This window comes from Providencia xihuensis, from assembly GCF_041953405.1.
GTDB classification, from domain to species: domain Bacteria; phylum Pseudomonadota; class Gammaproteobacteria; order Enterobacterales; family Enterobacteriaceae; genus Providencia; species Providencia vermicola.
In genome coordinates this window covers 288,357-346,027 of sequence record NZ_CP169565.1, presented here as the reverse complement: position 1 = coordinate 346,027, position 57,671 = coordinate 288,357, and the positions used below count along the sequence as shown (strand labels likewise).

50 protein-coding genes and 1 tRNA gene (2 of these 51 cut by a window edge) are annotated in these 57,671 nt (G+C 41.8%); 21 read left to right on the top strand and 30 right to left on the bottom strand.

What is annotated here, in order from left to right; all coding sequences use genetic code 11:
• Positions 1 to 605 carry the 5' portion of a serine/threonine protein kinase gene (locus tag ACE2AL_RS01525; RefSeq protein WP_349415895.1) on the bottom strand. Its footprint begins 391 nt before the window's first position, so the window shows 605 of its 996 coding nt (coding positions 1-605); the start codon lies at positions 603 to 605; its stop codon lies beyond the left edge, outside the window.
• A gap of 3 nt (positions 606 to 608) precedes the next feature.
• The gene (locus ACE2AL_RS01520) at positions 609 to 878 is read right to left on the bottom strand and encodes a YihD family protein (RefSeq protein WP_206084828.1); all 270 of its coding nucleotides are present in this window, start codon (positions 876 to 878) and stop codon (positions 609 to 611) included.
• 215 nt (positions 879 to 1,093) lie between these two features.
• Between ACE2AL_RS01520 and mobA the strand changes: the two genes are divergently transcribed.
• From mobA to ACE2AL_RS01500, 4 genes are all read left to right on the top strand, one after another.
• Entirely contained in the window at positions 1,094 to 1,681 is a 588-nt protein-coding gene (mobA, locus tag ACE2AL_RS01515) for a molybdenum cofactor guanylyltransferase MobA (RefSeq protein WP_206084829.1), read from the top strand.
• 2 nt (positions 1,682 to 1,683) lie between these two features.
• A complete protein-coding gene (mobB, locus tag ACE2AL_RS01510; protein ID WP_272573878.1) occupies positions 1,684 to 2,202 on the top strand; it encodes a molybdopterin-guanine dinucleotide biosynthesis protein MobB in 519 nt (172 codons plus the stop codon).
• 69 nt (positions 2,203 to 2,271) lie between these two features.
• Positions 2,272 to 2,970: a helix-turn-helix transcriptional regulator gene (locus tag ACE2AL_RS01505; RefSeq protein ID WP_375083887.1), complete on the top strand. Its 699-nt coding sequence runs from the start codon at positions 2,272 to 2,274 to the stop codon at positions 2,968 to 2,970.
• A gap of 49 nt (positions 2,971 to 3,019) precedes the next feature.
• Positions 3,020 to 3,619, top strand: a complete 600-nt coding sequence (locus ACE2AL_RS01500; protein ID WP_375083886.1) for a glutathione S-transferase family protein — start codon at positions 3,020 to 3,022, stop codon at positions 3,617 to 3,619.
• A 57-nt stretch (positions 3,620 to 3,676) separates the two neighbouring features.
• On the opposite strand, the gene gorA is transcribed toward ACE2AL_RS01500, so the two are convergent.
• Together gorA and ACE2AL_RS01490 are read right to left on the bottom strand one after the other, a co-directional pair.
• Complete coding sequence (gene gorA / locus ACE2AL_RS01495; protein ID WP_272538937.1) at positions 3,677 to 5,029, bottom strand: glutathione-disulfide reductase; 1,353 nt, start codon at positions 5,027 to 5,029, stop codon at positions 3,677 to 3,679.
• A gap of 138 nt (positions 5,030 to 5,167) precedes the next feature.
• Positions 5,168 to 6,010 carry a 23S rRNA (adenine(2030)-N(6))-methyltransferase RlmJ gene (locus tag ACE2AL_RS01490; protein ID WP_375083885.1) on the bottom strand — a complete coding sequence of 281 codons (843 nt, stop codon included), beginning with the start codon at positions 6,008 to 6,010 and terminating at the stop codon, positions 5,168 to 5,170.
• Positions 6,011 to 6,244: 234 nt separating this feature from the next.
• Between ACE2AL_RS01490 and ACE2AL_RS01485 the strand changes: the two genes are divergently transcribed.
• Positions 6,245 to 6,649, top strand: a complete 405-nt coding sequence (locus ACE2AL_RS01485; protein WP_272538935.1) for a DUF1090 domain-containing protein — start codon at positions 6,245 to 6,247, stop codon at positions 6,647 to 6,649.
• A 172-nt stretch (positions 6,650 to 6,821) separates the two neighbouring features.
• Entirely contained in the window at positions 6,822 to 7,811 is a 990-nt protein-coding gene (yhjD, locus tag ACE2AL_RS01480; RefSeq protein WP_206084836.1) for an inner membrane protein YhjD, read from the top strand.
• A gap of 35 nt (positions 7,812 to 7,846) precedes the next feature.
• Here the strand turns inward: yhjD and ACE2AL_RS01475 are convergent, their stop codons facing one another.
• Positions 7,847 to 8,917 carry a nitronate monooxygenase family protein gene (locus ACE2AL_RS01475; protein ID WP_206084837.1) on the bottom strand — a complete coding sequence of 357 codons (1,071 nt, stop codon included), beginning with the start codon at positions 8,915 to 8,917 and terminating at the stop codon, positions 7,847 to 7,849.
• An 85-nt stretch (positions 8,918 to 9,002) separates the two neighbouring features.
• Between ACE2AL_RS01475 and ACE2AL_RS01470 the strand changes: the two genes are divergently transcribed.
• Positions 9,003 to 9,884 (top strand): LysR family transcriptional regulator, encoded by an 882-nt coding sequence (locus tag ACE2AL_RS01470; protein ID WP_206084838.1) that lies wholly within the window; start codon positions 9,003 to 9,005, stop codon positions 9,882 to 9,884.
• Between the two features lie 40 nt (positions 9,885 to 9,924).
• Positions 9,925 to 10,926: a serine hydrolase domain-containing protein gene (locus tag ACE2AL_RS01465; protein WP_375083883.1), complete on the top strand. Its 1,002-nt coding sequence runs from the start codon at positions 9,925 to 9,927 to the stop codon at positions 10,924 to 10,926.
• Between the two features lie 226 nt (positions 10,927 to 11,152).
• Here the strand turns inward: ACE2AL_RS01465 and ACE2AL_RS01460 are convergent, their stop codons facing one another.
• The 11 genes from ACE2AL_RS01460 to glyQ all read right to left on the bottom strand — a co-directional run bounded on the left by ACE2AL_RS01460 (position 11,153) and on the right by glyQ (position 25,099).
• Positions 11,153 to 12,637, bottom strand: coding sequence for a pitrilysin family protein (locus ACE2AL_RS01460; RefSeq protein ID WP_206084840.1), 1,485 nt, complete (start codon positions 12,635 to 12,637; stop codon positions 11,153 to 11,155).
• Between the two features lie 169 nt (positions 12,638 to 12,806).
• Positions 12,807 to 13,505, bottom strand: a complete 699-nt coding sequence (locus ACE2AL_RS01455; RefSeq protein ID WP_206084841.1) for a HAMP domain-containing protein — start codon at positions 13,503 to 13,505, stop codon at positions 12,807 to 12,809.
• Positions 13,506 to 13,701: 196 nt separating this feature from the next.
• A complete protein-coding gene (dppF, locus tag ACE2AL_RS01450; RefSeq protein WP_206084842.1) occupies positions 13,702 to 14,706 on the bottom strand; it encodes a dipeptide ABC transporter ATP-binding subunit DppF in 1,005 nt (334 codons plus the stop codon).
• A complete protein-coding gene (gene dppD, locus ACE2AL_RS01445) occupies positions 14,703 to 15,683 on the bottom strand; it encodes a dipeptide ABC transporter ATP-binding protein (protein ID WP_206084843.1) in 981 nt (326 codons plus the stop codon). The genes dppF and dppD overlap by 4 nt, the downstream gene beginning before the upstream one ends.
• A 12-nt stretch (positions 15,684 to 15,695) precedes the next feature.
• Entirely contained in the window at positions 15,696 to 16,598 is a 903-nt protein-coding gene (gene dppC / locus ACE2AL_RS01440) for a dipeptide ABC transporter permease DppC (protein ID WP_206084844.1), read from the bottom strand.
• Positions 16,599 to 16,608: 10 nt separating this feature from the next.
• Positions 16,609 to 17,628: a dipeptide ABC transporter permease DppB gene (gene dppB / locus ACE2AL_RS01435; RefSeq protein ID WP_206084845.1), complete on the bottom strand. Its 1,020-nt coding sequence runs from the start codon at positions 17,626 to 17,628 to the stop codon at positions 16,609 to 16,611.
• Positions 17,629 to 17,796: 168 nt separating this feature from the next.
• A complete protein-coding gene (dppA, locus tag ACE2AL_RS01430) occupies positions 17,797 to 19,404 on the bottom strand; it encodes a dipeptide ABC transporter periplasmic-binding protein DppA (protein ID WP_272538933.1) in 1,608 nt (535 codons plus the stop codon).
• 603 nt (positions 19,405 to 20,007) lie between these two features.
• Positions 20,008 to 21,573 (bottom strand): ShlB/FhaC/HecB family hemolysin secretion/activation protein, encoded by a 1,566-nt coding sequence (locus tag ACE2AL_RS01425; RefSeq protein ID WP_375083882.1) that lies wholly within the window; start codon positions 21,571 to 21,573, stop codon positions 20,008 to 20,010.
• A 241-nt stretch (positions 21,574 to 21,814) separates the two neighbouring features.
• Positions 21,815 to 21,891: transfer RNA gene (locus tag ACE2AL_RS01420), tRNA-Pro, on the bottom strand.
• A 220-nt stretch (positions 21,892 to 22,111) separates the two neighbouring features.
• On the bottom strand, positions 22,112 to 24,181 hold the full coding sequence (gene glyS / locus ACE2AL_RS01415; RefSeq protein WP_272538931.1) for a glycine--tRNA ligase subunit beta: 2,070 nt from the start codon (positions 24,179 to 24,181) through the stop codon (positions 22,112 to 22,114).
• A gap of 9 nt (positions 24,182 to 24,190) precedes the next feature.
• The gene (gene glyQ / locus ACE2AL_RS01410; RefSeq protein ID WP_206084853.1) at positions 24,191 to 25,099 is read right to left on the bottom strand and encodes a glycine--tRNA ligase subunit alpha; all 909 of its coding nucleotides are present in this window, start codon (positions 25,097 to 25,099) and stop codon (positions 24,191 to 24,193) included.
• A gap of 201 nt (positions 25,100 to 25,300) precedes the next feature.
• Here glyQ and ACE2AL_RS01405 point away from each other — a divergent pair, with 201 nt between their 5' ends.
• Both ACE2AL_RS01405 and ACE2AL_RS01400 read left to right on the top strand, forming a co-directional pair.
• On the top strand, positions 25,301 to 25,864 hold the full coding sequence (locus ACE2AL_RS01405; RefSeq protein WP_375083879.1) for a DNA-3-methyladenine glycosylase I: 564 nt from the start codon (positions 25,301 to 25,303) through the stop codon (positions 25,862 to 25,864).
• Positions 25,865 to 26,069: 205 nt separating this feature from the next.
• Positions 26,070 to 27,326: a valine--pyruvate transaminase gene (locus ACE2AL_RS01400; protein WP_375083878.1), complete on the top strand. Its 1,257-nt coding sequence runs from the start codon at positions 26,070 to 26,072 to the stop codon at positions 27,324 to 27,326.
• 321 nt (positions 27,327 to 27,647) lie between these two features.
• Here ACE2AL_RS01400 and ACE2AL_RS01395 read toward each other — a convergent pair whose 3' ends face one another.
• On the bottom strand, positions 27,648 to 29,306 hold the full coding sequence (locus ACE2AL_RS01395; protein WP_206084859.1) for a putative transporter: 1,659 nt from the start codon (positions 29,304 to 29,306) through the stop codon (positions 27,648 to 27,650).
• 390 nt (positions 29,307 to 29,696) lie between these two features.
• On the opposite strand from ACE2AL_RS01395, the gene ACE2AL_RS01390 reads away from it, so the two are divergent.
• A complete protein-coding gene (locus ACE2AL_RS01390; RefSeq protein ID WP_206084861.1) occupies positions 29,697 to 30,008 on the top strand; it encodes a YceK/YidQ family lipoprotein in 312 nt (103 codons plus the stop codon).
• A 289-nt stretch (positions 30,009 to 30,297) separates the two neighbouring features.
• Here ACE2AL_RS01390 and ACE2AL_RS01385 read toward each other — a convergent pair whose 3' ends face one another.
• Complete coding sequence (locus tag ACE2AL_RS01385; RefSeq protein ID WP_241016857.1) at positions 30,298 to 31,605, bottom strand: DUF3748 domain-containing protein; 1,308 nt, start codon at positions 31,603 to 31,605, stop codon at positions 30,298 to 30,300.
• Between the two features lie 143 nt (positions 31,606 to 31,748).
• Between ACE2AL_RS01385 and ACE2AL_RS01380 the strand changes: the two genes are divergently transcribed.
• Entirely contained in the window at positions 31,749 to 32,363 is a 615-nt protein-coding gene (locus ACE2AL_RS01380; protein WP_206085224.1) for a trimeric intracellular cation channel family protein, read from the top strand.
• Positions 32,364 to 32,387: 24 nt separating this feature from the next.
• On the opposite strand, the gene ligB is transcribed toward ACE2AL_RS01380, so the two are convergent.
• The gene (ligB, locus tag ACE2AL_RS01375) at positions 32,388 to 34,094 is read right to left on the bottom strand and encodes an NAD-dependent DNA ligase LigB (protein WP_349422495.1); all 1,707 of its coding nucleotides are present in this window, start codon (positions 34,092 to 34,094) and stop codon (positions 32,388 to 32,390) included.
• 321 nt (positions 34,095 to 34,415) lie between these two features.
• Between ligB and gmk the strand changes: the two genes are divergently transcribed.
• From gmk to recG, 5 genes are read left to right on the top strand one after another with little or no spacing between them, the layout of a single operon-like run.
• The gene (gene gmk, locus ACE2AL_RS01370; protein WP_206084863.1) at positions 34,416 to 35,039 is read left to right on the top strand and encodes a guanylate kinase; all 624 of its coding nucleotides are present in this window, start codon (positions 34,416 to 34,418) and stop codon (positions 35,037 to 35,039) included.
• A 57-nt stretch (positions 35,040 to 35,096) separates the two neighbouring features.
• Positions 35,097 to 35,372 (top strand): DNA-directed RNA polymerase subunit omega, encoded by a 276-nt coding sequence (rpoZ, locus tag ACE2AL_RS01365; RefSeq protein WP_004262665.1) that lies wholly within the window; start codon positions 35,097 to 35,099, stop codon positions 35,370 to 35,372.
• A 19-nt stretch (positions 35,373 to 35,391) separates the two neighbouring features.
• Entirely contained in the window at positions 35,392 to 37,509 is a 2,118-nt protein-coding gene (gene spoT / locus ACE2AL_RS01360) for a bifunctional GTP diphosphokinase/guanosine-3',5'-bis pyrophosphate 3'-pyrophosphohydrolase (RefSeq protein ID WP_206084865.1), read from the top strand.
• Between the two features lie 5 nt (positions 37,510 to 37,514).
• The gene (gene trmH / locus ACE2AL_RS01355) at positions 37,515 to 38,228 is read left to right on the top strand and encodes a tRNA (guanosine(18)-2'-O)-methyltransferase TrmH (RefSeq protein ID WP_206084867.1); all 714 of its coding nucleotides are present in this window, start codon (positions 37,515 to 37,517) and stop codon (positions 38,226 to 38,228) included.
• Between the two features lie 15 nt (positions 38,229 to 38,243).
• Positions 38,244 to 40,325 carry an ATP-dependent DNA helicase RecG gene (gene recG / locus ACE2AL_RS01350; RefSeq protein WP_206084874.1) on the top strand — a complete coding sequence of 694 codons (2,082 nt, stop codon included), beginning with the start codon at positions 38,244 to 38,246 and terminating at the stop codon, positions 40,323 to 40,325.
• Positions 40,326 to 40,422: 97 nt separating this feature from the next.
• On the opposite strand, the gene gltS is transcribed toward recG, so the two are convergent.
• Complete coding sequence (gene gltS, locus ACE2AL_RS01345; protein ID WP_206084875.1) at positions 40,423 to 41,637, bottom strand: sodium/glutamate symporter; 1,215 nt, start codon at positions 41,635 to 41,637, stop codon at positions 40,423 to 40,425.
• Between the two features lie 236 nt (positions 41,638 to 41,873).
• Between gltS and ACE2AL_RS01340 the strand changes: the two genes are divergently transcribed.
• Together ACE2AL_RS01340 and ACE2AL_RS01335 are read left to right on the top strand one after the other, a co-directional pair.
• Positions 41,874 to 43,262 (top strand): uracil-xanthine permease family protein, encoded by a 1,389-nt coding sequence (locus ACE2AL_RS01340; protein WP_206084876.1) that lies wholly within the window; start codon positions 41,874 to 41,876, stop codon positions 43,260 to 43,262.
• Positions 43,263 to 43,373: 111 nt separating this feature from the next.
• The gene (locus tag ACE2AL_RS01335) at positions 43,374 to 45,131 is read left to right on the top strand and encodes an AsmA family protein (RefSeq protein ID WP_375083873.1); all 1,758 of its coding nucleotides are present in this window, start codon (positions 43,374 to 43,376) and stop codon (positions 45,129 to 45,131) included.
• 43 nt (positions 45,132 to 45,174) lie between these two features.
• Here the strand turns inward: ACE2AL_RS01335 and msrA are convergent, their stop codons facing one another.
• The 10 genes from msrA to ACE2AL_RS01285 all read right to left on the bottom strand — a co-directional run bounded on the left by msrA (position 45,175) and on the right by ACE2AL_RS01285 (position 55,482).
• On the bottom strand, positions 45,175 to 45,630 hold the full coding sequence (gene msrA / locus ACE2AL_RS01330) for a peptide-methionine (S)-S-oxide reductase MsrA (protein WP_375083871.1): 456 nt from the start codon (positions 45,628 to 45,630) through the stop codon (positions 45,175 to 45,177).
• Positions 45,631 to 45,660: 30 nt separating this feature from the next.
• On the bottom strand, positions 45,661 to 46,677 hold the full coding sequence (locus ACE2AL_RS01325) for a glycine betaine ABC transporter substrate-binding protein (protein ID WP_206084887.1): 1,017 nt from the start codon (positions 46,675 to 46,677) through the stop codon (positions 45,661 to 45,663).
• Positions 46,678 to 46,702: 25 nt separating this feature from the next.
• Positions 46,703 to 48,757 carry an ATP-binding cassette domain-containing protein gene (locus ACE2AL_RS01320; RefSeq protein ID WP_272538927.1) on the bottom strand — a complete coding sequence of 685 codons (2,055 nt, stop codon included), beginning with the start codon at positions 48,755 to 48,757 and terminating at the stop codon, positions 46,703 to 46,705.
• A gap of 388 nt (positions 48,758 to 49,145) precedes the next feature.
• Positions 49,146 to 50,207, bottom strand: a complete 1,062-nt coding sequence (locus ACE2AL_RS01315; RefSeq protein ID WP_349415883.1) for an MBL fold metallo-hydrolase — start codon at positions 50,205 to 50,207, stop codon at positions 49,146 to 49,148.
• Between the two features lie 253 nt (positions 50,208 to 50,460).
• Entirely contained in the window at positions 50,461 to 51,393 is a 933-nt protein-coding gene (locus ACE2AL_RS01310) for an SDR family NAD(P)-dependent oxidoreductase (protein ID WP_272573861.1), read from the bottom strand.
• Positions 51,394 to 51,496: 103 nt separating this feature from the next.
• The gene (locus ACE2AL_RS01305; RefSeq protein ID WP_206084903.1) at positions 51,497 to 52,066 is read right to left on the bottom strand and encodes a TetR/AcrR family transcriptional regulator; all 570 of its coding nucleotides are present in this window, start codon (positions 52,064 to 52,066) and stop codon (positions 51,497 to 51,499) included.
• Positions 52,067 to 52,339: 273 nt separating this feature from the next.
• Positions 52,340 to 53,254, bottom strand: a complete 915-nt coding sequence (gene fabY / locus ACE2AL_RS01300) for a bifunctional GNAT family N-acetyltransferase/hotdog fold thioesterase (protein WP_206084905.1) — start codon at positions 53,252 to 53,254, stop codon at positions 52,340 to 52,342.
• Between the two features lie 23 nt (positions 53,255 to 53,277).
• Complete coding sequence (gene dtd, locus ACE2AL_RS01295) at positions 53,278 to 53,715, bottom strand: D-aminoacyl-tRNA deacylase (protein ID WP_206084907.1); 438 nt, start codon at positions 53,713 to 53,715, stop codon at positions 53,278 to 53,280.
• Positions 53,716 to 53,776: 61 nt separating this feature from the next.
• On the bottom strand, positions 53,777 to 54,391 hold the full coding sequence (yihX, locus tag ACE2AL_RS01290) for a glucose-1-phosphatase (RefSeq protein WP_206084909.1): 615 nt from the start codon (positions 54,389 to 54,391) through the stop codon (positions 53,777 to 53,779).
• 179 nt (positions 54,392 to 54,570) lie between these two features.
• Positions 54,571 to 55,482, bottom strand: coding sequence for a LysR family transcriptional regulator (locus ACE2AL_RS01285; protein ID WP_206084911.1), 912 nt, complete (start codon positions 55,480 to 55,482; stop codon positions 54,571 to 54,573).
• Between the two features lie 263 nt (positions 55,483 to 55,745).
• On the opposite strand from ACE2AL_RS01285, the gene ACE2AL_RS01280 reads away from it, so the two are divergent.
• Positions 55,746 to 57,068 (top strand): M20 family metallo-hydrolase, encoded by a 1,323-nt coding sequence (locus tag ACE2AL_RS01280; RefSeq protein ID WP_375083866.1) that lies wholly within the window; start codon positions 55,746 to 55,748, stop codon positions 57,066 to 57,068.
• Positions 57,061 to 57,671 carry the 5' portion of a M20 family metallopeptidase gene (locus ACE2AL_RS01275; protein ID WP_375083865.1) on the top strand. It continues 838 nt past the right edge of the window, so 611 of the gene's 1,449 nt are visible here — the first part of the coding sequence; its start codon is at positions 57,061 to 57,063; its stop codon lies off the right edge, out of view. Before ACE2AL_RS01280 ends, ACE2AL_RS01275 begins: the two co-directional genes overlap by 8 nt.

Genomic DNA, 57,671 nt, shown 5'->3' with positions numbered 1-57,671 from the left:
TGCAGCCTTAGGGTAGATAAGCTTGTTGGCCATTGCAGTTTGACCTGCGCAATCAGCTTATCCAACGATGTTACAAATGGCTCTTTATCGCGTTCTTTTAACAATGAACTTGAAACAATAATATCGCGCGGTTTATCAAGGTATTCATCCACGCCTATTGTCGGACGAAATGCAAAGTTTTTACGCTGACCAATTTGATGAATGCGCCCTAATAAATGCCCTACGCTTTCGAGCTGAAATAAGTTGTCTGTTTCATATTGCCGCCCACCGATACTCGGAAAAACAGCAAACATAAAGCCACCAAACTCCAGCACCGTTTGCCCAGCAAACTCAAGAGGGGCTGCAACAGGAAGTCCTTCATCATGTAATTCTAGCGTAAAATCATGTTCTTCTTGAATTTGCGACCGATTCCAACGTTCAGGCCGATAAAACTTCACCACATAACGTTGACGATTTTCATCTTGAAACTGAAAAACGCGGTTTTCATAGCTGTTTAATTCAGTCAGCCCTGATTCTAGGTAAATCCCCGCTTCCATTAGCGCGTCTAAAATCAAGTCAGGTGAAATCCCACTAAAATGGAAATTCGAAGGTTCTATCTCATTCATGATTTAGTCTTTTATGATCCCACGAGCACGCAAAATGGCCGTTTTAAAGTCATCTTCATAGTCTTTTTTTAGCCCAGGGATCACATCGTTACTGTCAGTGCCACGCATTTTCAGATGATAAATCAATACATCATCCGTTAATTCAGATAAGCTGCCTTTAAAGCCCGCTTCATCAGCAAGTTTCTGCAATAATTCAACAAGGTTTAAATCTGAGTTATCTTTCCAAACAGGGTGCAGAAGCTCAATAACTTCATTTAAGCGATGGCATTTCATGTTTATTCCTTTATCACGAATATTCGATACAAGTTATCAATAATCATACAAGAGAAAAAGCGAACTGTTGTCAATCTACGTAAAGTTTAGCGCCAATACGTACGAATATTCATTGATTTTATAGCAAAATAGAATAAATTTTAGCAATTACTATACGCGAAAGTGTTTGCAGGTAAGTTGAAACATTTTCTTGAAGATATTCAAGGATATTGAATATGTCATTTCGACAATCAATTACAGGGGTCATACTGGCAGGTGGCCGAGGAACACGTATGGGCGGGCAAGATAAAGGCTTAGTGCCTTTGTTAGGCAAGCCTTTGTACCAATATATCCTCGCACGCTTATCCCCCCAAGTTCACCAAGTGATGATTAATGCCAATCGCAATCAAGATGAATATCGTCAAAGCCAATTGACGGTTATTACGGATTTAAATGCGGATTTTTCAGGCCCTTTAGCAGGTATGCAAGCAGCTCTTCGTTGCGCCAAAACCGATTGGCTGCTATTTGTCCCTTGCGATGTTCCTTCTTTCCCATTGAATTTAGCGGAAAAAATGTTCATGGAAAAAGATCAGCATTTGGCCTGTTACGCTCAAGATACCGAGCGCGAACACCCCACTTTCGCCCTGTTACACCGCAGTCTCCAATCCCAACTCGATGATTATCTCGCCAGAGGTGATCGCAAATTGATGCTGTTTATGCAGAAAATCAATGCAAAAGGCATCACGTTCTCATCAGAATCTGGTTCATTCGCTAACTTGAATACGCCAGAAGATAGCCGTAACTGGGAGTTACAACAAAAATAGCCATGAAACAAAATACGCTACCTCTACTCGGAATTACCGCCTACAGCGGCACAGGTAAAACAACATTATTAAAAAAAGTCATTCCACTGCTTAGGCAACGTAACGTCCGTGTCGGTTTAATCAAGCACACCCATCATGATATGGAGGTGGATAAACCTGGTAAAGACAGCTTTGAATTACGCAAAGCAGGTGCTGACCAAACCCTTGTCGCCAGCGAAAAGCGCTGGGCGCTTATGACAGAAACCCCAGAATCCAAAGAAATGGATCTGTATTATTTAGCAAGCCGTTTTGATCCTGCGTCTTTAGACTTGATTCTCGTCGAAGGATTTAAACATGAGACGATCGATAAAATCGCTTTATTTCGATCTGAGGTTGGAAAACCACTGAATGGCCTGATCGATAACTATGTAGTCGCTGTCGCCAGTAATGAAATCATTGATACTCAAGTGCCACAGCTTGACATCAATAACCCAGAACAAGTGGCTGATTACATTGTGTCTTGGTGGCAAAAAAGCCGATAACTGCGCACATTGCGCCTATTAGTTGCATAAATAGGCGCAATACGTATTAAATGAAAATAAACAAGACTTATGACTCGTACTCAACGCTTGCTGACCTTATTACAAATCTTAAAAGAAAACCGTTATCCAATTACGGCAGAAGCCCTTGCCTCCCAGTTGGAAGTAAGTATTCGCTCAGTCTACCGCGATATAGAATCTCTCCGAAATCAAGGGGCTGAAATTACAGGGGAAGCAGGTATCGGTTACCAACTCAAAACAGGGTTGTTATTACCGCCATTAACCTTTGATGAAAATGAATTAGAAGCATTGATTTTAGGGTTGCGTTGGGTAAAAAGTAATGCAGATACTGAACTTAAAAATTCAGCCATACGTGCAATCAGTAAAATCAATGCGGTGGTCGCGGGGAATGCCCAAAAGATCCTCAATCAAAATACCTTATTTGCCCCTACAACCCATTATTATGACATCAATGATAAAATTGCTAAGGACTTACGCTTAAGTTTACGAAAAGAGTGCAAAGCCCGAATGACTTACCTTGATGGCCAAAACCAATCAACCGAACGCGTTATTTGGCCAATTGCCATTGGTTATATGAAAGAGTCCCAAGTCTTAGCAGCATGGTGTGAATTACGAGAAAGCTACCGTCACTTTCGCTTGGATCGTATTCAGTCGTATTTTGCACTTTCCGATAAACTACCGTATCCAAAGGAATATTTATTAGCACGATGGCAAAAAGACGTGTTGTGTGTCTCTCCTGACAATTTCTGACACTCCCCTCCCTTATAGTAAGTACTCAACTTCATATAAGGGAATAACCATGAGCGAACTCGTCCTTTTTACTAACTCAATGTCACGCGGCAATACCGTCGATTTATTATTAAAAATCCTAGATGTTCCTTACAAACGCATTGAGCTAGGCTATGGCGCAGACATGCACACCGCTGAATACCTCGCGATTAACCCGATGGCTAAAGTGCCTGCATTAGTTGATGGAGATGCTATCGTCACTGAAACTGCAGCGATTTGTAGTTATTTAGCAGATAAATTCATTGAAAAAGGCTTAGCACCTGCACTGGATGACCCAAAACGCGCTGCTTATTATCGTTGGTTTTTCTTTACCGCAGGGCCAATTGAATCAGCCTTTACGGTCAGTGACTTAGGTATTCAATTAAACGAAGAGCAGCAAAAATCGTCTGGCTTTGGCTCTGTTGAACGCACAATGGCCTGCTTAGAGGTGGGTTTAAACAGTGCTAACCCATTTATTTGTGGCGAACAATTTACCGCTGTCGATGTATATGTCGGGGCATTTGTGATGTTTTTAGTTAAATATACTCCCGTAGAGATAACGCCCGCTATGCAAAAATACCTTGATAGTTTAGCGACCATCCCTGCGATTGCTGAGCGTCTGGCAAAATAATATCAAAAAAGGCTAAGTTCATCTGAACTTAGCCTTTGATTTTAGACGAACAAATGCTTAACGCATCGTCACAAACTCTTCCGCTGCGGTTGGATGGATAGCCACGGTATTATCGAAATCTTTCTTGGTTGCGCCCATCTTTAATGCGACCGCAAAACCTTGAAGAATTTCATCCATACCGAAACCAATACCATGAATTCCGACAATCTTTTCATCTTCACCAACACAAACTAACTTCATGCGGCAAGGTTGGCGATGGGAAGTCACTGCGGTATACATCGCCGTAAACGATGATTTATAGCTTTTCACATTGTCTGCACCATATTTTTCAACGGCTTCTGGCTCGGTTAAACCGACAGTACCAATTGGCGGATGCGAGAATACAACAGTCGGGATATTACTGTAATCTAAGTGCTCATCTGGCTTGTTATTAAACAAGCGCTCAGATAAACGACGCCCTGCGGCTACCGCCACTGGTGTTAATTCCACTGCACCCGTGTTATCACCAACCGCATAAACACCTGCAACGTTAGTGTTTTGGTATTTATCGACCTTGATGTAGCCTTTTTCATTTAACGCGACACCTGTTGCTTCAATATTCAGGTTATCTGTCATTGGCTCACGACCAATAGCCCAAATTAATGCATCGACAGTCTGTTGATGGCCGTTTTCCAATTTCAACGTCAATGAACCATCGGCATTTTTCACCACTTCTTTTGGAATTGATTCAGTGTGCAGTTTTGGCCCTTCGGTGTTCATCACTTCCACCAGCGTTTCGACAATCAGTGGGTCAAATGAACGCAATGGCGCATGTTTACGGACAAATAAATGCGCTTCAGCCCCTAAACCATTTAATACACCCGCCAGTTCAACGGCAATATAACCCGCGCCAACAACCGCCACGCGTTTTGGTAAATCCGCCAGTTCGAAGAAACCATCGGAAGTCATGCCGTACTCTGCACCTGGGATCGCAGGGATCACAGGACGACCACCTGTTGCAATCAAAATATGATCGGCAGTATAGGTTTCACCATCCACTTCAACAGTATGCGCATCCACAAAACGCGCAAAACCGCTGATCACATCCACTTTATTATTCCCTAATACACGGTCATAGGATTGGTGAATACGATCAATATAAGCAGTACGACTCTCAATTAAGGTTTTCCAATCAAAACGGTTGATGGTAGTGTCGAAACCATAATCAGGACCATAGTTGCGAATGGCTTCTGAAATCTGCGCCGCATGCCACATCACTTTTTTCGGCACACAGCCGACGTTAACGCATGTTCCGCCTAATGCTTTCGCCTCAATTAAGGCACATTTTTGTCCATACATCGCCGCACGGTTCATCGATGCAATACCACCGCTTCCGCCACCAATTGCAATATAGTCGTAATGTTTGCTCATAATTTGGTTATTCCCATTTATTGAATGACTTATTAATTCATTTTCTCGCAGGTCGCTATTCATTGTCATGAGATAAATAGCGATTTACGATAGACCACACCTGTTATTTCAATTGGTATGGCCTATTAATTAGGTGAATTACTCAGGCACAATCCACTCAACTAAGGTATGCCCTGTTCCTTCTGGAACCAGTGTTTTGTGCAACCATGGCAGCACGTTTTTCATTTGCTGCTCGAGTTTCCAAGGTGGATTAATAACAATCATTCCTGATGCCGTCATACCGCGCTGGTCGCTATCAGGACGCACAGCTAACTCAATTTGTAGAATTTTACGAATGCCTGTCGCTTCTAATTGGTTGACCATGCGCTTAATTTGCTGGCGCAATACCACTGGGTACCAAATTGCATAAGTGCCTGTTGCGAAGCGTTTATACCCTTCCGCAACCGCTTTCACGACCGCTTCATAATCTGATTTCATCTCATAGGGCGGATCCATCAAAGCAAAACCACGGCGGCTGTGCGGAGGTAATTTTGATTTCAACTGTTGATAGCCATCTTCCCGTGAAACTTGCGCACGCCTATCTTTCAAAAACTCACCACGTAATAAAGGATAGTCGCTGGTGTGTAATTCAGTTAATACCAGTTTATCGTGTTCGCGTAATAAAAATTTGGCTAATAACGGCGAACCCGGATAATAACGTAAACGCCCACCATCGTTAAGCCGACGCACGATATTCATATACGGCAGTAATTCTTCAGGTAAATCCGGCTGCGCCCAAATACGTGCAATTCCCTCGAGGTATTCACCGGTTTTTTCTGCATGTTCACCCGTTAATTGATAACGACCCGCTCCTGAGTGCGTATCTAAATATAAAAACGGTTTTTCTTTCTCTTTCAAAGATTCGATGATCAAGCTCTGTACTGTGTGTTTTAACACATCAGCATGGTTGCCTGCGTGAAAGCTATGACGATAACTTAACATGTAACGTTTATTTCCTGAGGAAATTCAACACTAACCACCATTGTGGTTACTATTAAATAAATGCGTAAAAGAGCGCCTTTTTGAATAAAAAATAGGCCGTATTGATTCTTGTGCGCCATTATAGCGAAATTTGGTCATAATTGTCACAGTCATAAAATCAGTAAAATCCGCATGACCTAAATGCGATAAAACGCTATCCTAAACACAAATTTTGACACATTTAAGGGAAAAAAAATGAAAAAGTTACTCATCATCACCGCAATTTCTGCTGTTTTTTTTACTAGCACTTCAGCAATGGCGGCTAAAGGCCAAAATGGCTGTGAAATTAAAAAACAAAATATCGAAGAACAAATTAAATATGCCAAACAACATGGTAACCAATATCGTGTTAATGGTTTAGAACAGGCGTTAAACAATGTAAACCGTTATTGCACACCTGAATCTTTATACCGTGATAGTCAAAAAGATGTCGCAGAAAAAACCGAAAAAGTCCAAGAGCGCGAAGCGGAGTTACAAGAAGAAAAAATAAAGGGCAATGACCGCAGTAAAATCGAAAAACGTGAGCGCAAATTAGCTGAAGCACAAGAAGAATTAAAACAAGCACAAGCCGAATTACAAACCTACAAAGACGCACTTTAGTCTTTCTCATTTCATTATTAACCGCACTTCAATGCCTGTTTTCATTGAAAAATCGGCATTGGAGTAAAGTTATCCATAAATTTACGCTATAGTAATGGCAGGTTATCGTTAATAAACAGCAAATTGCTCGAAATACTGCACTAATTTAGCAGTAAAAATAAGAGGGACATCAATGTCAGATAGGCAGGAAGACGAACAAAAAGAAACCAATAAACTGAAAGCGACACTGACAAAAAGCCTCGATGGCAGTAAAAAAGCGCTCACTTTTTCTATGCGTGTGGTGAATTTTGTTACCGCAATCCCTTTTATTGCACATTTAATTCGTACCGCACAGCGTTTTACTGACCGCATGGGCAACCAGTTTGGCGCCGCAATCACCTACTTTTCTTTTCTCTCGTTAATTCCTGTATTGATGTTCTCCTTTGCTGCCGCAGGTTTTGTGTTAGCCAGTAATCCTGAACTCCTTGAAAAACTGGTTCGCAGCATCTCTGCCAATATTACTGACCCTACTCTCGCCAATACATTAGAAAGAACAATTGATACCGCAATTCGCCAGCGGACAACAGTTGGTTTAACAGGTTTGGCACTAGCCGTGTATTCAGGCGTTAACTGGGTGAATAACTTACGGTTAGCGATTTTGGCGCAATCAAGGCCTGTTTGGGAACGAAATGAAGATGAACAAGAAAATATCGTTTTCCGCTACATTCGTGATTTTTTTGCTTTAATTGGCCTATTAATTGCGCTGATTGTCACCATTACCCTGACATCCGTTGCAGGTTCAGCTCAAGCCACCATCGTCAGCACACTGGGCTTAGATGGTATTGAGTGGCTAAAACCAGCGTGGACGTTAATCGGTTTAGGAATATCCATCACAGCAAACTTCCTGTTGTTTTTATGGATATTTTGGATCCTACCACGCATGCAACACCGCCGCCGTTCCTTGTTCAAAGGCACACTATTAGCCGCGATTGGCTTTGAAATTATTAAATCAGTAATGACGTGGATTTTACCAAATTTGGCGTCATCACCTTCAGGTGCCGCATTTGGTTCTGTGCTGGGTCTAATGGCGTTCTTCTACTTCTTTGCTCGCTTAACCTTATTTTGTGCCGCATGGATTGCGACGGACGAACCCAAAGGCTCACAACAAGAAGCCACACTCTAATCATTTAATCAGGGGGAACTATCCCCCTGATTTGCCTAATCAAACGACGTTTGTAACTCTTTAGCCAGTATCTCGACTAATTCAGCGGCGGGCAATTCACGTACCTTCGCCACATTTTGGCCTGCCCAGTGAGCCGCAAATTCGTCACTCCCTGCTTTTGTCGCGGCAGCATTCAGCTGCTTACCCACATCATAGGCGATTGGGTAATCTGGCAATTTACTCGGTTCATATTTTTTTCCTGCTTCCATAAACGAATTTATAATTCCACGAGCTGGACGTCCAGAAATCGCCGATGTTAACGCGGTATTATCTGTTGTTTGCTGTTTTAATTTTGCACGATAGCCCGCATTCGTCGCAGACTCAGGACATAACAAAAATGCGGTGCCAAGCTGTGCGGCTGCCGCACCATTGCCTAATGCGGCTTTGATATCTTGGCCATTCATAATCCCACCCGTAGCGATAATTGGCAGATGGGTATGCTGTGACAATAATTTCACCAGCGCTTGCGTAGTAAGTTCATCATCAGGCGCTTTTACATCAAACATCCCACGATGACCACCTGCTTCAATCCCCTGTGCAACTATCGCATCAATACCTACTTTTTCAATCGCCTGAGCTTCTTGCAGATTGGTTGCCGCAGCCATGGTATAAATCCCCTGGGCTTTTAACTGACTAACAACCTCGGCTGATGGCACATTGAAGTGAAAACTGACTACTGGTGGCTTCATTTCAAGGAACAAAGCCAACATGTCGGGATTGTCGAGAAATGAGAGGTAAATTTCACCCAATTGTTCAGGCGGCTGCGCATTAAATTGCGAGAATTGTGGTGATAAATAATCAACCCATTCTTGTTCATTTGCTTGGCTGCGTTTGGGCGTTAGATGGCAAAATACATTCACATTAAACGCTTTGTCTGTTAGGGCTTTCGTTTGTGTAATCAATTGCCGAGCTTGTTCAACAGAACTGGCACCTAACGCTAATGACCCCAAACCACCTGCTTCTGAAACCGCAGCAGCCAATGCAGGTGTTGAAACAACCGCCATCGGTGCTTGAATGATGGGATAGCGTAAACCTAAGCGCTGTAGAAATGCATTTGAGTTATTCATTATCTTTCCTTTATCTCAATGTCAGGGTACACTTTATGTTCTTATTTAAAGAATAAACATAGCATAATATTCACATAAAAAGAAAATGAACTCTGAATCTCTAAAAATATTTTGCACTGTTGCCGTCGAGCTCAGCATTACGCGTGCGGCGACTCGGTTAGGCCGCGTGCCATCAAATATCACCACCCGAATCCAACAATTGGAAGCGGATTTGGGCGAGTCACTTTTTATCCGTCAAAATAAACGCCTTGAGCTTTCCGAAGCAGGTAGGCAATTTCTTGATTATGCGCAGCGCCTGCTCGCATTAGAAGAAGAAGCTCGCCATGTGATAAGCGGTGGCCAAGATGGTGGACAATTACGAATTGGGAGTATGGAAAGTACAGCGGCTTGTCGGTTACCTTTACCACTAGCGCAATTTCACCAACAAAACCCAACCACGCGATTATTATTACGCACGGGGTCTTCTCTATCGCTCCTTGAGCAAGTGCATACAGGAAAACTGGATTGTGCTTTTGTTGCCCTACCTTCTTCACTCTATGAGCCTAGTCAGTTTTCACAAATGGGTATTAAAACAGAGGCTATTTGGCAGGAAGAATTGCAATTGTTACTCCCTGAACACGACCACAGTGCTCGCCATAATGCTGATATTAAGACTCGTTCACTCGCCGCATTTACCCAAGGATGCAGTTATCGCAATATTGCCGAGCAGTGGTTGGGGATCCCCGCTAATTTAGACTGGAATATTCAGGAGATGAATTCTTACCACGCCATGATTGCTTGCGTCACTGCGGGAAGCTGTGTCGCACTATTGCCCAAACACCTTATCGAGTCGATGCCAATTTCGCCATTGCGATTAGGCCGTATTCCAATCACCACCTGTAACACTCTGTTGATTTATCGTGAGAATTACCACGTACCCGCATTTAGCGCATTTAAAGCGTGCATCACGTCTTCGCGTAATGGGTAATATGGGAAATTCCCAATTGACGGCCTGATAAGGACTTTTGATGACAAACGTAATCCCACAACTGGAAAACTTATCCTGCAGGGTAGCTCTCTACTACCATAACCAACTTAAAAAAAGCGTTGGTACATTTTGTGCCAGAGGTGCATCACTGGATAACGCCCCGCTTACCGTCGATACCCCATTACGCATAGCGAGTAATACGAAAACCTTTACCGCTGCGGCAATTTTACGTTTAGCTGAAATGGGAAAAATCAATATTGATGATGCTATTTCCAAGCTGATTGACCCACAATATGATTCATTACTGAGTACTCAATACAACACCCAACAAATCACCGTTCGCCATTTACTCAACCACAGTAGCGGGTTACTCGACCACGCTGATGCAGATTACCTTAAAGAGGTTATAAAGCGCCCAGATTACCAATGGAGCCGCCTTGAACAAGTTGAGATGTATGTACGTAAGCAGTTCCCCTTTATCGCCCCCTCAGAGTCTTTTATTTATTCAGATACTGGATACATTCTACTCGGCGATATTATCGAGCGAATAACAGGACAATCCCTTGGTCAAGCTGTTCGAGAATTACTCAAGTTTGATAAAATCGGCCTAGAAAGTGCTTACTGGGAATATTTAGAACAACCACCACAAAGTGCATCGCCAAGGGCAAAACAATACCTTGGTAAGTTTGAAGGGACGCATATTCATGCCTCTATGGATGTCTATGGCGGCGGCGGGTTGATTATGTCAGCCAAACAAATGGCCCAATTTTTAGAAGCCTTATTTGAAGGGCAAGTTTTTGCTTCACACGAAACGCTAAAAACTATGTTAAGTGTCGGTTCCCATAAAGATGCCGAAAGCTATCGCTTGGGTATTATGGCGAGTGAAGTTAACGGTATAACCCTTTATTCGCATTTAGGTTTTTGGGGGTCTGTGGCCTACTATTCACCAGCAACAAAAACCAGTGCTGCGGGCTTTGTGGATGACAAAGAATCAAGAGACACACTGATTAGCGTGATTGAAACATTATTAACTGAACAATAATTATTGGGAAGAAAGATAGCCTGTGTATTTGCGCAGGCTATATTTCAGACTGCTGACAAACCGATTAGGCTTGACTGCAGGTTGGATTGGTTTTGAAAATAAACGAGAAAAATCAATTCATTGATTTTTGGCTGATAACACAAAGCAGGAAAACCACGCTTTTATCCTGCTTTGTCAACAACCTCAAAGATAGCCTGTGTATTTACGCAGGCTATCTTTTTATCGATTATTGGGCAGCTGGAGTTGCTGGCGCAACTGGAGTTGGCTCTGGAGTTGTAGGAATTTTCGGCCAAAGGACTTTATTGAATTTCTGGCGAATTTGTTCTGCATCCATGGTTTGCTTATCTTTAGGCTGTGCTAAAACAAAAGCAGCCTCTTGGGACAGCAAACGTCTCGCTTCCATATTCACTTGCTCAAGGCTTTGTGCAGCTAAAAAAGCCTGCCTTAAGCGTTGATATTGCTCTGGTGCGATATCCACAACACCATTTTGCTGGGAAATCAAACGCTGGCTAATCAGAACATCCGTACTGGTGCGTGCATACGCAGCAAACAACTGAGACAACTGCACCTGTTTTTCTTTGATCATCTCATCGAACAACTCAGGTGAAATCCCGTTTTGATTAATTGCTGCCAGTTCACTCGCTACAAGGTCTGTTACTGCAGCCATTTTTTCTGGCGCTGCTGTAACGGTAAGCGTACAAGTCGCTTTTTGATATTGAACTCGGCAATCTAAACCAGGGACAACTTCATCTTGATTGAATTTTTGGTTAAATGATTTTTGTAACGTACGGTAAACTGCTTCACGCGCTAAATCACTCGCCCAATAACGCAATAAAATGTTTGAATCATTAATTGGTAACCAATCAATATCCCAAATTAAAGACAGGGTATCTTGTGCTGGTTGATCCTGCAGGATATCAATAGACTGCGGCTTAACGGTGGATAATACCGCCACAGAAACAGGTTCTGAACGTCTTCCTTGCAGCCCAGAGAAAGTTTGTGAGATTGTATCGGACAACATCCGTGAATCCACATGCCCCGCCACATAGAGTGTCATCACATCTGGCGTGTACCATTTTTGGTAAAAATCATTCACACCTGCGAGATCAACATTCCCACTAGGTTTCTGGCCTGGGTCATATCCCATCATGGCTGAACCCTTCAAACGCGCACGCCAAACGGGATCATTCGCATTTAATGGTAGCGTTGCGACAGGCACATTTTGAGCTTCTAGCCCATTGTGCAATGCTGCTTCTGTGTATGTTGCACCTGCTACTGATGTTGACAGCCAACTCAGCGCCTGTTTAATTAAATCAGGACGGTTGTTCGGTAAACTTAAGCTGTAAATCGTGTAGTCATAAGAAACCACGGCAGGAGGAATTGGCATATCTGGATCGGTCGCCTGTCGCCAAAACTCTTGTAAAGTCGCCGTCGGAAATGCTTCTGTTTGGTGAAGTAGCGCCATTTTAGGGATTAAATAGCTATAACCTTTTTCACTCGCTTTTTCTGATAATGAACCTGCTTTAATGGCTAACCTGAGCTGAATACGGTCATTCGGGCGCTGTGGTGTTTGTAATAATTGCCAGCTAAAGCCATTTTCTAGCTTTCCTTGCTGCCATGCTGGATCGGGTTGTAACGGTTCAGCCTGCGCAAATTGCGCAACTGACAGTAATACAACACTGATAATATACCGAACTTTCAAGCCCTGCATGTAAACCCCTATGTGTTTTATATCTTTATATTTAACCGCAAATTACAACGAACAAGTTAACGAAAAACGCGAACTTACTGGGTTAAACGATATCGTATGGCTTTATCCAATCTTTCATTGCCACCACTCTAACGATATTAGACCATAAAGCTGAAAGCATGTTCATGGCTTAGTCTGAATTTTGTTGTTTTCTTTGACGATTATAACCTTTTGCCAATAAACCAAGCTCATCATCGTGATGATAGCTAGATACGGTGACTTGATTTACCGATTCATTAGTTTGCAATTCAATCGCTATTTTACGTAATGGCCTAACAATCATACGACTAACACACCAGGTCATCGCAATTGCGATAATCAATACCAACAACAAATAAGTGGTCGTCATTAAAGCAAGCGTATTTAGTGCAAATCGATAAACTCGGTTCGAATCTACCTGTAAGGTCAAATAGCCTTGAGGCTTGGCTTGTAGCACAACATTGCCATAAGCATATAATGGCACTGTCATTTCCACAGGAATGCCCACAATATACTCTACCCATTCAGGTATCGGCTTTGGCGTCGCAAAACTTAAATTCATGACGGTAGCATCATCAACAGTAACTATCGCTTTTCCCATAATGCCAGAGGTTTTTAAGCTCACAAGCAACTTTTTCGCTTCGTTAAGATCTGAGCTTAGCAGAGAATCTGTTAATGGTTTTTGAATTTGCACAACAGCATTACTGAGCTGACCCAAGTAATCCTGCTTGCGCTGCTCTAGTAAGTAACTGAATTGAATAGCTAAAAAAAGCGCAAGTGAGAGTAATGTAATCGCAAAAAATGCAACCATACTTTTTAATGTTAGTGAGCGTTGGACTTGCGTATTCATTTGGCCACAACCTTCCTAATCAAGTCGCTTTTTAAAGAAGAACGAAAAACATCTGTCAGTATACTTGATTTTATCTGCAAAAGAGTAATTTAAAAAGAAAGATTGGATATTTAAGATAAGATACAGCTCGAAGAGAATTATGCACTAACTCCACAAATAAAATGGCAGAAAGAGGGACTTTCTGCCATTCAAAAATTTAACTTACAACAATCGTGTGTTTTTCGTCTTCATCGACAGCAAAACATGCGACAAGCTGCTGGTCATATTCTTTCAGTGTCGGTTGAAATTGTGTACATTGGCTAAATGCACGGCGGCAACGTGCAGCAAAAGCACAGCCAGGAGGTGGGTTCAACGGACTTGGCAATTCTCCCGTTAATTTAATGCGTTCACGACGTGAATCTGGGTTCAGCCTTGGGGTTGCCGAAAGTAATGCTTGTGTATAAGGGTGCAGAGGATTGTTAAAAATCTGCTCTTTCGTCCCTTTTTCCACACAACGCCCCAAATACATCACCATCACCTCATCGGCAATGTGTTCCACCACGGATAAATCATGGGAAATAAACACATAAGACAAGCCTAAATCCTGTTGAAGATCCATCATTAAATTTAACACTTGAGCACGTACAGACACATCTAGCGCAGAGACAGGCTCATCAGCCACCACAATATCAGGGTCAAGCATCAAACCGCGTGCAATTGCAATCCGTTGACGCTGACCACCTGAAAACATATGCGGATAACGGCTATAATGCTCTGTTTTCAAACCGACTTTAGCCATCATCGATAATACTTTTTCTTTCCGCTCTTCTTTCGAAAGCGATGTATTAATCACTAATGGCTCTTCCAATATTTGTCCCACTTTTTTACGTGGATTCAAAGACCCATACGGGTTTTGAAAGACGATTTGAATTTTTTGACGACGTAATTTTTCAGCTGATTTATCTTTAACTAACAGGTTTTGATCTTGGTAATACAACTCGCCATCTGAAGGTTGCTCAATCATCGTCAGCAAGCGGCCTAATGTGGATTTACCACAACCCGACTCACCTACAACGGCTAATGTTTTGCCCCTTTCGAGCTCAAATGAAACGCCATCCAGTGCTTTTAGCGTTTTTTCTGCACCAAACACACCTTTTTTAACGGAATAATACTTTTTCAAGTCCACGGCTTTTAGCAGTGGTGCTGCATGTTTGTCACTCATAGTGTTGGCCTCCCCATATCATCAAGCGGCATATGGCATTTAACTTGGCGATCACCAACGGTTTGTAACATTGGCTCTTCTTGGCGGCATTTCTCTGTGGCATACGGGCAACGCGGATTGAGCAAGCAACCCGTTGGCCTGTCATATTTACCAGGAACTACGCCTGGGAGTGAAGCTAAACGTGATTTATTCGTCGCAAATTCAGGGAGCGCACGTAATAGCGCCTGTGTATAAGGGTGACGAGGATGTTTAAAGATATCACTCGCTTTTGCTGACTCGACAACTTGCCCTGCATACATCACGATAATGTGGTGAGCGGCTTCAGCAACCAATGCAAGGTCGTGAGTAATCAGTACCAGAGCCATATTTTCTTGCTGTTGTAACTCCAACAATAATTCAATAATCTGTGCTTGAATCGTCACATCCAGTGCGGTTGTTGGCTCATCTGCAATCAATAACTTAGGACGACAGGCAATCGCCATCGCAATCATCACTCGTTGGCTCATCCCACCCGATAACTGGTGCGGATACACATCCAAGCGTGATTCAGGATCAGGGATCCCCACCATATCAAGTAGATCAATCGCTCGTTGCTTACGAGTACCTTTATTACCACCTTGATGAACTTTTAATGCTTCCATGATTTGATAACCCACTGTAAAGCACGGGTTCAAGCTGGTCATCGGATCTTGGAAAATCATCGCAACATCGGCACCGACAATTTGTCGGCGCTCTTTCTCAGGGATAGACAATAAATCACGGCCATCAAACTTTAATGAGTCCGCCATCACTTTTCCAGGATAGTCAATTAACCCCATAATGGCTAAAGAGCTAACCGATTTTCCTGAACCTGACTCGCCAACAATCCCGACGACTTGGCCTTTTTCAACGCTATAGCTGATCCGATCAACGGCGCGAAACGGAGCTTTGTCGTCGCCGAAATGTACCGAAAGTTGTTCTACATTTAACAGTGCCATTAAATTACCTCATCACTGCTTGAGTTTTGGATCAAATGCATCACGCAAACCATCGCCCATCAGGTTAAACGCTAATACAGTTAATAAAATTGCTAATCCTGGGAACGTCACGACCCACCATGCGCTCTGTGCAAACTGCAACACATCAGACAGCATTGTTCCCCACTCTGGCGTTGGAGGTTGAGCCCCCATACCAAGGAAACCCAAAGCAGCCATATCTAAAATAGCATTCGAAAACCCTAACGATGCCTGAACAATCAAGGGCGCGAGGCAGTTAGGTAAAATATTGACAAACATCTGACGAATAGCCCCTGCACCAGCAACACGTGAAGCGGTCACATAATCACGGTTTACTTCGACCAAAACGGCTGCACGCGTCAAACGGATATAGTGAGGCAATGCCACGAATGTCAATGCAATAGAAGCATTCACAATAGAAGGGCCAAAAATAGCCACTAGCACTAAGGCCAATAATAGGCTTGGCAACGCCAACATGATATCGACAACACGCATAATCAGCGCATCAACGACACCACCAAAGTAACCCGCAATCACACCAATTGTTACCCCCATGATCAGTGAAAGCACGACCACAAGGCAACCAACTAGCAGTGATAAACGGGCGCCATACATCAAGCGAGATAATAAATCGCGCCCAACGTCATCGGTGCCTAAAATAAATTGCCACGTTCCGCCCTCTTGCCAAACTGGTGGGGCAAGTAAAAAGTCACGGAATTGTTCATCTGGAGCATGAGGGGCGAGTACTCCTGCAAAAATCGCGATTAGCACCATCAGGATGATGTAAAACATCCCAACAACTGCCCCTTTGTTGCGTTTAAAATAGTGCCAAAATTCTTGTAACGGTGTCATCGGCTGTGGGGCGCTGACAACGGTTGGCTCAGTAGATTGAGACATTTAGCGCTCCTTATTTCTTATGACGAATTCTTGGGTTTACAATGCCGTACAGCACGTCGACCACTAAGTTAACGAAGATAATCAATGTGGCAACAAGCAACACACCACCTTGAACAACAGGGTAATCACGGCGTTGTAGCCCTTCGATTAACCAACGGCCTAGCCCTGGCCATGAGAAAATGGTTTCGGTCAAAATAGCCCCCGCTAGCATAACCCCAACCTGTAAGCCAATCACGGTGACCACTGGCAACAAAGCATTACGTAAAGCATGAATAAGGATAACCCTTGCACGGCCTAAGCCTTTCGCTCGTGCGGTACGGATGTAGTCTTCACCCAATACTTCCAACATGGAAGAACGTGTCATTCGCACAATAACGGCTAATGGGATCGTCCCCAATACAATGGATGGCAAGATAAGGTGTTCTAACGCATCAACAAAATCACCGCTTTCCCCCCAAATTAGGGTATCAATAAGCATAAAACCCGTGAGTGGTTGTGAATCATCAAGGAAAACTGTGTCACTTACCCGCCCTGCAACAGGCGTCAAGTCAAGCTGTACCGACACTAACATGATGAGCATGATCCCCCACCAGAAAATCGGCATTGAATAACCTGTTAAGGAAAGTCCAATCGCGGTGTGGTCAAAAATCGACCCGCGTTTAACTGCGGCTAATACCCCAACAGGGATGCCAACAGAAATCGCGAAAATCATGGCACAGGTGGCTAATTCGACAGTTGCTAAAAAGCGTGGAACAAATTCTTCCCATACGCCAATGCGACTTTTTAGGGAAATCCCTAAATCGCCATGAAATATGCCATTGATATAATGCAGGTATTGTTTCCAAAGTGGCTGATCGAGCCCTAATTCAGCCATTAGATAGGCGTGTCTTTCGGGGGATAACCCTCTTTCGCCCGCCATGATCATGACTGGATCCCCAGGGATCATATGGACAAAAGCAAATGTGAGTAATGTAATACCGATAAACGTGGGGATCACAAGCCCCAATCGTCGGAGGATAAATTGCAGCATATCCTGAATCTCTTTAATAATGCCGTTGACGGCTCTTAGTCCGTTTGGCTACTCAGAAAATCACTTTTCTGGGTGCTCACAAACAACTGAACTTCTCTGCTTCTTTTAAAGAAGAAAACGCCCTTCGTTCCAAACCAGCAACGAAGGGCATAGACAGATTAGATACGATTACTTCTCGATGTCGACGTTTTCGAAGTGGTGCTTACCTAGTGGATCAACCACATAGCCTTTCACTTCTTTACGCACTGGTTCAAACACAGTTGAGTGAGCAATGATCAGCGCTGGCGCTTGGTCATGCATGACGACTTGTGCTTGTTTGTACAGTTCAACACGTTTGTTATGATCTGCCGTCATACGAGCAGGCTGGATCAGGTTTTCAAAGCTTTCGTTACACCATTTGGAGTAGTTAGAGCCTTGTTTTTTCGCAGCACAGCTAAATAATGTGGCAAAGAAGTTGTCTGGATCCCCATTGTCACCCGTCCAACCCATCATGACCGTTTGTGGCTCACCGTCTTTAGCACGCTTGAGGTATTCACCCCACTCATAGCTAACAACTTTTGATTTCACGCCAACTTTCGCCCAGTCTGCTTGGATCATTTCGGCCATGCGGCGTGCATTTGGGTTATATGGGCGCTGAACTGGCATCGCCCACAAATCAATTTCAAACCCATTCGGGAAACCTGCTTCTGCTAACAGTGCTTTGGCTTTTTCTGGATTATATTCATAATCCTTCACGGCATCGTTATAGCTCCACATGGTTGGTGGGATCAGGTTTTTCGCTTTTTGGCCTGCACCTTGGTAAACCGCTTCGATGATCGCATCTTTATTCACTGCCATTGACAATGCTTGACGAACCTTTTGATTATCCAGTGGTTTTTTCTCTACGTTATAAGAGAGGTACCCCACGTTCAGACCTGGTTGCTCTAACAAGGTAATATCTTTGTCTTGTTTCATGCGCTCTAAGTCAGCTGGATTTGGATATGGCATAACTTGGCATTCATTTTTTTGCAGTTTCGCATAACGTACTGAAGCATCAGGCGTGATTGAAAACACTAAGCGATCAAGTTTTGGTTTTGTTCCCCAATATTGGTCATTCGCTTTATATAAAATGCGGGAGTCTTTTTGATACTGTTGTAAAACAAAAGGGCCCGTTCCGATAGGGTTTAAGTCAACTTTTTCAGGGGTTCCTGCTTTCAACATTTGGTCAGCATATTCCGCAGACAAAATGGAAGCGAAGTCCATTGCCATATCCGCTAAGAATGGTGCTTCAGGGCGAGTTAGTGTAATTTTTACTGTGTTATCATCGACTTTTTCAACTTTATCGATAATTTTATCCATATCCATTCCCATGAAATACTCATAGCTACCGCCAGAAACTTTATGATATGGGTGGTTTGCATCTTTTTGACGCATGAATGTATAGATAACATCATCCGCATTGAGGTCACGAGTTGGTTTGAATTCTTTGTTTGAGTGCCATTTCACGCCTTTGCGTAGGTGGAAGGTATACACTTTTCCATCATCACTCACTTCCCAGCTCTCTGCTAAGCCTGGCTCAATCTCTGTAGTACCTAATTTAAACTCAACTAAACGATTATACAGCGGAATTGAACTTGCATCGTATGTTGTACCAGACGTAAATAACTGAGGGTTAAAGCCTTCTGGCGAACCTTCTGAACAGTACACTAATGTTTTAGCTTGTACTGATGCCGACACTGCTAATGCTGCTAGTGTTAATCCTACTGAAAGTAGACCTGTTTTTTTAATAGAGCGCATCTGTATGCTCCTGTGGTGTTCATGTTGTTTTTGCTCGATGACTAACCCCGCCATTAAAATGACAGAAGTAGTATCTGTATTTTTTGTTATTCATTGAGCAATTAATCAACTGTCACTCACTTCGTCAATAGCTGCATTGACTCACCACACACAAAACTCGTAACATATTAGAAACAATTAGCATGCTAATTTAGGCTAAAATAGCAATAACGAAGCCAATAAGCAGGTATTATAACCATATTATTAGTAATGATTAGTGTTTTGTGTTGGGGTTATTTATTTTTATATTTGTGATTAAGTGCTGAATTACTGAACGAATATAGCGCTTTACCCAATAGCTGCTGAAATAAAACACTGAAGGAAATGAGGATTGAAATTATTTTAGCATGTTATTATTTAGTTTATTTTTTATCCATATTAAAAACATTCGCCTGTTCATGCTAAACATAATTTTAACCAATTGATAACTTAAAGAATAAAATAATTTTTATGCGTTCCTTTTAATCATTCAAGCTGTATACATAAAATTCTATGATATTGTTGATAAAAGCTACAATTGGCTAAGGCGCTCCCCTCCCTCTCATGCTGTTGTTAAATTATTGGCTAATAACGCATACTCGCTTGGATACCTGAATGGAGGCTATTAGCAACAACCTGATTAACTTGCCAAATAGGCGCTTCAAGGAAAACATGATAATTGATTGCCCCTATTGAACCCCTCACTCCAGCCTTGCAGCCTAATAAGGCATTTTTTCGCCAAAATGTTGTTCTATCATTTGCCGTTACCCCCATTCCAATAGAACTATACAACTGAGTTTGTTCCCTCGGTATATCCCAACTCACTTCATTGTGTAGCTTTAAGCTATTGTCCCCCAACTCAATACCATCTGTATTTGGAAAACCCTGCACGCCGTTTCTTCCAAAAAAAGCCTCTCGCTCTAATAATCCATCGAGTTTAGAGCGGCTCAATTGGATATCTAAACTATTCTGATAATAAATAGGTGTGCTTCCCCAAGCTGATGAAAATGATAGCTGGTAAATTTGAGGCCGTTCTAACCCTGTAATTTGTGTCGCATTGGCGCCAAACAAACGGTTCCCTTGTTTGTATTTCAGAGATACCGTCGCTTGGCCTCGTGAAAAAATGTGCTGGTAAATCAGTTCACCAGACAAATAGCTCGCTAGCCGCCTTTGCGTTACCAGGCGTTGCCCTGCTAAAAAGGTATCAATAGTTTGAATTTGCGAACTAACATTAAATAAAGTAACGCTATTTTCAGTGCGATTAAAAATATATTGTGCGGTCAGTAATAATGCCCGATTACGTTGCTGCATCTTCAATGCGATATCATTAATTGGTATCTTTGTTTGGCTATTTTGGTAATGACTATAAAGAGAAAACAACCAATAACGGTATGGTAGCGAATAACCAAGCGCGATAGCTTGTAGCTTATTTCCATTCGAAGAACCTAAAGAATGATTTGCATTTAAATACAGCGAATCATTTATCCGTAACGGATTAGCAAAAATAACATCATGAGAGATGACGGCTTTAGGCTGGCTATCAAAAGGACGATATTCAATAGACAATGTTCCTCTTTGAGCACGTTGATTCCCACCAACAACAATAATCTCAGTTGCCTGAGAATTCATCTCATCAGGCGCTAAATTAATATGGTAAGGAACTAAAGCTGCATTTTGTAGATTATACAAACCCTGTTCAATATGTCGTAAATTTAGAACATCGCCCGTTTCAAAAGGAAAAATATTGGCTCCCCCCTGATAATGAATATTCGAAATAGCCCCTGTAATAACCTCGGCCTGTAAAATGTCCAAAAACAAGGGTTGTTCAGGGTAAGACAGATAAGACGTTAAATAACCTGCTTTAATCAGCTCTGTATTTATATAATCCGCATAGGTAAGTAACTCAGACGGAGTCATACATCGACCTTCAATCATCCCACGCCAGATTTTTATCTGCTTAGGTTTAATCTTGGGTAACCGCTCCATACCCATTAAATTAAGAACGTTAATAATGATACAAGATAGGGGCGTAAGCTGGCTCACATCCGCATTTTGCCTATTTGGCGCTGCAAAACCTTTTGGTATCACCGCTATTAGGGCAACAAAGTAAAGGATAAGAAAAATAGAGGGGTTAACATGTTTGGTTTTCATTAACGAGTCCTTGTCATGAAAAATACCTTTATCAGCGCCATAAACAACTTGAGCTAATAAATAAGCTTTATTGTAGCCAGTACGTAATTCATGAGGAAAACTCAAACCGTAGGTGTGTATAACACCAAATACAGCAATAGGTTGCAATCAAAGTTAATCTGAAAAAATAATAATCGAAAGGTTTAAAATTGCGAGGAGCTAAAACGAGAAAACCCACCTCTATGAGGTGGGTTTTGGAATTTGGTCGGCGAGAGAGGATTCGAACCTCCGACCCACTGGTCCCAAACCAGTTGCGCTACCAAGCTGCGCTACTCGCCGAAAACGGTGTGAATAATACTGCCAAGAATGGGGGGCGTCAACCCATTTTTATCGAATCTCGTTCATTTGCTGATAAAACCACCAAAAAGGTAAGGTTTCTTTGTTCTTTTACCAAACTCACTACAAAAATAAGCGCTAAATACAATTTAGCGCTTATTTATCAAACAGATTAACTTTTATAAAAAGACACTCAGTTGCACATTAAATGTGCAATTTGGCCTTATTGTAGTAAAGAAATATCTGCCACCTTTAAAAATAGCTCACGTAACTGGCTTAAAAGTGTTAAACGGTTCACTCGAACAGCTTGATCTTCATCCATTACCATGACATTTTCAAAGAATTCATCAACGACATCACGTAAAGAAGCGAGCTCAGCAAGTGCATCTTGATAGTTTCTTTCTGCAAACATTGGTGCTAGCTTATCTTGCAGAACAACAACGTGTGTCGCCAGTTTCACTTCTTCTGGCGTTTTCAGCACGGATGCTAAAACAGTATCAGATAATTTCTCATCTGATTTACTCAGAATATTTGAAACTCGCTTATTTGCCGCCGCAAGGGCCTGTGCTTCTTCCAATGTACGGAAATGCGTAACTGCTTTCACGCGTGCATCAAAGTCAGCAGGCTGCGTTGGACGACGCGCTAATACCGCTTGAATGGTATCAATGCTATAACCTAGCTCTTGATACCAAGAACGGAAACGGCCAAGCATAAATTCAACCACATCATTGACTACATCTTTGTTGGTTAATTTATCACCGTATAAACGTGCAGCCTCTTCAGTCATTTCCACTAAATCAAGCTGGTAACCTTTTTCAACGATAATACGCAGAACACCTAATGCGGCACGACGCAAAGCAAATGGGTCTTTATCCCCTTTAGGGTGCTGGCCGATTCCGAAGATACCCGCTAATGTGTCCATCTTCTCTGCAAGTGCTAATGCAGCAGAAACATCAGTAGAAGGCAGCTCATCACCAGCAAAACGTGGTTGATACTGCTCTTTAAGTGCTAATGCAACGTCTTCTGATTCACCATCATGGCGTGCATAATGCATTCCCATGACACCTTGTGTATCAGTAAATTCGAAGACCATGTTGGTCATTAAATCACATTTCGCTAATAACCCTGCACGAGTTGCATGGTTAACATCCGCACCAATTTTACCTGCAATCCAACCCGCTAAAGCTTCTAAACGATCCGTTTTATCACGCAATGTCCCTAATTGTTTTTGGAACAAGACTGTTTCTAGGCGTGGTAAATTATCTTCTAAACGTTGCTTACGGTCAGTTTTAAAGAAAAACTCCGCATCGGCTAGACGAGGACGAACGACTTTTTCGTTACCAGAAATAATCTGCTGTGGATCGGAAGATTCAATATTCGCCACGAAAATGAAATTTGGCATTAAATTGCCGGCGTTATCATAAACAGGGAAATATTTTTGGTCGCCTTTCATAGTATAAACCAGCGCCTCTGAAGGAACTTCTAAGAATTTCTCTTCAAATTTAGCAGTTAATACCACTGGCCATTCAACCAATGAAGCAACTTCTTCTAATAAGCTTTCGGTTAAGTCTGCTTTTCCACCCAACGCTTGGGCCGCTTTTTCTGCGTCGGCTTTGATAACCGCTTTACGCTCTTCGTAATCCGCCATGACTTTACCGCGTTCGCGTAAAATAGCCGGATATTGCTCAGCATTATCAATCGTAAACTCAGGTTCGCCCATAAAGCGGTGACCACGAATCGTTCTCGCGCTCTTAATGCCTAAAATTTCACCGTCAATAACATCGCTACCCAGTAGCAGTGTAACAGTATGAACAGGACGCACAAATTGTGTGTCTTTATCTGCCCAACGCATCAATTTAGGGATAGGCAGTTTCGCTAATGAACGGCTGACCATATCCACCAGCAATTCGCTGACAGCTTGGCCTTTCATTTGCGCACGATACAGTAACCATTCGCCTTTATCTGTCGTCAAACGCTCTGCTTGATCAACAGTAATACCACAACCACGCGCCCAGCCTTCCGCCGCTTTAGTCGGCTGTCCGTCTGCACCAAATGCTTGGGCAATAGCAGGGCCACGTTTTTCAACTTCACGATCAGGTTGTGATGCCGCTAAATCGGCGATTTTAAGCGCTAAACGACGCGGAGCAGCAAACCAAGTTACTGCGCCGTGAGCAATGTCAGCTCCATCAAGCTCTGCGGTAAAGTTTACAGCGAATGATTCAGCTAATGAACGAAGAGCCTTCGGCGGTAACTCTTCGGTACCGATTTCCACAAGGAAAGTCTGTTGAGTCATGACAGCCTCTTAGTTCTTATGACACATAGGGAATCCAAGCGCTTCACGTGAAGCATAATACGCTTCTGCGACCCCTTTAGTGAGGGTACGAATTCGTAAAATATAGCGTTGGCGTTCAGTAACAGAAATGGCTTTACGCGCATCCAGTAAGTTGAAAGTATGAGCGGCTTTTAAGATGCGTTCATAAGCAGGCAATGGAAGAGGAGTTTCCAATGCTAACAAATGTTGTGCTTCTTTCTCATATTCTTCGAAGCATTTGAAGAGAAAATCAACATTTGCATATTCAAAGTTATAGGTGGATTGCTCAACTTCATTTTGGTGATAAATATCACCGTAAGTGGTTTTGCCTAACGGGCCATCACACCACACAAGGTCGTACACACTGTCGACACCTTGGATGTACATTGCCAAACGTTCTAAACCATAAGTGATTTCACCCGTTACAGGTTTACATTCAAGCCCACCAACTTGTTGGAAGTAGGTAAACTGAGTGACTTCCATCCCGTTTAACCACACTTCCCAACCTAGTCCCCAAGCACCTAGTGTTGGGTTTTCCCAGTTATCTTCAACAAAGCGGATATCATGAATAGTTGGGTCTACCCCTAGCTCTTTCAACGAGCCGAGGTACAGTTCTTGGATGTTGTCTGGTGATGGTTTGATGATCACCTGAAACTGATAATAATGTTGCAGACGGTTTGGGTTCTCACCATAGCGACCATCAGTTGGCCTACGAGAGGGTTGAACATAAGCCGCAGCAATAGGCTCAGGGCCTAATGCACGCAAACACGTCATTGGATGGGAGGTTCCTGCGCCGACTTCCATGTCCAGTGGTTGAACAATGGTACAGCCTTGACGCGCCCAATAATCCTGTAATGTCAGGATAAGACCTTGGAAGGTTTTGGTATCAAACTTTTGCATGTTAGATCCGCACGCGATACGTTAAATTTAATGAAAGTACGCCAGTATACCCTTTGACCGACAGATATACAGCATTGAATATGTCTGTATTTATTCTAAAAATAAAAAAATATCCTTTCATCCCTTTTAAACTGGTTATTTATACAGTATAAGTATTGTGTTTTTGAGGCAAGTTGATTGTGATTGGAAAAAGGATGAAAAATGGATACATCACCGACACGTTGTCATTGGGTCAATCAAGATCCTGAATATATTGCCTACCATGATGATGAATGGGGCAAACCAAACCATGATAATCAGCATTTATTTGAAATGCTTTGTTTAGAAGGGCAGCAAGCAGGGTTATCTTGGTACACAATTTTAAAAAAACGCAAAAACTATCGGGAATTGTTCCACCAATTTGATCCCCAACGTATTGCATTGATGAATGAAGACGATGTTAAGCGATTAATGCAAGACCCACGAATTATTCGTAACCGCTTAAAGATCAATGCGATAATTGCAAATGCAAACGCTTATTTAGCAATGCAAAAAAATGGAGAAGACTTCTCAACTTTTCTATGGGAATTTGTCGACGGACAGCCAATAATCAACCGCTGGGAAAGTTCGTCCCAAGTCCCCGCGGAAACAGAACTTTCCAAAAAACTCTCCAAAGCACTCAAAAAACGGGGATTTAAATTTGTTGGCTCAATCACCTGTTATGCCTTCATGCAAGCCACTGGCATGATAAATGACCACTTAATTAGCTGTTACCAATTTAAATGATTCAGAATTTATAGATGGACCACCCTGTTGGGAAAGAAAAATAAACTATCAAAACATCAACATCAAAAACTATATGTCTATTTATTTCTTTATTTGCAACATTTTAAATTGAAATTAAATAAAAATAAGCGGTTGAACTCTAGGATTGGGCAGAGTATGTTTTAAATTCCATTAACAACCTAATAGACATATGTGAATTAATGCAATGATATTTTCTAAATTTGGTAATAAGTTCGCTCAAAATTCAGGGATTTCATTATTAATGAAAGACTTGAATGAGGGCATCAGAACCCCTGGCTCCATCATGCTTGGTGGTGGTAATCCCGCCCATATCCCTGAGATGGATAAATACTTCCAAGAATTATTAACTGAAATGTGTGCAAATGGCCAATTGACGGACACTTTATGCAACTATGATGGTCCTCAAGGCAAAGATGCCATGTTGAAAGCGCTTGCAGCAACGCTAAAAGCAAAACTAGGCTGGAACATCAGTGCGAAAAATATCGCGCTAGCAAATGGCAGCCAAAGTGCTTTTTTCTACCTATTTAACCTGCTAGCCGGTCGCTTTGAAGATGGTATCACTCGTAAAGTCCTCTTTCCTCTTGCCCCAGAATATGTCGGGTATGCGGACTCAGGCCTTGATGACGACCTGTTTGTTGCGAACAAACCACAAATTGAATATTTACCTAATGGCCAATTTAAATATCGTGTTGACTTTAATACTTTAGAAGTCACTGATGATATTGGTGTTATCTGTGTATCTCGCCCTACAAATCCAACAGGGAACGTGATCACAGATGAAGAAGTTGAGCACTTAGATCAATTAGCAAAACAACACAACATCCCATTGCTGATAGATAATGCTTATGGTGTACCTTTTCCAGGTATTATTTTTAGTGAAGCTACACCATTTTGGAATGAAAATGTCATTCTTTGTATGAGCTTATCTAAGCTTGGTTTACCAGGTACTCGCTGCGGTATCATAATTGCCAATGAAGAAATCATTGAAGCCGTTAGTAATATGAACGGTATTATTAGCCTCGCCCCTGGTGGTGTAGGCCCTGCATTAGCACTGGAAATGCTGAAAAGGGATGATTTAATCTCATTATCTAAGAATGTTATTGGCCCTTTCTACCAGCAACGTGTTGAAGAAGCTATTAAGATCATTCGCCGTTATATACCCGAAGATAAATGCCTCATTCACAAACCAGAAGGCGCTATTTTCTTATGGCTGTGGTTTAAAGACTTACCAATTAATAGCTTAAAGTTATACCAACGTTTGAAAAAGCGTGGTGTCCTGATGGTACCTGGGCACTATTTCTTCCCTGGTATTGAACAAGACTGGCCACATGCACACCAATGCATGCGAATGAATTACGTTCCTGAGCCAGAAAAAATAGAGCAAGGGATCAAAATATTAGCGGAAGAGTTAGAAAAAGCATATCAGGAAGTGACTTGCTAGACGAGATAGAAATCTTGTTTTAACTGCGTCTGACTCGCTAATTTTAAGAAAAAAAAGCCCTTTCAAATTGAGAGGGCGAAAAATTAGCGAGAACTCCGTAATTGAAATCAAATAACTTTTTCAATACGAATATCATTCAAATCTATTAGAACACCTTTTTTGTTTGGTTATAGCTTGAACAAAAGCACTTTTAGCTGCTATATGTTCGGATACCTCATTTCACTGTCGTGCTCCCTACCTTACATCAGATTAACTATCCAATTGAAATATTAAATATTTTTAACCTTTCAATTGAAAAGACTCCGCATATCATCGTAAACATTAAAGAGTCCAAAATAGAATCGCAATTAATTGTGGAGAAATAATCCGCAAAAACATCGCTAATGGATATACCGTGGCGTAAGACAGCGCAGGTGCACCACTCGTTGGGTGAATGTTATTAGCAAATGCAAGCGCCGGAGGATCAGTCATTGAGCCCGCTAATACACCACATAAGCTCAAATAGTTCATTTTACCAAACACTCTGGCAACAATACCGGTAATAAATAAGGGAACAAACGTAATGAGTAACCCATAACCAATCCAGGTTAATCCATCGCCTCTGATCAGCGTTTCAATAAAATCACCACCTGAATTTAGCCCAACAACAGCAAGGAACATCACAATGCCAAGCTCTCTTAATGCAAGATTAGCACTTGGAGGCATAAACCAATACAGGCGTCCAATAGTACCAATTCGACCTAGAATCAGTGCAACAACTAGCGGTCCACCAGCGAGCCCCAATTTTAATGCGGCGGGGAAACCAGGCACAAAAACAGGAATTGAACCAAGAACCACACCAAGTCCTATACCTAGAAAGACAGGTAACATTTGCACCTGCTGTAATTTTTGTTTGGCATTTCCTAGCAACGCTGTGACAGCTTCAATGGACTCTGGCCGCCCAACAATATTTAAAATGTCGCCGAATTGCAGTACTGAATTATTATTCGCAACTAAATCAATCCCTGTTCGGTTTAATCGTGTGACAACAACATCATATTTTTGTTTTAAGTTCAGGTCTTTAAGCCTTTTACTCAATACAGCATCATTAGTAATCACCACGCGAACAGAATGCAAAATGGAACTTGATGTAGATAAAGAGGCATCAACTTCCTCTCCTAATATTAAGCGTACTTTGTTTAGGTCATCTTTTTGCCCAACAACATGCAGTAAATCACCTAAATGAATTTCTGTTGTTGGCTGGGGAACAACCAGCATATCGCCACGTTTTAGCCTTGAACACACAATCGCTTCACTACCGAGCAATGGAATATCTTGCATCATTAAGCCATCAAGGTTGGCATTACGGATCGCAATATTCATGGTTTGCAATGTATCGCGCTGTTGGATATTGGTACTATTAAAGGCAGAGTCTTCTTTATCGATTGAAATTCTGAAAATAATCCGCACTAGCCACATCACCAGTAATATTCCACAGATCCCCATGGGATAGGCCATTGCATAACCCATTCCCATTTGGCCTACAAGGTTTGGGTCTGATCCTAAATCTGTCAGAATTTGCTGGCCAGCCCCAAGAGATGGGGTGTTTGTCACTGCCCCTGAAAAAATACCCAGAATAATGGGGAGTGGAATATTGGCAACTTTGTAAATAATGGCTGTAACTATTGCGCCTAAAGCCACAATCATTAATGCAAAACCATTAAGCTTCAAACCTGAAACACGTAATGAAGAGAAAAAACCAGGGCCAACTTGAATACCGATAGTATAAACGAACAAGATTAAACCGAATTCTTGAATAAAGTGCAGCATGTCCTTATTAAGTTGTAGGCCATAGCTTTGGGCGAAGTGCCCGACAATGATCCCGCCAAAAAGGACACCACCAATTCCCAATCCAACATTACGGATTTTCCAGTTTCCTATCCATAACCCTAGAGCGGCAGCCAACGCCAACAAACTTACAGTAAGAGCTAGTTCACTCATAGACCGCATCCTTTTGACGACAAGTTACCCAGAAACCAAGCCTATATCGGCGATAAAACATACTACTGAATCGATTATGCCAAATAGAAAAAGAGTAAGATGTGTCATAGAGCACACTTTAGAATGAATTAAAATCTCTATGTCTTTGAATTTTCAGATTGATAACAAATATCAAAATAATCATTCTTTCTTTTTCTAAGTTCTTCACAATTCATAAAATAAATACAAAAAAGAAACAATCTTCATCAATAAGATATAATTAAATATTAATTAAGAAAATGTATGCCATTTAATTAAATAATAATACAACACTGCGATTGTGAATTTTTTGTTTTTCGATATGATGAATGAAAATCAGGAATAATCAGCAAAATATAGGTTAACCACCATATGCCGAGTTTACATGCAGCACGATTAATTGCTCTTATCACACCGCTGTTTTTAAGCGGCTGCTCAAGTATTATGACTCATGCAGGTCCCTCTGATGGTTACTACCCAGGCTCTAAAAATAGCATTAAAATGATGAACGATGATGAAACTGGCTGGGTAGTTAGGCCTCTACTTGCGATTGACCTCCCATTTTCTATTGTTATGGATACACTTCTAATCCCTTTAGACTATGCAAGATCAGGCGATGATGGAAAAGAGGACTCCCCTAAGAAGCGATTAGAAGGTCTGAATAATAAAGAAAATAAAGAATAATACTCATTCAGGTTGGAAATCTATCTTAATCCCTAATTAAAAATGGGATATATAGTGCGTTATTTTCTATTTATTAGTGACACCAATTTTTCTTGTTATATTTTCGAAAATGCAATATTTAACGACACTTATCTGAAATATTTTCGTGTTGAATATCCAACTTAAAAAATTACCTTATTAAAATATAAAATAATTAGAGCATAATTCAGAATAAAATAAAGTCATTTATGAATAAAAGAGCTTACTACTTCTCTTTTATTCATAATTATAGTGATCTACTGATATTATTCTAACAATGTAAACCCGTTTCTACGATATAAAGTTGTCTAAAACCTTCTATGTCTCGCATGAATGCGATAAGTTTATCATTCGGAGAAAAAACGACCGCATCAGCGCTAGGCGCTTGTTCAGTACGCTCAGTTAATCTAATTAACGTTTGTGTCGCAACATGGCAAATGGTCACACTGTTGTCGTACACGAAGCAAATATGCTCACCTTTACTATCCCAATTAAATGCAGATTGTATTGAAGAATCACCATGAGTGATTTGATTTAGCTCCCCCGTTACACTATTAACTAACCATAACTGCACGTTGCCAAAATCATCATGCATCAAACAAGCTATTGATTTACCATCTGGTGAAGTACGAAGCCAATGCCTCGGCTGTTTTGCTAAACCTGGATACTTACGCTGATGCGTATAAGTAAGCCGCTTTTGATGTACACCTTTTGGTGGTGCAGGCAGACTCAACTCCGTCCCCTGAAGTGGTTTTTCCCCTGCAACCATACAACATTGAGGCTGTGAAGGTAAATCCACAATGAAAATTTCAGGAATGACCTCACCATCCTGAGTATGTGTATCCCCAATAAAAACAAGTGCCCTTTCTTGCCATTGACCATCTTGTTTTTGGTAACCTCGTTGCCCAACCCAACCTTCTTCATAGGCACGGCTAATTTCATCACTATCAGGCTTAGGTTCTGCAATCGTCTGGCTCACAACACAACAAAAGTAGTCCCCATTATACTCACGTTTGTGTTTTTTCGGCTCAACATTAACAGCCCCTGCGGGTACAGCAATAGCCACATTCCGTTGATCCAACGTCACATCTAACTCATGCATCACATGGTCGTTATACGTAAAACTTAACCATTTACCATCAGGACTATACACATGGACATGAGTCCCCCCTCTCAGTGCACCTGCAATATAAGGCGGTGAAATACACATCGCATCTATAGGACAAGCCACATTCAGTTGAATGTCATGGACATATACACCACGGCGATGATGAAAGTCATAATACCATTGCTCATCAGGGTATTCTGGGCCATGAATGAATGCATATTGAGGGGGGTGTTGTGAACTTACTGTCACGACACCAACATGCGCCCCATAGTTAGCTCGATAAATTTCGACTTCTTCCAATGTATTTACATGAATTTTTTCTATCGATAAACCCGTAAATGAACTGCCATTTGGTCGAATGTCATAAGCTATCCACAAGCTATCAGGTGTCCATACATTAATGTTCGTAAGTTGGTGGCTCCGATTATCGTTTGTTAAACGTGTTTCTTTATAAGGCAATTTACTATTCAATCTGTTATCCTTTCACATCATTTAATATAGCTATCGGATTACTTTAACTAATCTAATTTGCATGGTACTAGAAAATCTCAGTCGAGAAATTTCAAAAGTAATATTACCCTTTAGCAATAACTTTAATATTGAATAAAACCATTATGTTATTAAGTGTGCTTTATATTATAGGTATCACCGCTGAAGCAATGACAGGCGCTCTGGCAGCTGGTAGACGTAAAATGGATGTCTTCGGTGTCATTATTATTGCCTCTGCAACCGCTATAGGCGGTGGTTCTGTGCGTGATATCTTACTTGGACACTACCCATTAGGCTGGGTCGCACACCCAGAATATATCCTAACTGTTGCTGGCGCAGCTGTTGTCACCATTTGGATAGCGCCAATGATGAAACACTTGCGCCGCCTATTTCTTATTTTGGATGCCATTGGGCTAATCGTTTTCTCTATTCTTGGTGCTCAAATTGCGCTCGATATGAATTATAGCCCTATTATTGCCGCAATTGCTGCCGTTATCACTGGTGTATTTGGTGGCGTTCTTAGGGATATGCTGTGTAATACCATTCCTTTGGTTTTCCAAAAAGAAGTCTATGCTGGGGTCTCTTTCGCAGCCGCATGGATTTATATCGGTTTGTTACAAACCCCACTCCCCCAAGATATCGTCGTTATTATTACCCTTGTTGTCGGGTTAAGTGCACGCTTAATCGCAATTCGCTACCGACTTGGATTACCGATATTTAACTACGAAAACCAAGATTAACCTCTATTCTATTGAGCCATTAATTTATTCAGTTAATGGCTCATTTGCTTTAAATTTCTGTATGGCTTGTAACGCAGATTGAACTTCAGGCTCAGCTAACCATTTTTCTAACTTTTCCTTTTGCTTTTGGGTTAGCTTTAAGCGTTCAATTTCAGAACTGTTATAAAGGCCCTCTAGCGCTATAATTTGCTCAATTTTCATTTTCGGTAAGGGGATACCTAAACCTTTTAGCCATAATGGGATTGATTGAAATTTAACTGATTGAAACTGTTCGATTGAAGAGGTATTTTTTTTGTTTTTCGGTAGCCCGTTTTGCCAATCTTGTCGTAGCCATGTCGTTAACTCAGTTAGCTGATGATTTTCAACCCAGTCACGCCATGTGGCCTCATTCACCCCTTTAATTTTTAAGCTTTTACCTAACCAAATTAAACGAGCAACAAACTGTTGTAAGCAAGCATTTGTATATGCTAAGCAACTAAGTGAATTAAAACTATCAAAAGTAGAAAGATCTGGATATGTACGCTTTTCAAGCCGCCAAATAACGTCTTCTATTTTAGGTGTTCCAAGACCCGAAAGAGTAACCAAGACTTTATCTCCTTCAAGTAAATCTTTTTTTCTCCAAGATGCCAATGAGCCAATACTGACTCTAGAGATAGTTTTTCCTTCAAGATTGATGGGGTTAATCGTCGCAACAACGCTCACTCGTCCTGTTCGGCCAACTTTGAATTGTAAATACTTGACCACTGAAGCCACTCTACGCAGTGGATATTTCCAAGCAACCGCCCAACTATTTTGATTTGGTTTCCACGCAAACGCATCTGGAAATGGATAACTTTTTAGTACGATACCATCCGTGGCAAAAGGAAGTTCATTTTGATAATAGTGCTCACGCCATTGCTTTACTTGTGTTTTATTTTCAATTTTGTGACTATATTTTTTTGCTAAGGGAAACCCTAATTGAGCAAGATCCTGAAGCTGTTTCATTGGTTCTGATTCACCGTTTGGCCAAGCCCAAATAAATATTCCGATATCAGGCTCAAGAACTTTTGGCTGTGCCTTACGCATTAACCAACCCGCTATTTTATTTCGGGCGTTTACTCCCCCACTTTTTGCTTGGATGTGCTGGTTCAACCGCCAGAAAAGTTCACCTTGTAAAATGACACTTTTATGTATATCAATCTGCTTTGGAATTGCAGGTATAAAGTCAGCTTTATCGCGCCATTCTAAGCCTTCAATGCCATTACCACGGCTGATCATAGAAACAAGATGACCATTTTGATAGACAAGGGTTACTGCCACGCCATCCACTTTCGGTTGTAACCAGATTTCACGGCGAGAATCAACCCATTTATATACCTCAGATTCGGCTAGCTTTTTCAATCCTGTATGGGGAATAGGATGTTTAATAAGTTGTACTTTTTTAGGTAGCACAACTTCGGGAAGTTCTTCAGAAAGTTGCTGGCAACGGCGTAAAGATTGCCATTGATGAAGTAATTGGTCATAAGCTTCATCACTAATTTGGCTATGACCAGATAACCGATAGGCCTGATTCCATTCCTGTAACTGAGCGCCTAACCGATGGCTTTCTCGCTCAATCTCACTCATGTTCCCTAATTCGCAATGCTCATTTAATTCAACATGACTGGAACCAAAGGCTAAACTACCAATTCCCCAAAAACCAACCATCAACATACCAATAATAAACGCTAAGTTACTCCTAAATTTATCCATAAAACATGCCATAACAATTCCTTTTAAATAATTAACTTCCCCTATACTCAATACGCTTTATCTTTTTAAGCATGAAAGTATTTTTCTTAACGCTCACGCTAAAATGTGTTTTTTTGCGAAAAGCTTCGCAAGACAGATGTGATTTTCAAGAATACTCAATTAATTTCTGGAAGCTGCTCGCAGATTACTCATAGATCAAATTTCTATTCTCTACTATTTATGTTTTATTGATATCGCTGCATGTTGATGGAAGTGTGTGTATACTATGTGGGGTTTATCTCCGTCTTTTATGTTTAACCCTCGACTATTCAAGAAATCATCATGATACAAGGTACGTTATATATTGTTTCTGCGCCTAGTGGTGCGGGTAAATCAAGCCTTATTCAGGCTCTATTGAAAACACAACCGTTGTATGACACGCAAGTTTCTGTTTCTCATACAACTCGAGCTGCACGCCCTGGTGAAGTTCATGGTGAGCACTATTTCTTTGTATCAGAAACTGATTTCTTACAAATGGTCGAAAATGGTGACTTTTTAGAGCACGCTTGTGTCTTTGGAAATTACTATGGAACGTCTAAACCTATTATTGAAGACGTTTTAAAAAGTGGAGTGGATGTTTTTCTTGATATAGATTGGCAGGGAGCGCAACAAATTAGGGCTAGAATGCCAGAAGCGCGCAGTATTTTTATTCTCCCACCATCCAAAGACGAACTTTATCGCAGGCTACGTGGCCGTGGCCAGGATAGTGATGAAGTCATTGAAAAACGAATGTCACAAGCAGTAGGTGAAATCGAACACTTCAACGAGTATGATTACCTTATCGTTAATGATGATTTCAATACCGCATTAGGCGATTTACAATCCATTATCCGCACTGAACGCTTAAAATTAGGGCGCCAAGTTCAGAGACATGATGCTTTAATCAGCAAATTACTAGCAGACTGAGAATAGTTTCAGTATCATATCAGGTCATTTTTTTATTTCTTTTGGAGTAGCACACTTATGGCACGCGTAACTGTTCAAGACGCAGTAGAGAAAATTGGTAACCGCTTTGACCTCGTATTGGTCGCAGCACGCAGAGCTCGCCAGTTACAAACTGGTGGAAAAGACCCTTTAGTTCCTGAAGAAAACGATAAATACACAGTTATCGCGCTACGTGAAGTAGAAGAAGGTTTAATTAACGGTCACATTTTGGATGTGCGTGAACGCCAAGAACAGCAAGAGCAAGAAGCGGCTGAAATGCAGGCAGTTTCGGCAATCGCTGAAGGTCGTCGCTAATTACTAAGGTGGGTCTGCCTTGTATCTGTTTGAAAGCCTTAATTTAGTTATTCAAAAATACCTCCCTAAGGAGCAAATTGAATTACTAAAACAAGCCTATGTTGTCGCACGGGATGCCCATGAAGGACAGACCCGTTCAAGTGGTGAGCCTTATATTACTCACCCTGTTGCTGTTGCTTGTATTCTTGCCCAAATGCGTCTGGATCATGAAACACTTATGGCTGCGCTACTTCATGATGTGATTGAGGATACTCCAGCAACATTTCAGGACATAGAAGAATTGTTTGGAACAACCGTCGCAGGTCTTGTTGAAGGTGTTTCCAAACTTGATAAGCTAAACTTTCGCGACAAAAAAGAAGCTCAAGCAGAAAACTTCCGCAAAATGATTATGGCGATGGTCAAAGACATTCGCGTCATTTTGATTAAACTGGCAGACCGCACTCACAACATGCGCACATTAGGCTCATTAAGGCCTGATAAACGTCGCCGTATTGCTCGTGAGACCCTAGAGATTTATAGCCCGCTAGCACATCGGCTGGGTATACACCATATAAAAACAGAGCTCGAAGAGCTTGGTTTTGAAGCACTCTATCCTAACCGTTACAGAGTTATCAAAGAAGTCGTTAAAGCGGCTCGTGGTAACCGAAAAGAGATGATCCAAAAAATTCTCTCTGAAATTGACGGTCGACTCACTGAAGCTGGTGTTCCTTGTCGTGTCAGTGGTCGAGAAAAACACTTATATTCTATCTACCGTAAGATGCACCAAAAAGAGCAACGTTTCCATTCCATCATGGATATCTATGCTTTTAGGGTCATCGTCAAAGATGTAGATACCTGCTACCGTGTTTTAGGTCAGATGCATAGCTTATACAAACCACGTCCAGGGCGTATTAAAGACTATATTGCTATCCCTAAAGCTAACGGCTATCAATCCCTGCACACCTCTTTAATTGGGCCACATGGCGTGCCAGTTGAAGTCCAAATTCGCACCGAGGATATGGACCAAATGGCAGAGATGGGCGTTGCTGCTCACTGGGCCTATAAAGAGCAAGGTGAACAAGGCACTACAGCGCAAGTCAGAGCACAGCGTTGGATGCAGAGCCTGCTTGAATTACAGCAAAGTGCAGGTAGCTCATTTGAATTTATCGAAAGCGTGAAATCAGACTTATTCCCTGATGAAATCTACGTTTTCACCCCCGAAGGTCGTATTGTTGAGTTACCAACAGGCGCAACCCCTGTTGATTTTGCTTATGCGGTGCATACAGATATTGGACACGCTTGTGTTGGTGCTCGTGTTGACCGACAACCATACCCGTTATCCCAGTCATTGAGTAGTGGTCAAACCGTTGAAATCATAACAGCGCCAGGTGCACGTCCAAATGCCGCTTGGCTTAATTTTGTTGTCAGCTCAAAAGCTCGCGCCAAAATTCGCCAGTTACTGAAAAATTTAAAACGCGAAGACTCAATTAATCTTGGTCGACGGTTACTTAATCATGCTTTAGGGGCAGGAAATAAACTCGCCGATATTCCTCAAAATCATATCGATGCTGAACTGGCCCGCATGAAGCTCAATTCTATTGATGATTTGCTTGCCGAAATAGGCTTAGGCAACGCTATGAGTGTTGTTGTCGCGCGTAACTTACAAAATAATCCACAGGGCACACTAGAAGATCAAGCTGTCATTGAAAGCCGTAATAAACTGTCTATCAAAGGTGCTGACGGTGTTTTAATCACCTTTGCAAAATGTTGCCGCCCAATTCCTGGTGACCCTATCGTGGCACATATTAGCCCTGGAAAAGGCCTAGTTATTCACCATGAATCTTGCCGTAATATCCGTGGCTACCAAAAAGAGCCCGATAAATTTATGGCCGTTGAATGGGATAACGAAACTGATACCGATTTCATCGCTGAAATCAAAGTAGACATGATTAACCATCAAGGTGCGCTTGCAAACCTCACGGCTGCAATTAATGATGCCAACTCAAGCATTCAGAGTATGAATACTGAGGAGAAAGATGGTCGTGTATACTGTGCCTTTATCCGCCTGACCACTAAAAACCGTGTTCAGCTGGCAAATGTTATGCGTAAGATACGTATCATGCCAGATGTTCTACGAGTAAGCCGAAACCGTAACTAACGAATATGAATGAACGCCGCTATCGCCGCATTTGCCAAATGATGGCGATGCGGCAGCCAGACCTCACGATTTGCCTTGAAGAAATTCATAAACCCCATAATGTTTCTGCGATAGTCCGCAGCGCTGATGCTGTGGGTATTCACCAAATTCATGCTATTTGGCCAGACCAACAGGTTAAATTATCCGTCTCTTCCGCCGCAGGTAGTAACAGTTGGGTAAAGGTTATCTCTCATCAATCAACTGAAGATGCTATTTCACAAATAAAATCGCAAAATATGCAGGTATTAGTGACAAACTTATCTGAGCACGCTGTTGATTTTCGCGAAATTGATTATACCCGCCCAACTTGTATTATGGTGGGACAAGAGAAAAAAGGTATTTCAAAGCAAGCGCTCGCACTGGCAGATAAGCACATCATTATTCCAATGGCGGGTATGGTGCAATCATTGAATGTTTCTGTCGCCTCTGCCTTAATACTCTATGAAGCGCAAAGGCAGCGGCAATTAGCCGGCATGTATGACCGCCAACACAGCACGCTGTCAGCGCAAGAGCAGCAAGAGTGGCTATTTGAAGGGGGTTATCCTGTACTTGCTGAAGTGGCTAAACGCAAAGGCTTGCCGCGTCCATATATCAATGAACAAGGGCAAATTGAAGCCACTGATGATTGGTGGGTGCAAATGCAACTAACCGAAAAAATGAAAAGACAACAATTTGGTTAAGGAAAAGGAAAGAACATGAATAGTGGGCTACTTGATACCATTTCACTGACTTCGCTGCATGGAATTGGTGCAAGCCAGTCAGAAAAAATGCGTAAAATCGGTTTGAACACCGTTCAAGACCTACTTCTTCATTTTCCACTTCGCTACGAAGACCATACCCGTTTGTACCAAATCAAAGACCTTTTACCTGGAACAACGGCGACTATCACAGGTGAAGTGATCCAAACAAAAGTGGTTTTTGGTCGAAAGCGAATGATGACCAGCCTCATTACTGATGGAACAGGCAACTTAACACTGCGCTTTTTTAATTTCTCTGCTGCGATGAAAAACAACTTAGCAGAAGGCCGACAAGTTACCGCCTATGGCGAAATTCGCAGAGGTAATACAGGCCCTGAGATTATTCACCCTGAATATAAAGTTTCTCAAGATACAGGCAGTATTACGCTGCAGGAAAATCTAACGCCTGTTTATCCCACTACAGAAGGGGTTCGCCAAGCCACATTACGCAAAGTCATGGATCAAGCTCTGGTCATGCTTGATAACAATAAAATTAAAGAGTTACTTCCTGAAGAACTGAGCCGTGGCATGATAAGCCTGCCAGATGCAATACGATTACTGCATAACCCGCCCCCCAATGTTGCACTCAGTGAATTAGAAAAAGGTCACCATCCTGCACAAAAACGTTTGATACTTGAAGAATTGTTAGCTCACCACTTAAGTATGTTAGCAATTCGAGCTGGTAACGAACGTTTGTATGCACAACGGTTAACCTCTAATGGCAAGCTAAAGGCACAACTGCTCGCACAGTTACCTTTTTCACCAACCAATGCACAAAACCGTGTTGTGGGTGAAATTGAAGCTGATCTCGCGAAAGACTCACCAATGATGCGTTTAATTCAAGGAGATGTGGGCTCAGGAAAAACCCTTGTTGCTGCATTAGCCGCTGTATGTGCTATCGAAAATGGTAAGCAAGTTGCCTTAATGGCACCGACTGAAATTTTAGCTGAACAACACGCAAATACTTTCAAACAATGGCTCGAACCATTGGGCATCAAGGTCGGTTGGCTTGCTGGTAAACAAAAAGGGAAAGCGAGGGAACAACAACAGGAAGCTATTGCAAGCGGTGAAGTTTCAATGGTAGTTGGAACGCATGCTATTTTCCAAGAGCAAGTGAAGTTTAATCGCTTAGGTTTAGTGATCATTGATGAGCAGCATCGTTTTGGCGTTCACCAGCGCCTCGCTCTGCGTGAAAAAGGAGAGCAGCAAGGGTTTCACCCTCATCAACTTATTATGACCGCTACACCAATTCCACGCACGCTAGCGATGACCGCCTATGCGGACTTAGATACTTCCGTTATTGATGAACTCCCTCCTGGGAGAACACCCGTGACTACCGTCGCCATCCCTGATACACGACGTAGTGATATTATCGAACGTGTACGCCAAGCTTGTATTGACGAAGGTCGCCAAGCCTATTGGGTATGTACACTCATCGAAGATTCTGAGCTATTAGAAGCCCAAGCAGCTGAAGTGACAAGTGAAGAACTGGCACTAGCACTCCCTGAACTCAAAGTGGGCCTCGTTCACGGACGAATGAAGCCAGCTGAAAAACAAAGCATTATGGCGGCATTCAAAAATAATGAAATTCAGCTACTTGTCGCGACAACTGTAATTGAGGTTGGTGTTGATGTCCCCAATGCCAGTTTAATGATTATTGATAATCCTGAGCGTTTAGGCCTTGCTCAACTGCATCAATTAAGAGGCCGTGTAGGTCGTGGGGCGATTGCTTCTCACTGTGTACTTTTATATAAAACGCCGCTCACCCATATCGCCAAGCAACGCCTACAAGTCTTACGTGATAGTAACGACGGTTTCGTCATCGCCCAAAAAGACTTAGAAATTCGCGGGCCAGGAGAATTATTAGGCACGAGGCAAACAGGCAATGCTGAATTTAAAGTGGCTGACTTACTCCGTGATCAATATATGTTGCCAGAAGTGCAGCGCATTGCTCGCCATATTCAACAACAATACCCTGAAAATGCACAACAAATTATTGAACGCTGGCTACCTGAGCGCGAGCAATATGGGCATGCATAATCCATAATCCACGTTCTAAATACACTTCTTTAAACGAAAATTGCCGTGAACTTCTTCACGGCAATACCTGTTTTACTATCGATAATTAGAATATTAATTATCCCGCAATAGTCGGGAAAACGGGTAACATCAGATACAATTTAATGACTATAGCATTCACAATATCAATAAAGAATGCACCAACCATTGGTACAACTAAGAATGCTAAGTGAGATGGTCCTAATCTATCTGTAACCGCTTGCATGTTTGCAATCGCTGTTGGTGTTGCACCAAGGCCAAAACCGCAGTGACCTGCCGCTAAAATAGCCGCATCGTAGTTTTTGCCCATCACACGGAAAGTAACAAAAATCGCGTATCCCGCCATTACACATGCTTGCACGGCAAGAATAACAATCATTGGAATAGCTAATGATGCCAACTCCCATAGTTTTAAGCTCATTAATGCCATCGCTAAGAACAATGATAAGCTAACGTTACCTAATACAGAAACCGCACGGTCAAACACCCGGTAAAAGCCCAGTATGGATAAGCCATTACTGAGGATCACACCGACAAAAAGAACACACACAAATTTCGGTAAAGCAAACACCGTTTCCGCTAATAAACCCGAAAGGTAGCTACCGACCAATAAGCAGATAGCGATTAAGGCAATGGTTTCAATCAGCACCATTGAACTTATCATACGGCCTGACTGTGGTTTTTCAAACGCTGTTGGAACGTCTTTATCGTCTTCTAGTGTACCTGGCGTCGGAATATTTCGCGTTAGGAATCGTGCAACAGGGCCTCCTATTAATCCCCCTAAGACCAACCCAAATGTTGCACATGCCATTGCAACTTCGGTTGCACTTTTAAAACCATAGCTTTCAGAGAATATTTTCCCCCATGCCGCGCCAGTACCATGACCGCCAGAAAGTGTGATTGAACCAGCAAGTAGCCCCATTAATGGGTCTAGTCCCAGTAGTTTTGCAAGGGCAATCCCCACAGTATTCTGGACAAGCAATAAACCGACAACCACAAAAATAAAGATAAACAACGCTTTACCACCTGCTTTTAAACTCGCTAGGTTGGCATTTAGACCAATGGTGGCGAAGAATGCCAACATCATCGGTTCTTGAAGTGATAAGTCGAAAGACAAGCTCCAATCAAACATTTGCTTCAGCAAAAGTAGACTAAAAGCGACTAACAATCCGCCTGCAACAGGCTCTGGAATCGTGTATTTTTCTAAAAAAGGAACGGTTTTAACGAGTTTCCGTCCAAGCAGTAATACTAATGTAGCTGCTACCAAAGTCCCGTAGACATCGAGATGATACATTTACGTACCTCGTCTGTTGTTAAAATTATTAAATATTAGTAAGACGTTAATTTCTTCCTTAAAACGCCAAAAACAGGTGAACAGATTAGAAAAAAAAACTGTTATAAATACAAGTCAAAAGATATAAAAATGTGATGAACTTAGTTTAACTATTTACAATATTTATTTTGCGCAAACGATTGCTTTTTAATTTAGTCGCTTTACAATGCGTTTTTTGTTGGTGGGAAATGAAGGCAATGAATACAGCAACGTCTGAAAAACAAAATACGGAATCAACGATAAACACCCAAAGTGAGCTCATCTATAAATTAGAAGATAGACCACCGCTTCCCCAAGCCCTATTCGCGGCTGGGCAGCACCTTCTCGCGATGTTTGTTGCTGTTATCACCCCCGCAATGCTGATCTGCCAAGCCCTCGGGTTACCTGCACATGATACCCAACGTATTATTAGCATGTCTCTATTTGCTTCTGGTATTGCCTCTTTAATTCAGATTAGAGCATGGGGGCCTATTGGTTCAGGGTTATTATCTATCCAAGGAACCAGTTTCAACTTTGTTGCACCTTTAATTATGGGAGGTGTTGCACTCAAGCAAGGTGGGGCAGATATTCCATCCATGATGGCGGCACTATTTGGTACGTTATTAGTTGCTGCGCTCACTGAAGTTATTTTGTCTCGCTTCTTACATTTAGCGCGTCGCGTCATTACGCCATTGGTCTCTGGTGTTGTTGTAATGATTATTGGACTATCACTGATCCAAGTCGGTCTCACCTCTATTGGGGGCGGCTATGGGGCAATTAGCGATAATACCTTTGGCTCCCCTGATTATTTAATTTTGGCAGGCATTGTTCTCGCAGTCATTATTCTGCTCAACCGCCAAAAAAATCCCTATCTACGAGTCGCCTCTTTAGTCATAGCAATGGCAGTAGGCTACCTTGCTGCTTGGTGGATGGATATGCTACCAAATGCGCAGCCAACTGAGCCAAATCAGTCTATTATCACTGTACCTGAACCTTTCTATTATGGTTTATCATTTGATTGGAACTTGTTGATCCCCCTGATCTTAATCTTTATGGTAACTTCTTTGGAAACCATTGGTGATATCACCGCAACCTCTGACGTTTCTGAACAACCCGTTCGAGGCCCACTTTACATGAAACGTATTAAGGGTGGCGTATTAGCAAACGGCTTAAATTCAATGGTTTCCGCCGTATTTAATACCTTCCCAAATTCCTGTTTTGGTCAGAACAACGGGGTTATTCAATTAACTGGTGTTGCTAGCCGCTATGTGGGTTATATCGTCGCATTGATGCTTGTTTTACTGGGGTTGTTCCCTGCTGTTGCGGGTTTTGTACAGCAAATCCCTGAACCCGTTCTTGGCGGTGCAACCATTGTGATGTTTGGGACGATTGCGGCATCTGGTGTGCGTATTGTTTCCCGCGAGCCACTTAATCGCCGAGCGATTATGATTATCGCGCTGTCACTCGCTGTTGGAATGGGAGTTTCACAGCAGCCGTTAATTCTGCAATTTGCCCCAGACTGGCTGAAAACCTTGTTTTCTTCTGGTATTGCCGCAGGCGGATTAACAGCAATTGTACTGAATTTAGTTTTCCCACTCGAAAAATAATCGTTCATCTAAACCGCTAGAGTTGAATATTCTGGCGGTTCTTCTGTATGCTATCCTTAAATTATCGCGATATTAAACGCATTCCCCCACAAATTTGAGGAGCAGCTAGCTGTGAAATGGTTAATTAAATTTGTTACCTATGCATTCTTGCTACTGCTGCTATTGTTTATCGCCGCCTACATTGGGTTACAAACGCGCTGGGGAGCATCCTATTCGAGTCAATTCCTTAGCAAATTTACTGACTACGATATTCATGTAGGGATTATGGGACATGAATTTTCCAACCCTGGCGAATTCATCTTCCAAGATGTACAATTAACCTCACAAAACAAAGACTTGTCCCTAGATGCACGTCAAATCGTGGTTGATGTAAATTGGCGCAATATTTTCAGTGGTACAGCGATCCGTCGCTTCATCATCACACAAGGTGAGCTTTCTACCACCCTATCCCCTGAATTAACACCACTGCCTATTTCGGCGGATATTCTGCAATTTGAAAATAGTCAGCTAACCCTTAAACAAGGTGATGACACCATTTTCGCTACAGGGTTTACTGGGGGGATCACGCCGTGGAGGCCGACAGTGAATCATCCGTTTGGCTATGGCGATTTTCGTTTCACCTCCAGCCAATTAAAAATCAATGAATTACCATTTAAAAATGTGGCACTGACTGGAAAGTTGCAAGAGCAAGTCACTGAAATCAACAAAGCGAGTGCATACCTAAATAACGGTTATATTGCAGGTGAAGGTAAAGTATTTACTGATGGTGCAATTACGATTGATTCATTAGCAATGAATAAGGTTGGCTGGGAAAACAGTATTGATTTCGATACGTTATTTGATGCAATTAGTAGTGATAGAACCATTCAAATCAAAAATCTTGAATTAACTAACATTGATATTCAAGGAAAAGACTGGGCGCTTTCAGGGCTGAGTACAGAAATCGATCAGCTAAGTTTGGTCAGAGGTAGCTGGACAAGCCCTAAAAGTAAAATTAGCTTTAATGTTGACCAATTAGTCATGAAAGATCAACAGCTAAGTACACTAATCGGTGACTTGAATATTGATGGAGACAACCTAAACATCAACAAGTTATCAGGCTACTATAACAAAGGCGTATTTAATTTAAGTGGTGCTTGGCAACGTAATGATCAAGTTCTTACCATTAATGAAGGTAAGCTAGGCGGCATTTTATATACCCTACCAGAAACTTGGCTCGCTTTTTTTGCTGAACCCGCACCCTCTTGGTTATCAGGCCTATCCATCAAAAAATTCACTGTCTCCCAATCGTTGCTGATGAATATCCAGCCAGAATTCCCGTTCGAATTCACAGCGTTAAGCGCCAACATTGAAGATGTTGACCTCATTAAGCTAAAACAGTGGGGAGTTTGGAGCGGTAAGGCGACATTCAATGCCGATAGCGGCACAATTAACCAAGTTTTAGTCCGTCGTCCGTTCTTAGAAGTACGTCAGAGTGGGAAATCCTCTGCCGCAGCGAGTTTAACAGTCAGTACGGAAAGAGGTATCAGCAAGATTGGTGTATTAGTGAAACAAGAACCGAAAAAAGTGCCATTTTTGTTGCGAGCTTCAGGGACTAACATTGATTTAATCGATTTAAATCAATGGGGATGGTCAGGTTTCCCAGCACAAGTTATTGGGGATTTTGATGCAACACTACAGGGAGATTTCCTCGCCCCTTCAGTTGCTAAAAGCGTAAATGGCGAGCTGATGGCGATGCCTCTTCAAGGTAAGCGCTTATATCGTACGGTCGTAAAAGGGGTTGTGACCTCTTCGGTGGAATCTGATGCTACTCAGCAACCTTCTGAAATGCCTCAGGAAGAGCCCTCCCCTGCTCTTATCACTCAATAATGAGTCCACGAGAGGCTGCTGAGTATGGTTTACCTTTTATTGGTCAAATTGAACAAGCGCCAGCGCCATGCTTTTGCACATAATGCTGATCTTTCTCATCCGCTAATTGAAACTCTGCGAATGTGACGATTACTGTGGCGACAGGTTTACCTTGATAATGCTGCTGCTCCAGTAATTTTTTCGATGCGATTGCCTGATTGGCTTGAGCAATTGAATGCGTAAACACCGCTGAACGGTATTTCTCACCGACATTATTACCTTGTTTATCAATAGATTGTGGGTTATGAATCTTCCAAAATAGCGATAAAAGTTCATCATAACTCGTTTGCAGAGGGTCAAAATCGACCTGTACCACTTCTATCCATGGAGAGGTTTCATCGGCAGAACGTGCATAACCTACACGGCTATTTAATACCCCATTTTGCATTTGAAACGCGGCTTCAGCTCCCCAGAAACAACCTGCGCCAAAAGTGGCTTGTTGTAGCGCTTCCTGACTCATAGTGACCTCGTCATCGATATCAATATTTACTTATTGACCCGCCAACCATTTATCAACGGTGGCTGAATTATTTTTAACCCAATTTTTAGCCGCAATAGCAGGTGGTACATTTTCCTTTTCAATTTGCAGAATAAGTTGATTTAACTCAGCAGGTTCGATTGCCACATTACGCAAGAAGGCAGCAATTTTTGAAGAACGTTTTTCTATACTCGCAGCAGACAGCACATAAACTTTTGCATCAGGATAAGCACATGTAATATGGCTTTTATTTAACCAATCAGAGTCGACTGTTGGGCTGATAAATTTCCAACATCCATCAGCCTTATAAGCTGGGTCATCTTTTTTGTTATCTTGCGCATAACCATCAAAAGTGGGCTCTTCTAGGCGGCGTAAGTCATAGGCTGCGAATATCCAATCAGGCGTATAGGCATAGAAAATCACGCCACGTTTAGCTTTATAAGCGGCTGCGAGTTTTGCATATGTAACAGAAGCTTCAGTTGACACTGGCGCAAATTTATCGCCAAAACCATAGTCTTTCGCTTTAATTTCGCCAATATAAGTTGACTCCCACCCCGCAGGGCCGACCAATAACTCAGGCTTTCCGCCACCTAAAGGTGAAAACAGTGCCGCAATTTCAGGTTTTTGTAAGTCATAAACTGATTTAATGTTGTATTTATCTTGTAAATACCCTGGGATGTAAAACCCTTGCTCACCAATATAAGGGTTTTTAGTTGGTATCAATGTTTTGCTGCCGGTGACGTATTTTGCCCATGCTGCCGATTGGTTTGGCAGCCAAACATCCGTCAGAACATCCACGGTTCCATCGTCTTTTCCTGCTGCAGCGAATAGCACGGGCAAATCCCCCGCAAGATAGGTTACATCGCCATCTAACCGACTTTTAATAACTTCGCCTAAAATATGTTGGATAGCGATGGCACCCGTCCAATTTTGCTCGCCAATAACAATTTTATCTTTTGCTAGTGTTGGAAATGAAAGGGCTGCAAATAATAAAGCAGCACCAACTTGCTGAAATACTGATTTTTTCATAATTTAGCCTTAAAACAGGTGGTTATTATTGTTGCTTGTGTAGTTTTGATTGAATGATACGGTCAGGAATGAGCGCACAAAGTACGATAGCTATCCCAGCAAGAACACCTTCCCCTCCTTTAATGTTACGTAATGCAGCCATAACGTCATAACCCAAGCCGCCTGCACCGATAAGGGCAGCAACAACAACCATAGAAAGACTCATCACGATGGTTTGGTTAATACCTAACAGGAGCGAATGTCTGGCTAAGGGCAGTTGGACTTTGGTTAAAACTTGCCAAGGGTTTGCACCATGGGCAATTGCAGCCTCGACAGATTCTTTTGGAACTTCTTGTAACCCTAAAGCCGTCAAACGGATCATTGGCGCAAGAGAAAAAACAACGGTGGCAATTACTGCAGGTGTTTTCCCGATAGAAAAAAAGGCCACGGCGGGGATTAAATACACAAAGGTTGGTAAGGTTTGCATTATATCGAGTATCGGCGTCAATATTTTGCGAGCTAGGGATTTTTTAGCGACTAAAATGCCAAGTGGAATACCCAGAATTAAAACAATAATGACCGAGGAACCGACGAGTGCGAGGGTCGAAATCGTTCTTTCCCAAAAACCAAATAAGCCAATATAAATAATGGATAAGGTGCTTAATAAGCTCAGACCAAAACCCGCAGCACGCCACGATAAGAAAATCAATGCCACTGCACTAACAGGCCAAGGTAGCCAGCCAAATATCGCTTCAATACTTTCAATAACGGTTCGGACTAATACGATAATGCCAACAAAAGCACTTTCAAATGTATTTTGTGACCAATCAATAATATTATCAATCTGTTGAGCTGTTTCAGAAAAAAGCAGTCGATCAACAGGAAAGGTAAAAAAAAGCGTTTCAATTTCAGAAGTCAACGCTCGCCAAATGACAAATATTTGGCTAAAAAGCAAAACTGATAATGGCAACTTCCAACCTGAATGCGGGTTTTGTCGAGAACGCCGAATCACAGATAAGGTGAAAAAACGGCTCGCAATGACTAAAAGTAAGCCTGATAACCATAAATCAATGTCCGATAATAAGCCTTGTACTATTAGGCTAATTGCCGCTAATTCAATCGCCATTGTTAGCCAAAACAACCCTCCTTTACCATATTCAGCTAGTGCAGCGGGGCCTAACAGTAATGTTTTCCAACGTGCAAGGGCATCGTGGGAGCCCGGTGAAGGAATATCCGTTACTGCAGGATCTGTGCTGGTGACTAAAGCAGCAATACGAACAGGAGAAGATGAATAGTCTTGAAAAAACTCGGCAATTTCTGCATCAGCAGGGGTAGCAAGAAGTTCATTTGGGCTTGCAACTTGCACGAGTTGACCATGACGCATTACGGCTATTCTGTCTGCTAGGCGTAGCGCTTCACTAGGATCGTGGGTGACAAATAAGGTAGTGATCCCACGTTCACGAACTAATTTTAGAAAATGATACTGTAAGCTACGGCGGATAGTCGGGTCGAGAGCACTAAACGGCTCATCCATTAATAAAATATCTGGTTGAGTGATTAATGCGCGAGCAAAACCCACTCGCTGTTGCATGCCACCAGAGAGCTCATGTGGATAATGGTTATCCCATCCTTCTAATCCTACGGCTTTCAGTTGCTCCCTAGCAGCAGCGAAGCGGGCAACTTCGGGCACCCCGTCCAATTCAAGCGGAAAAGCGACGTTTTCAATAACCGTTCGGTGAGGCAACAACCCAAAATGTTGAAAAACCATGCCAATACGCTTTGCACGTAATTCACGCAATAATTTCGGGTTTAGTTGACTGATATCTTGACCTTCAATAAAAACGTGACCACTACTTGAATCAATTAACCGGTTAACGTGACGTAACAATGTTGATTTTCCACTGCCGGATGTCCCCATCAAGCAAACAACTTCGCCGCGATAGACTTGTAAGTTAATGTGGTTTACAGCCAGTTTTTGCTCATTTTTCAACTTTGATGAGTAGGTTTTTGTGACATCACGAAACTCAACAACGATTTCATTAGCAGCATCGTTATCTAACGCTGCTGCGGCGTATTTCCCTAATGGTGATTGAATATTCACAGGTTAAGCTCTCAATAAAATTTTTATTCAAAACGGCCACTTCCACGCAATAATTAAGATTTATTATTAAACGCGTTATGTGACGTTAAATTAATTTTAAGTTTTATTTATATTGTTGATGATAACTTGCTAGTAGGGTAATGGATTTGGAGGAAATAAAAGAAGTATTAAATTTGAATAGATTAGAGCAGATAGTTATTACGGCTACAGGTTATATATTTCAACTAATTACTATTATGTTTGCTAAATTCTACGCATAAGCTAAATATGAAAGGATACAGTGCAAAAACCTGTTAATACCTCAGCAAAGGACGTTTTTGTAATGCACACACATTTAGCTATCCAATAGGCTAGCCAAATGTGTTATTTGCTATTCATATAATATTATTTATTCATCATCCAAATACCACTCCGATGTTTGTGTATTAATATCAAAAACTTGGCCCTGATATGGTGTGAGTGGTGTAAGGCCTTTATCTCGCATCATCGGGATACTCTCACGCACCGATTCATTCCATGGATGAAATGCCATCGCATAGGCGCCCCAGTGCACAGGAACAATGCGTTGTGGGTTGATATCGAACGCAGCTTGCGCGGTTAAACTTGGAAACATATGGTCGTCTGGCCAACGTTTGTCATATTGCCCATTTTCAATAAATGCAATATCGATATTAGGAAATTTTTTAGCAATTTCAGCGAAATGAGGGCCATAAGCAGTATCCCCACTGTAATACAGTGTTTCATTCATATCCTGAATAACATATCCTCCCCAAAAGCTTTTATTACTGTCAGTCAAGCTACGCCCAGAATTGTGCAACGCAGGGACTAAAGTGTAGCGGTTTTCACCAACCACAGCCGTTTGCCACCAATCCAGCTCTTCAATATTTTTTGCATCAATTCCGAGCGGTTTGAGATATTCACTTAAACCCAGAGGAACAATAAATCGTGCATTTTGTTGCCCAAGTTGCCGTAATGTCTCTTCTTCAAAATGGTCATAATGGTTATGGGAGATTAAAACAATATCGGTTTGTGGCCATTCATCAATGGAAGCCGCGGGTTCTTGAAAACGGCGCATATTAATAACCAACGGAGAAACCGATGGCCCAAGAACAGGGTCAACTGCGATAGTTTGTTGATTAACTCGCATTAATAATGTGGAATGACCGAACCAAATAAACCGATTAATCCCATCATCCTTTAGAAATAATGACCAATCTGGTTTTTGCATTGGGAATTTTATTTTAGGCTTATATTGGCTTTCACCCCCTAACATTTTAAATAACCCTGTTGCACCATCACTCAAAGTCACACTGCGTAATAGTTGAGGATTAACAAATGCTTTTTTTTCCTGACTATAGTTAGCGCTCGTTAGGTATTGGGGGAATGTACGCGAAAAAATAGCACACCCGATAACAAGCAAAATGAATAAACCTAAAAAGAATATGAGCATTATCTTTTTCTTCAATATCATATAGTTAAATTAAACTGTATTTATAAAATAGTTAAAATTAGCATAGTAATATGCATTAACATTATGTATGCTAATTTTATTGGCCTAGGGTAAAGTAATTAATCACCATATCATTTAATTATCAGTTACTAAATTTATATATCTGATATTAAAAGACGATAACCTATTACTGTTTAAATACAATATACATAATTTTCAGATAAGGGTTATATAAATTGAATGAGTATTAATTTTATCGAATCGGTAAAGATAATAACTCTTCTGTCATTTCCCATAAACGTATTGCATTATTTTTATCTAATGCCCAACCCGCTACAACGGAAAACTCCTTCATTCTATCGCCACAAGTGTGGGTTATCATTTCCGCTTCATTACAGTCAGCAAAATAACGGCCACCAATATTCTCAATAATAGGTGAAGTCGCGACAAATATTGATGTTGCTGCACCTTGTTGTGGTGTTTTCCAAAGGTGCTCAGGCACAGGTAATTCACCTGAGTAGCGTTGTAAATTAGATTTAATCGCCCCTGGCATAACCGCATTAGTCCATATTTTATCTTTTTCCCAACGGCGCGTAGCCTCTACCGCAAATAAAATAAGCGCCGTTTTAGATTGCCCATAAGCACTCCAAGGGTCATAAGGTCGGATATGATAATGAATATCATCAAACACAATGGGACTAAAATGATGAGCCGACGAACTAACAACCACGACTCTCGAGCCATTTGCTTTTTTTAGAGCCTCATATAACCCATTTGTGAGTAAAAAATGCCCTATATAATTAGTCGCAAATTGGGCTTCCCATCCTTCATTTGTTCGTGTTTCTGGCATTGCCATAACACCTGCATTATTAATAAGTATATGCAGCGGTTTTGACCATGTTGAGGTAAATTCACGAATTGAGCTTTTATTCGTTAGATCAAGGTAAGCAACATCAACCTGCTGATTGCCTGTCGATTTTATTATTTCTAATGCAGCTTGTTGGCCAGCCTCAATATTTCTGACCGCCAGAGTTACACTGGCGCCATTATTTGCAAGAGAGCGAGCTGTTTCAAACCCAATACCTGAAGCCGCCCCCGTTATAATGGCATTTTTACCCGTTAAATCTATACCGTTAATCACTTCGTCTGCGAGGCTATGGAAGCCAAACGATGTTTTGATTTTCATGATCCTATTCCTAATTTAAGACAAAAAAAGGGCGAGCAAAAGAATTGGCAATGATTCATTGCCAATTAAATTGCTATTCATTAATAAATATTAAATATAATGCTTATGCTGAAATCGCTTTCCACATTATTTCAAAACCAAGTTGTAATAATGCATCTTTACGTTCTGGTTGCTTTTCAATTTGTTCACTTGTTGCATCTGATATATTCTGAAAAATGTTATAAATAAAATCTTTTTCATCAGAAACTAAAAGATTATCTTTAATCGCTTGAGTAAACATTTGGTCGATTAAAACAAGAGGCTCAGGTGTTTTAGCAAGGGTTTCAGGCGTCAGTAGCTCAGAGACAGAAAGCAATCTAAGTACTCGTTTTCCATTAGGATTTTTTAATGCCCACTCAGTATACCCTGACCACACATGCTTTATTTGTGTATGCACATCAGCATTTTTAGGGTAACCAGTGACTAGGCGTTCAGCCATATCGCTTTTGAGTAGCAAATAAACATCATTAAATAATTGTTCTTTGGTTGGAAAATAGGTAAAAAGAGTGCCTACGGCTACTTTTGCACGTTTTGCAATATTTGCCGTCGTTGCTGATAAACCATTTTCAGCAAGAGTACTTATCGTTGCATTAATCAATGCAGTGTATTTTTGTGAGCTCAAGGGACGAGCCATAGAGTATCTCCAAATAAAATATTGCGTCTCTCATCAACTTTAATGACTGACTAATCACTCAATTATATTGATAGAGAGAAATAGATGCAATAAGTTTGAAGATAAATTTAAAAAAATGTGAGTCCATTTTCTCGTTCCATTAAAACCATGCCAAAACATCTCTAATGGAACGAGTCGTACTCAAAAATAGGGCAATGTGCGGTATAACTGGGAGCAATTACGCTTTCTCCGAGCTTGTATGCCCCCTTTATCATTTACGCCCAATAATCTATTTTACTGTGTTTTATCAACGGGTAACACCATGTACACACCACTAAAAACTGCACCAACTTGGTTATTTGGGTTACTTACTTCCACTTTCAGTTTAACTCGCGCTTTGCTGCCTCGCGCTAAGCGGTCAAGGTCACCACTCATATTCGCTAAATCCGCAATTGCCGTTGGCCTGCCACTCACTGGCTTGCCGTAGCGGATGTTGGCATCCACTAACACAATATCACCACCAAGTTGATGCTCTTGCATTAGCAGCCAAATAAGCCCCCAACCGGTTAATGTCGCGAGTGAAAATTGGCTACCTGCAAAAATAGTTTCATGGGGGTTTTGGTTGCCCGCTTCTGGCATTGTCGTAATAAAACGGGTCCCTGTATATTGTTCGATGCGAACACCCATTTTTTCACTTAACGGAATGTATTTATGCCATGCTTGCTGTAATTCACCACACCAATCAGGACGATGTAAGATTTGGTCTAGGGTTTCAATTGGCTTGATCATTAAATAATGACGCACAGGTGTTTTAAGCTGCCCTGCAACTTGCCCCCTATTTTCAAACCCCATCTTATTAAAGAAAGGAACGGCTTCTTCACGCACACTGGAAACAATACGTTTTACACCTTCTTGCCGTGCAACTGACTCCAGAGCCATAATAATCAACTTCCCCAGCCCTTTACCTTGCATGACGGGATTAACAGCGAGGAAGCGAATTGCACCTTCGTTATCGGCATTAATATATAGACGGCCAATCGCCAAAATACGGTTTTTATCATCCACCACCATTTGATGGTGAGCCGTTAAATCATAACCGTCTTTTTCAGAACCGAGGGGTTGATTGAAGGGTTTTCGCAACATTTCCCAACGAAAGTGGTAGTAAGTTGCAAATTCAATTTCATCTTTCGGTGTACGTAAATGGTACATCGTTTCCCCCTTTAAAAATGGAATCACACTTGCAGCCAAAAGGTCACAGGGCCGTCATTAGTTAAGCTCACTTGCATATCAGCAGCAAATTGCCCAGTTTCAGTCGTGACGCCATGCTGACGGCTTTGTTCCACAAAATACTGGTACAGTTTATCGGCTTTTTCAGGCTCTGCCCCCCCAGAAAAACTAGGTCTCATGCCTTTTTTGGTGTCTGCCGCTAACGTAAATTGTGAGACAACCAATAAGCTGCCTCCCGCTTGCTGAACATTCAGGTTCATTTTCCCTTGTTCATCACTAAAAATACGGTAGCCCAGCACCTTTTCACATAAGCGTTTTGCTTTTTGCTCGTCATCGTCTTTTTCAACGCCAAGCAGAACCAACAAACCTGAGTTTATTTGCCCAACCGTTTGTTCATCAACAACCACACTCGCATGAGTGACTCTCTGGATTAATGCAATCATGATTACTCTGCACAAAAAGATGGAGCAACGTTAGCCGTTGCTCCATCTTCAATATCAAATATTATTCAACTTCAGCACTAAAATCGTAAGTACGGAAATATTCAGGAACGGTATCTTTATCCACAACATGAATACTATGGATACCAAGAGCTTGCGCGGCTTTAACATTTTCCTCTACATCATCGAAGAAAACGGCATCTGCTGCTTCAAATTCTTCGGATTGCAGAACGTATTTGAAGATTTCAGGATCAGGCTTACGCATACCTAAATCTTGGGATAAATAGAGAAAATCGGAGGAAGCTGCAATCTCTGGGTAGTGTTCTGGCCAGTAGTCCAAATGTAGACGGTTAGTATTCGATAAGACGACAACACGGTGCCCTTGTTCACGCAGGCGCTCCATAATGTCAATCACTTCTGGTCTTAACGAAATAAAAATAGCGTGCCAGCCTTCAGCAAAGTCTTCAAAGCTCAGAGTGATCCCCATTTCTTCACAAAGTAGCTCTGCAAACTCTATATCTGAAATTTTTCCACACTCATGTAATTGAAAGATATTGCCAAAAGTAAACCGTGATTTGATTTCTTCACTTGGTGTGCCGCTCAGTTCAGACCATTTATCAAACACACGATTAAAGTCGATATCAATAATCACATTACCCATATCGAAGATATACAGCATAAATTTTCCTCTTTGTTATTCACTAAATTTACTTTAATCATTATTCGTCCAACTGAACAGCCCTAATTGGTGATAATTCACGTTATTTTGTCAATTCATCGGTTTAGCACTAAACCAGAAAATTGCTGCCGACCTAACCCTTTTTACTGCAGATACAATAACAGGGCTATTAATCACTTTTACGCTGGCTCTTTACTACGACAATAAATACGGAATAACCGAGCTAAATGTTCCCCTGCTGGCGTTAATGTTGCGTCCCGGCGCTGCACGAGAGCAAACGTGGCATAAGGTAGTTTTTCGATTAAATCCAATGCGATATACCGTTGTTCAAAGAGAGGCTCATCTATCGTGTCTATCGACACAATGGTTAAAAAATCACTTTGCGCGACTAAACTTAAACAACCAATTAAGGTTTCACAGGTCACACTGAAATCCATGGGGCGCTCCATCATGGAGAACACATCGGCGAGTTGCTTGTAATATGTGCCCTTTGGGGTTGGCATCGTCCAATCGCAGTCCACTAACTCAGTAAGCGATTTCGCATGCCGTAAGGGGTGATCTTTACGCATAATCACTTTGTATTCTTTTTGCATCAACCGCTCAAAAGTAAACTCCGCATCCAAGCTTCCTGGGTAATAAGTGTTAATCGTGAAGTCCAGTTCCCCTTGCCTCAATTGAGTTAGCATGGTTAATAATTGCCCTTCCATAATGCGCAATTTGATATTGGGATAATCGCGGTGAAATTGAGTGACGACTTTTGGCATTAATGAACGAGCAATACTACCTGCAACACCAATGTTCACCGTTCCACCAATCAATCCAATACGTTGTGAAATCTCTTCTTGCCCAACCCGTAATTCTTCAAGAATTAAACTTGCACGGCGTAAAAAACCCTCCCCACATTCCGTTAAATAAATCCCTTGGTTACTGCGAATAAACAATTTAGCCCCCAAGCTACTCTCTAATTCACGAATAGATTTCGTCAATGCAGGCTGAGAAAGCTGTAGAAAACGGCTGGCGGCTCGAATACTGCCATGCCGGCTAATTTCGACGAACGCCCTGAGCTGATTTAATTTTATGGGTGGTGCCATATCAATACCCCGATAACTTTTAGTTATATAGCTAAAGATAATTGTATCTTTTTTACTCTAATTTGATTGTGTACAGTCAGAAAATAGAGAAACAAAAAATTAACATTTAGCAAATTAAATAATTTTTTATAAATTAAAATAACCAAAGCAAATTAATATACTACTTTTTAAAATTAAACGAATTTTAATTTTAAAACCCATACACATCCCTATTTCAATATCCCTGTACTGATTTTTCTTGTGATAACTAAAAGAGATATAAAATGAATACTGACTTAGATAGCACCATCCAGCAGATGGCACAACAATTACAAGCATGGCGGCGTGATTTTCATCAGTATGCAGAATCAGGTTGGTTTGAATTTCGTACAGCAACGCTTGTTACCGAAGAACTGCATCAACTTGGTTACCAACTGCAACTGGGCAAAGAAGTCGTTAAAGCGGATGCTCGAATGGGCCTTCCTACCGAAGAAAAATTGGCAGAACAAGAAAAAAGAGCGATTGAACAAGGCGCTTTAACTCAATGGCTACCTCACTTTTCAGGGGGGTTCACTGGTATCGTTGCCACACTCGATACTGGCCGTCCAGGCCCAACACTTGCTTTTCGTGTCGATATGGATGCCCTTGATTTAAATGAAGAACATTCGTGCCAACACCGTCCACATAATGAAGGTTTTGCTTCCTGTAATTCGCACATGATGCACGCGTGCGGCCACGATGGGCACACCGCCATCGGCCTTGGGCTTGCTCGTATTCTCAAGCAATATGAAGCGAAGCTGTCTGGTCGCATCAAGGTTATCTTTCAACCTGCGGAAGAAGGCACCCGAGGTGCCAAATCCATGATGGAAGCAGGTGTGGTTGATGATGTCGATTTCTTTGTGGCTATCCATATCGGTACAGGTGTGCCAAAAGGCGAAGTCGTCTGCGGCAGTAAAAACTTTTTAGCTACTACAAAGTTTGATGTGACCTATCAAGGTGTTGCGGCACATTCAGGTGCAAAACCTGAAGATGGCAAAAATGCATTAATTGCCGCAGCCCATGCAACCCTAGGCCTATATGGTATCCCGCGTCACAGTGAAGGAAGCTCACGCATTAATGTTGGTGTATTGCAAGCAGGTATTGGCCGCAATGTCATTCCCGATACCGCACTGCTTAAAGTTGAAACGCGCGGGGAAACCAATGAAATCAACAAGTTTGTCTACGAAAAAGCAATGCACATTATTGAAGGCGCCGCCAAAATGCAAGATGTCGCCTTTGATATCAAACTGATGGGAGCCGCACAAAGTAGCCACCCAAGCAATCAGTGGGTTGATTTTATTTACGATTTAACAAAAAAACAGCTTCCTGAATTAACCTCTATCGTTAAAAACCGCTACCAAGCCGCAGGTTCGGAGGATGCAACCTATTTTATGGAACGCGTAAAAGAGCGTGGAGGCCAAGCCACTTACATGATTTTTGGTACAGATCTCAGTGCAGGTCACCACAATGAGCGCTTTGATTTTGATGAAAATGTGATGATAACAGCAGTAAAAACGCTGTCGACAATTGCCCTGCACCTCCCTGAATTCGGAGCGAAAAATGGATAAACAATTCACATCATTTATTGGTGATTATATTGAAAATCATCGCGCCCAGTTTACCGCGCTAAGCGACAATATTTGGGATCACCCTGAAACCCGCTTTGAAGAAACCTATTCTGCTAATTTACTGGCTGACGCATTAGAGCAAGAAGGCTTCCACGTTGAAAGAGGGGTTGGTGATATTGAAACGGCGTTTATCGCCAGCTATGGTGAGGGGTCACCTGTCATTGCATTATTGGGCGAATATGACGCTCTCGCAGGGTTAAGCCAACACTCTGCTTGCAGCGAGCCAAATCCCTTAGTGGAAAATGGTAATGGTCACGGGTGTGGGCATAACTTACTAGGCACCGCCGCGTTATCTGCCGCTTTTGCTGTCAAAGCCTGGCTGCATGACAATAATTTACTTGGTACTGTGCGGTTTTATGGCTGCCCTGGGGAAGAAGGCGGATCAGGTAAAACATTCATGGTCAGAGAGGGCTTATTCGATGATATTGATGCTGCCATTACATGGCACCCAGAATCATTTAGTGGTGTCTTTAATGTGCAATCCCTTGCTAACATTCAAACGGCTTTTCGCTTTAAAGGTATTGCTTCTCACGCAGCAAACTC

Excerpts from the sequence above, each read along its gene's own strand:
- ACE2AL_RS01310 (WP_272573861.1), bottom strand. The coding sequence starts at position 51,393 with ATGAAAATCAAAACATCGTTTGGCTTCCATAGCCTCGCAGACGAAGTG.
- dppA (WP_272538933.1), bottom strand. The coding sequence starts at position 19,404 with ATGCGCTCTATTAAAAAAACAGGTCTACTTTCAGTAGGATTAACACTA.
- dppD (WP_206084843.1), bottom strand. The coding sequence starts at position 15,683 with ATGGCACTGTTAAATGTAGAACAACTTTCGGTACATTTCGGCGACGAC.
- ACE2AL_RS01325 (WP_206084887.1), bottom strand. The coding sequence starts at position 46,677 with ATGAAAAAATCAGTATTTCAGCAAGTTGGTGCTGCTTTATTATTTGCA.
- gltS (WP_206084875.1), bottom strand. The coding sequence starts at position 41,637 with ATGTATCATCTCGATGTCTACGGGACTTTGGTAGCAGCTACATTAGTA.
- ACE2AL_RS01425 (WP_375083882.1), bottom strand. The coding sequence starts at position 21,573 with ATGAAAACCAAACATGTTAACCCCTCTATTTTTCTTATCCTTTACTTT.
- dtd (WP_206084907.1), bottom strand. The coding sequence starts at position 53,715 with ATGATTGCATTAATCCAGAGAGTCACTCATGCGAGTGTGGTTGTTGAT.
- glyQ (WP_206084853.1), bottom strand. The coding sequence starts at position 25,099 with ATGCAAAAGTTTGATACCAAAACCTTCCAAGGTCTTATCCTGACATTA.
- ACE2AL_RS01470 (WP_206084838.1), top strand. The coding sequence starts at position 9,003 with ATGAACTCTGAATCTCTAAAAATATTTTGCACTGTTGCCGTCGAGCTC.
- ACE2AL_RS01285 (WP_206084911.1), bottom strand. The coding sequence starts at position 55,482 with ATGGCACCACCCATAAAATTAAATCAGCTCAGGGCGTTCGTCGAAATT.
- mobB (WP_272573878.1), top strand. The coding sequence starts at position 1,684 with ATGAAACAAAATACGCTACCTCTACTCGGAATTACCGCCTACAGCGGC.
- ACE2AL_RS01505 (WP_375083887.1), top strand. The coding sequence starts at position 2,272 with ATGACTCGTACTCAACGCTTGCTGACCTTATTACAAATCTTAAAAGAA.
- gorA (WP_272538937.1), bottom strand. The coding sequence starts at position 5,029 with ATGAGCAAACATTACGACTATATTGCAATTGGTGGCGGAAGCGGTGGT.
- ACE2AL_RS01390 (WP_206084861.1), top strand. The coding sequence starts at position 29,697 with ATGCCGAGTTTACATGCAGCACGATTAATTGCTCTTATCACACCGCTG.
- ACE2AL_RS01315 (WP_349415883.1), bottom strand. The coding sequence starts at position 50,207 with ATGCTCATATTCTTTTTAGGTTTATTCATTTTGCTTGTTATCGGGTGT.
- fabY (WP_206084905.1), bottom strand. The coding sequence starts at position 53,254 with ATGTACCATTTACGTACACCGAAAGATGAAATTGAATTTGCAACTTAC.
- recG (WP_206084874.1), top strand. The coding sequence starts at position 38,244 with ATGAATAGTGGGCTACTTGATACCATTTCACTGACTTCGCTGCATGGA.
- ACE2AL_RS01475 (WP_206084837.1), bottom strand. The coding sequence starts at position 8,917 with ATGAATAACTCAAATGCATTTCTACAGCGCTTAGGTTTACGCTATCCC.
- dppB (WP_206084845.1), bottom strand. The coding sequence starts at position 17,628 with ATGCTGCAATTTATCCTCCGACGATTGGGGCTTGTGATCCCCACGTTT.
- ACE2AL_RS01485 (WP_272538935.1), top strand. The coding sequence starts at position 6,245 with ATGAAAAAGTTACTCATCATCACCGCAATTTCTGCTGTTTTTTTTACT.
- ACE2AL_RS01455 (WP_206084841.1), bottom strand. The coding sequence starts at position 13,505 with ATGAATACGCAAGTCCAACGCTCACTAACATTAAAAAGTATGGTTGCA.
- trmH (WP_206084867.1), top strand. The coding sequence starts at position 37,515 with ATGAATGAACGCCGCTATCGCCGCATTTGCCAAATGATGGCGATGCGG.
- ACE2AL_RS01380 (WP_206085224.1), top strand. The coding sequence starts at position 31,749 with ATGTTATTAAGTGTGCTTTATATTATAGGTATCACCGCTGAAGCAATG.
- ACE2AL_RS01305 (WP_206084903.1), bottom strand. The coding sequence starts at position 52,066 with ATGGCTCGTCCCTTGAGCTCACAAAAATACACTGCATTGATTAATGCA.
- ACE2AL_RS01395 (WP_206084859.1), bottom strand. The coding sequence starts at position 29,306 with ATGAGTGAACTAGCTCTTACTGTAAGTTTGTTGGCGTTGGCTGCCGCT.
- ACE2AL_RS01400 (WP_375083878.1), top strand. The coding sequence starts at position 26,070 with ATGATATTTTCTAAATTTGGTAATAAGTTCGCTCAAAATTCAGGGATT.
- gmk (WP_206084863.1), top strand. The coding sequence starts at position 34,416 with ATGATACAAGGTACGTTATATATTGTTTCTGCGCCTAGTGGTGCGGGT.
- ACE2AL_RS01460 (WP_206084840.1), bottom strand. The coding sequence starts at position 12,637 with ATGCAGGGCTTGAAAGTTCGGTATATTATCAGTGTTGTATTACTGTCA.
- dppF (WP_206084842.1), bottom strand. The coding sequence starts at position 14,706 with ATGAGTGACAAACATGCAGCACCACTGCTAAAAGCCGTGGACTTGAAA.
- ACE2AL_RS01500 (WP_375083886.1), top strand. The coding sequence starts at position 3,020 with ATGAGCGAACTCGTCCTTTTTACTAACTCAATGTCACGCGGCAATACC.
- ACE2AL_RS01340 (WP_206084876.1), top strand. The coding sequence starts at position 41,874 with ATGAATACAGCAACGTCTGAAAAACAAAATACGGAATCAACGATAAAC.
- ACE2AL_RS01405 (WP_375083879.1), top strand. The coding sequence starts at position 25,301 with ATGGATACATCACCGACACGTTGTCATTGGGTCAATCAAGATCCTGAA.
- ACE2AL_RS01465 (WP_375083883.1), top strand. The coding sequence starts at position 9,925 with ATGACAAACGTAATCCCACAACTGGAAAACTTATCCTGCAGGGTAGCT.
- dppC (WP_206084844.1), bottom strand. The coding sequence starts at position 16,598 with ATGTCTCAATCTACTGAGCCAACCGTTGTCAGCGCCCCACAGCCGATG.
- rpoZ (WP_004262665.1), top strand. The coding sequence starts at position 35,097 with ATGGCACGCGTAACTGTTCAAGACGCAGTAGAGAAAATTGGTAACCGC.
- ACE2AL_RS01280 (WP_375083866.1), top strand. The coding sequence starts at position 55,746 with ATGAATACTGACTTAGATAGCACCATCCAGCAGATGGCACAACAATTA.
- yhjD (WP_206084836.1), top strand. The coding sequence starts at position 6,822 with ATGTCAGATAGGCAGGAAGACGAACAAAAAGAAACCAATAAACTGAAA.
- glyS (WP_272538931.1), bottom strand. The coding sequence starts at position 24,181 with ATGACTCAACAGACTTTCCTTGTGGAAATCGGTACCGAAGAGTTACCG.
- mobA (WP_206084829.1), top strand. The coding sequence starts at position 1,094 with ATGTCATTTCGACAATCAATTACAGGGGTCATACTGGCAGGTGGCCGA.
- ACE2AL_RS01520 (WP_206084828.1), bottom strand. The coding sequence starts at position 878 with ATGAAATGCCATCGCTTAAATGAAGTTATTGAGCTTCTGCACCCTGTT.
- yihX (WP_206084909.1), bottom strand. The coding sequence starts at position 54,391 with ATGCTGTATATCTTCGATATGGGTAATGTGATTATTGATATCGACTTT.
- ligB (WP_349422495.1), bottom strand. The coding sequence starts at position 34,094 with ATGGATAAATTTAGGAGTAACTTAGCGTTTATTATTGGTATGTTGATG.
- msrA (WP_375083871.1), bottom strand. The coding sequence starts at position 45,630 with ATGAGTCAGGAAGCGCTACAACAAGCCACTTTTGGCGCAGGTTGTTTC.
- ACE2AL_RS01490 (WP_375083885.1), bottom strand. The coding sequence starts at position 6,010 with ATGTTAAGTTATCGTCATAGCTTTCACGCAGGCAACCATGCTGATGTG.